This is a genomic window from Ferrovibrio sp. GW821-FHT12D07 (assembly GCF_058807275.1).
In genome coordinates, this window is record NZ_JBXAQN010000002.1 from 110,030 (window position 1) to 166,342 (window position 56,313).

The 56,313-nt window shown below is 63.9% G+C and carries 53 protein-coding genes (2 of these 53 only partly in view); 21 read left to right on the forward strand and 32 right to left on the reverse strand.

From position 1 onward, the window contains the following. A protein-coding gene (locus tag AC1RRE_RS12325) for an RNA degradosome polyphosphate kinase (RefSeq protein WP_492981476.1) crosses the window boundary here: on the reverse strand, positions 1-1,601 show its 5' portion. It extends 607 nt beyond the left edge of the window; the window shows 1,601 of its 2,208 coding nt (coding positions 1-1,601); it begins with the start codon at positions 1,599-1,601; the stop codon falls past the left edge of the window. A gap of 133 nt (positions 1,602-1,734) precedes the next feature. Here AC1RRE_RS12325 and AC1RRE_RS12330 point away from each other — a divergent pair, with 133 nt between their 5' ends. From AC1RRE_RS12330 to AC1RRE_RS12345, 4 genes are all read left to right on the forward strand, one after another. Next, a complete protein-coding gene (locus tag AC1RRE_RS12330) occupies positions 1,735-2,292 on the forward strand; it encodes a SixA phosphatase family protein (protein ID WP_492981477.1) in 558 nt (185 codons plus the stop codon). A 93-nt stretch (positions 2,293-2,385) separates the two neighbouring features. Next, positions 2,386-3,831, forward strand: coding sequence for a sensor histidine kinase (locus tag AC1RRE_RS12335; RefSeq protein ID WP_492981478.1), 1,446 nt, complete (start codon positions 2,386-2,388; stop codon positions 3,829-3,831). Next, entirely contained in the window at positions 3,828-4,529 is a 702-nt protein-coding gene (locus AC1RRE_RS12340) for a response regulator transcription factor (RefSeq protein ID WP_492981479.1), read from the forward strand. The genes AC1RRE_RS12335 and AC1RRE_RS12340 overlap by 4 nt, the downstream gene beginning before the upstream one ends. A gap of 37 nt (positions 4,530-4,566) precedes the next feature. Continuing rightward, a complete protein-coding gene (locus AC1RRE_RS12345; RefSeq protein ID WP_492981480.1) occupies positions 4,567-4,740 on the forward strand; it encodes a DUF4169 family protein in 174 nt (57 codons plus the stop codon). Here AC1RRE_RS12345 and AC1RRE_RS12350 read toward each other — a convergent pair. The 3 genes from AC1RRE_RS12350 to AC1RRE_RS12360 are packed head-to-tail and all read right to left on the reverse strand — an operon-like array spanning position 4,737 to position 7,555. Then, complete coding sequence (locus tag AC1RRE_RS12350; protein ID WP_492981481.1) at positions 4,737-5,405, reverse strand: P-loop NTPase family protein; 669 nt, start codon at positions 5,403-5,405, stop codon at positions 4,737-4,739. The genes AC1RRE_RS12345 and AC1RRE_RS12350 overlap by 4 nt on opposite strands. 6 nt (positions 5,406-5,411) lie before the next feature. Beyond that, complete coding sequence (locus tag AC1RRE_RS12355; protein ID WP_492981482.1) at positions 5,412-6,509, reverse strand: AI-2E family transporter; 1,098 nt, start codon at positions 6,507-6,509, stop codon at positions 5,412-5,414. Next, positions 6,506-7,555, reverse strand: coding sequence for a hypothetical protein (locus AC1RRE_RS12360; RefSeq protein ID WP_492981483.1), 1,050 nt, complete (start codon positions 7,553-7,555; stop codon positions 6,506-6,508). The genes AC1RRE_RS12355 and AC1RRE_RS12360 overlap by 4 nt, the downstream gene beginning before the upstream one ends. A 174-nt stretch (positions 7,556-7,729) precedes the next feature. On the opposite strand from AC1RRE_RS12360, the gene purM reads away from it, so the two are divergent. Then, complete coding sequence (gene purM, locus AC1RRE_RS12365) at positions 7,730-8,809, forward strand: phosphoribosylformylglycinamidine cyclo-ligase (RefSeq protein ID WP_492981484.1); 1,080 nt, start codon at positions 7,730-7,732, stop codon at positions 8,807-8,809. Positions 8,810-8,815: 6 nt separating this feature from the next. After that, entirely contained in the window at positions 8,816-9,445 is a 630-nt protein-coding gene (gene purN / locus AC1RRE_RS12370; RefSeq protein WP_492981485.1) for a phosphoribosylglycinamide formyltransferase, read from the forward strand. A gap of 8 nt (positions 9,446-9,453) precedes the next feature. Here the strand turns inward: purN and AC1RRE_RS12375 are convergent, their stop codons facing one another. The 4 genes from AC1RRE_RS12375 to ndk all read right to left on the reverse strand — a co-directional run bounded on the left by AC1RRE_RS12375 (position 9,454) and on the right by ndk (position 12,904). Further along, positions 9,454-10,014 carry a hypothetical protein gene (locus AC1RRE_RS12375; RefSeq protein WP_492981486.1) on the reverse strand — a complete coding sequence of 187 codons (561 nt, stop codon included), beginning with the start codon at positions 10,012-10,014 and terminating at the stop codon, positions 9,454-9,456. A 78-nt stretch (positions 10,015-10,092) separates the two neighbouring features. Then, positions 10,093-10,836, reverse strand: coding sequence for a hypothetical protein (locus tag AC1RRE_RS12380; RefSeq protein ID WP_492981487.1), 744 nt, complete (start codon positions 10,834-10,836; stop codon positions 10,093-10,095). Then, a complete protein-coding gene (locus AC1RRE_RS12385; protein ID WP_492981488.1) occupies positions 10,827-12,263 on the reverse strand; it encodes a peptidoglycan-binding domain-containing protein in 1,437 nt (478 codons plus the stop codon). The genes AC1RRE_RS12380 and AC1RRE_RS12385 overlap by 10 nt, the downstream gene beginning before the upstream one ends. A gap of 218 nt (positions 12,264-12,481) precedes the next feature. Continuing rightward, a complete protein-coding gene (gene ndk, locus AC1RRE_RS12390) occupies positions 12,482-12,904 on the reverse strand; it encodes a nucleoside-diphosphate kinase (protein ID WP_492981489.1) in 423 nt (140 codons plus the stop codon). A 131-nt stretch (positions 12,905-13,035) separates the two neighbouring features. On the opposite strand from ndk, the gene AC1RRE_RS12395 reads away from it, so the two are divergent. Then, positions 13,036-14,964 carry an ABC-F family ATP-binding cassette domain-containing protein gene (locus AC1RRE_RS12395; protein ID WP_492981490.1) on the forward strand — a complete coding sequence of 643 codons (1,929 nt, stop codon included), beginning with the start codon at positions 13,036-13,038 and terminating at the stop codon, positions 14,962-14,964. On the opposite strand, the gene AC1RRE_RS12400 is transcribed toward AC1RRE_RS12395, so the two are convergent. The 3 genes from AC1RRE_RS12400 to AC1RRE_RS12410 are packed head-to-tail and all read right to left on the reverse strand — an operon-like array spanning position 14,961 to position 17,429. Then, positions 14,961-15,449, reverse strand: a complete 489-nt coding sequence (locus tag AC1RRE_RS12400; protein WP_492981491.1) for a P-loop NTPase family protein — start codon at positions 15,447-15,449, stop codon at positions 14,961-14,963. The genes AC1RRE_RS12395 and AC1RRE_RS12400 overlap by 4 nt on opposite strands. Positions 15,450-15,464: 15 nt before the next feature. Continuing rightward, on the reverse strand, positions 15,465-15,923 hold the full coding sequence (locus AC1RRE_RS12405) for a DNA polymerase III subunit chi (protein ID WP_492981492.1): 459 nt from the start codon (positions 15,921-15,923) through the stop codon (positions 15,465-15,467). Between the two features lie 3 nt (positions 15,924-15,926). Next, entirely contained in the window at positions 15,927-17,429 is a 1,503-nt protein-coding gene (locus tag AC1RRE_RS12410) for a leucyl aminopeptidase (protein WP_492981493.1), read from the reverse strand. 175 nt (positions 17,430-17,604) lie between these two features. Between AC1RRE_RS12410 and lptF the strand changes: the two genes are divergently transcribed. The 6 genes from lptF to rsmA are packed head-to-tail and all read left to right on the forward strand — an operon-like array spanning position 17,605 to position 25,069. Further along, entirely contained in the window at positions 17,605-18,723 is a 1,119-nt protein-coding gene (lptF, locus tag AC1RRE_RS12415; RefSeq protein ID WP_492981494.1) for an LPS export ABC transporter permease LptF, read from the forward strand. Further along, on the forward strand, positions 18,723-19,817 hold the full coding sequence (gene lptG, locus AC1RRE_RS12420; RefSeq protein ID WP_492981495.1) for an LPS export ABC transporter permease LptG: 1,095 nt from the start codon (positions 18,723-18,725) through the stop codon (positions 19,815-19,817). Before lptF ends, lptG begins: the two co-directional genes overlap by 1 nt. Next, positions 19,814-21,982: an LPS-assembly protein LptD gene (locus tag AC1RRE_RS12425; RefSeq protein WP_492981496.1), complete on the forward strand. Its 2,169-nt coding sequence runs from the start codon at positions 19,814-19,816 to the stop codon at positions 21,980-21,982. Before lptG ends, AC1RRE_RS12425 begins: the two co-directional genes overlap by 4 nt. Positions 21,983-21,989: 7 nt before the next feature. Next, the gene (locus AC1RRE_RS12430) at positions 21,990-23,240 is read left to right on the forward strand and encodes a peptidylprolyl isomerase (protein WP_492981497.1); all 1,251 of its coding nucleotides are present in this window, start codon (positions 21,990-21,992) and stop codon (positions 23,238-23,240) included. Beyond that, positions 23,227-24,258: a 4-hydroxythreonine-4-phosphate dehydrogenase PdxA gene (gene pdxA / locus AC1RRE_RS12435; protein WP_492981498.1), complete on the forward strand. Its 1,032-nt coding sequence runs from the start codon at positions 23,227-23,229 to the stop codon at positions 24,256-24,258. The genes AC1RRE_RS12430 and pdxA overlap by 14 nt, the downstream gene beginning before the upstream one ends. After that, positions 24,242-25,069 (forward strand): 16S rRNA (adenine(1518)-N(6)/adenine(1519)-N(6))-dimethyltransferase RsmA, encoded by an 828-nt coding sequence (rsmA, locus tag AC1RRE_RS12440; RefSeq protein WP_492981499.1) that lies wholly within the window; start codon positions 24,242-24,244, stop codon positions 25,067-25,069. The genes pdxA and rsmA overlap by 17 nt, the downstream gene beginning before the upstream one ends. Here the strand turns inward: rsmA and gmk are convergent, their stop codons facing one another. Beyond that, positions 25,070-25,729 (reverse strand): guanylate kinase, encoded by a 660-nt coding sequence (gmk, locus tag AC1RRE_RS12445; protein WP_492981500.1) that lies wholly within the window; start codon positions 25,727-25,729, stop codon positions 25,070-25,072. Continuing rightward, positions 25,719-26,618 (reverse strand): YicC/YloC family endoribonuclease, encoded by a 900-nt coding sequence (locus AC1RRE_RS12450; RefSeq protein ID WP_492981501.1) that lies wholly within the window; start codon positions 26,616-26,618, stop codon positions 25,719-25,721. The genes gmk and AC1RRE_RS12450 overlap by 11 nt, the downstream gene beginning before the upstream one ends. Before the next feature lie 67 nt (positions 26,619-26,685). Between AC1RRE_RS12450 and AC1RRE_RS12455 the strand changes: the two genes are divergently transcribed. Beyond that, the gene (locus AC1RRE_RS12455) at positions 26,686-27,453 is read left to right on the forward strand and encodes an SDR family NAD(P)-dependent oxidoreductase (protein WP_492981502.1); all 768 of its coding nucleotides are present in this window, start codon (positions 26,686-26,688) and stop codon (positions 27,451-27,453) included. Here the strand turns inward: AC1RRE_RS12455 and mltG are convergent, their stop codons facing one another. The 5 genes from mltG to fabD all read right to left on the reverse strand — a co-directional run bounded on the left by mltG (position 27,454) and on the right by fabD (position 31,889). Continuing rightward, positions 27,454-28,431, reverse strand: a complete 978-nt coding sequence (gene mltG / locus AC1RRE_RS12460) for an endolytic transglycosylase MltG (protein WP_492981503.1) — start codon at positions 28,429-28,431, stop codon at positions 27,454-27,456. It abuts the gene before it with no gap. A gap of 9 nt (positions 28,432-28,440) precedes the next feature. After that, positions 28,441-29,718, reverse strand: a complete 1,278-nt coding sequence (fabF, locus tag AC1RRE_RS12465) for a beta-ketoacyl-ACP synthase II (protein ID WP_492981504.1) — start codon at positions 29,716-29,718, stop codon at positions 28,441-28,443. Positions 29,719-29,773: 55 nt separating this feature from the next. Next, the gene (locus AC1RRE_RS12470) at positions 29,774-30,013 is read right to left on the reverse strand and encodes an acyl carrier protein (protein ID WP_492981505.1); all 240 of its coding nucleotides are present in this window, start codon (positions 30,011-30,013) and stop codon (positions 29,774-29,776) included. Positions 30,014-30,153: 140 nt separating this feature from the next. Then, a complete protein-coding gene (fabG, locus tag AC1RRE_RS12475; protein WP_492981506.1) occupies positions 30,154-30,894 on the reverse strand; it encodes a 3-oxoacyl-[acyl-carrier-protein] reductase in 741 nt (246 codons plus the stop codon). A gap of 53 nt (positions 30,895-30,947) precedes the next feature. Continuing rightward, a complete protein-coding gene (gene fabD, locus AC1RRE_RS12480) occupies positions 30,948-31,889 on the reverse strand; it encodes an ACP S-malonyltransferase (RefSeq protein ID WP_492981507.1) in 942 nt (313 codons plus the stop codon). Between the two features lie 294 nt (positions 31,890-32,183). Between fabD and AC1RRE_RS12485 the strand changes: the two genes are divergently transcribed. Further along, a complete protein-coding gene (locus tag AC1RRE_RS12485; RefSeq protein ID WP_492981508.1) occupies positions 32,184-32,369 on the forward strand; it encodes a hypothetical protein in 186 nt (61 codons plus the stop codon). A gap of 71 nt (positions 32,370-32,440) precedes the next feature. Here AC1RRE_RS12485 and AC1RRE_RS12490 read toward each other — a convergent pair whose 3' ends face one another. The 8 genes from AC1RRE_RS12490 to AC1RRE_RS12525 form a co-directional block, all read right to left on the reverse strand. After that, entirely contained in the window at positions 32,441-32,662 is a 222-nt protein-coding gene (locus AC1RRE_RS12490; RefSeq protein ID WP_492981509.1) for a hypothetical protein, read from the reverse strand. Positions 32,663-32,815: 153 nt separating this feature from the next. Then, positions 32,816-35,056, reverse strand: coding sequence for a tetratricopeptide repeat protein (locus tag AC1RRE_RS12495; RefSeq protein WP_492981510.1), 2,241 nt, complete (start codon positions 35,054-35,056; stop codon positions 32,816-32,818). 21 nt (positions 35,057-35,077) lie between these two features. Continuing rightward, entirely contained in the window at positions 35,078-35,440 is a 363-nt protein-coding gene (flaF, locus tag AC1RRE_RS12500; protein WP_492981511.1) for a flagellar biosynthesis regulator FlaF, read from the reverse strand. Continuing rightward, positions 35,397-35,813, reverse strand: coding sequence for a flagellar biosynthesis repressor FlbT (locus tag AC1RRE_RS12505; protein ID WP_492981512.1), 417 nt, complete (start codon positions 35,811-35,813; stop codon positions 35,397-35,399). The genes flaF and AC1RRE_RS12505 overlap by 44 nt, the downstream gene beginning before the upstream one ends. Before the next feature lie 174 nt (positions 35,814-35,987). Continuing rightward, complete coding sequence (locus tag AC1RRE_RS12510; protein WP_492981513.1) at positions 35,988-36,830, reverse strand: flagellin; 843 nt, start codon at positions 36,828-36,830, stop codon at positions 35,988-35,990. Positions 36,831-37,024: 194 nt separating this feature from the next. After that, the gene (locus tag AC1RRE_RS12515; RefSeq protein ID WP_492981514.1) at positions 37,025-38,512 is read right to left on the reverse strand and encodes a tetratricopeptide repeat protein; all 1,488 of its coding nucleotides are present in this window, start codon (positions 38,510-38,512) and stop codon (positions 37,025-37,027) included. Continuing rightward, positions 38,509-40,575, reverse strand: coding sequence for a tetratricopeptide repeat protein (locus tag AC1RRE_RS12520; RefSeq protein WP_492981515.1), 2,067 nt, complete (start codon positions 40,573-40,575; stop codon positions 38,509-38,511). Before AC1RRE_RS12520 ends, AC1RRE_RS12515 begins: the two co-directional genes overlap by 4 nt. After that, the gene (locus tag AC1RRE_RS12525; RefSeq protein ID WP_492981516.1) at positions 40,562-42,259 is read right to left on the reverse strand and encodes a tetratricopeptide repeat protein; all 1,698 of its coding nucleotides are present in this window, start codon (positions 42,257-42,259) and stop codon (positions 40,562-40,564) included. The genes AC1RRE_RS12520 and AC1RRE_RS12525 overlap by 14 nt, the downstream gene beginning before the upstream one ends. A gap of 57 nt (positions 42,260-42,316) precedes the next feature. Between AC1RRE_RS12525 and AC1RRE_RS12530 the strand changes: the two genes are divergently transcribed. The 3 genes from AC1RRE_RS12530 (at position 42,317) to moaA (ending at position 47,565) form a co-directional block, all read left to right on the forward strand. After that, positions 42,317-43,795 (forward strand): lipopolysaccharide biosynthesis protein, encoded by a 1,479-nt coding sequence (locus AC1RRE_RS12530; protein ID WP_492981517.1) that lies wholly within the window; start codon positions 42,317-42,319, stop codon positions 43,793-43,795. Positions 43,796-43,804: 9 nt separating this feature from the next. Continuing rightward, positions 43,805-46,495: a bifunctional acetate--CoA ligase family protein/GNAT family N-acetyltransferase gene (locus AC1RRE_RS12535; protein WP_492981518.1), complete on the forward strand. Its 2,691-nt coding sequence runs from the start codon at positions 43,805-43,807 to the stop codon at positions 46,493-46,495. 77 nt (positions 46,496-46,572) lie between these two features. Beyond that, the gene (gene moaA, locus AC1RRE_RS12540; protein WP_492981519.1) at positions 46,573-47,565 is read left to right on the forward strand and encodes a GTP 3',8-cyclase MoaA; all 993 of its coding nucleotides are present in this window, start codon (positions 46,573-46,575) and stop codon (positions 47,563-47,565) included. 23 nt (positions 47,566-47,588) lie between these two features. Here the strand turns inward: moaA and AC1RRE_RS12545 are convergent, their stop codons facing one another. Continuing rightward, the gene (locus AC1RRE_RS12545) at positions 47,589-49,133 is read right to left on the reverse strand and encodes an ABC transporter substrate-binding protein (protein WP_492981520.1); all 1,545 of its coding nucleotides are present in this window, start codon (positions 49,131-49,133) and stop codon (positions 47,589-47,591) included. Positions 49,134-49,291: 158 nt separating this feature from the next. On the opposite strand from AC1RRE_RS12545, the gene AC1RRE_RS12550 reads away from it, so the two are divergent. Continuing rightward, the gene (locus AC1RRE_RS12550) at positions 49,292-50,062 is read left to right on the forward strand and encodes an NAD kinase (protein ID WP_492981521.1); all 771 of its coding nucleotides are present in this window, start codon (positions 49,292-49,294) and stop codon (positions 50,060-50,062) included. 66 nt (positions 50,063-50,128) lie between these two features. On the opposite strand, the gene AC1RRE_RS12555 is transcribed toward AC1RRE_RS12550, so the two are convergent. From AC1RRE_RS12555 to msrA, 4 genes are all read right to left on the reverse strand, one after another. After that, complete coding sequence (locus AC1RRE_RS12555) at positions 50,129-51,730, reverse strand: ABC transporter substrate-binding protein (protein WP_492981522.1); 1,602 nt, start codon at positions 51,728-51,730, stop codon at positions 50,129-50,131. Positions 51,731-51,818: 88 nt separating this feature from the next. Further along, the gene (locus tag AC1RRE_RS12560) at positions 51,819-52,430 is read right to left on the reverse strand and encodes a LysE family translocator (RefSeq protein WP_492981523.1); all 612 of its coding nucleotides are present in this window, start codon (positions 52,428-52,430) and stop codon (positions 51,819-51,821) included. A gap of 8 nt (positions 52,431-52,438) precedes the next feature. Further along, positions 52,439-52,900: an Lrp/AsnC family transcriptional regulator gene (locus AC1RRE_RS12565; protein ID WP_492981524.1), complete on the reverse strand. Its 462-nt coding sequence runs from the start codon at positions 52,898-52,900 to the stop codon at positions 52,439-52,441. 42 nt (positions 52,901-52,942) lie between these two features. Then, complete coding sequence (msrA, locus tag AC1RRE_RS12570; protein WP_492981525.1) at positions 52,943-53,605, reverse strand: peptide-methionine (S)-S-oxide reductase MsrA; 663 nt, start codon at positions 53,603-53,605, stop codon at positions 52,943-52,945. Between the two features lie 145 nt (positions 53,606-53,750). Between msrA and AC1RRE_RS12575 the strand changes: the two genes are divergently transcribed. Both AC1RRE_RS12575 and AC1RRE_RS12580 read left to right on the forward strand, forming a co-directional pair. Continuing rightward, positions 53,751-54,683, forward strand: a complete 933-nt coding sequence (locus tag AC1RRE_RS12575) for a DMT family transporter (protein WP_492981526.1) — start codon at positions 53,751-53,753, stop codon at positions 54,681-54,683. 35 nt (positions 54,684-54,718) lie between these two features. Beyond that, entirely contained in the window at positions 54,719-55,057 is a 339-nt protein-coding gene (locus AC1RRE_RS12580) for a DUF1491 family protein (RefSeq protein WP_492981527.1), read from the forward strand. Here AC1RRE_RS12580 and cysG read toward each other — a convergent pair. After that, positions 55,054-56,313, reverse strand: the 3' portion of a protein-coding gene (gene cysG / locus AC1RRE_RS12585) for a siroheme synthase CysG (RefSeq protein ID WP_492981528.1). It continues 108 nt past the right edge of the window; 1,260 of the gene's 1,368 nt are visible here — the last part of the coding sequence; its start codon lies beyond the right edge, outside the window; the stop codon is at positions 55,054-55,056. The two genes, AC1RRE_RS12580 and cysG, sit on opposite strands and share 4 nt — an antisense overlap.

The following is a 56,313-nucleotide window of genomic DNA, read 5'->3' on the forward strand; positions in this document are numbered from 1 at the left end:
TAGGGCGAGATCGCCACCTTCTTCAGATTTTCCGGCGCGGCATAGCCGGTGAGGAAATTGAACAGATAGGTCGCGTCATGCCCCAGATCGTTGTCATCGGTGAAGAAGCTCAGATCGGTGTAAACGCGCGCCGTATAGGGGTGATAGTTGCCGGTGCCGAAATGCACGTAGGTATTGAGCTGGCCGCTTTCGCGACGCACCACCAGTGAAATCTTGGCATGGGTCTTCAGTTCGATGAAGCCGTAGACCACCTGCACGCCGACACGCTCCATGTCGCGCGCCCATTTGATGTTGGCAGCTTCGTCGAAGCGCGCCTTCAGTTCGACCAGGGCGGTGACCGACTTGCCGGCCTCGGCCGCCTCGATCAGGGCACGCACGATCGGGCTGTCGTCAGAGGTGCGATACAGCGTCTGCTTGATCGCCACCACATTCGGATCGGCCGCCGCCTGGCGCAGGAACTGCACCACCACGTCGAAGCTTTCGTAAGGATGGTGAACCACCAGGTCCTTGGCGCGGATGGCGGCGAAGCAATCACCGCCGTAATCGCGGATACGCTCGGGGAAGCGCGGATTGAACGGCGGAAATTTCAGCGCCGGCAGGTCATCGACGATCAGCTTCTTGGTATCGGCCAGGCCGAGGATGCCTTCCACCGCGATCACGGCCTCGGGGCTGACCTCCAGCTCCTCGCAGACGAAACGACGCAGGCTCTCGGGCATGTCGGCGTTGATCTTGAGGCGGATCACGGTGCCGCGCCGGCGGCGCTTGAGCGCGGTTTCGAACAGGCGGACCAGATCTTCGGCCTCTTCCTCGATTTCGATATCGCTGTCACGCGTGATGCGGAACTGGCCGGCACCGAGGATTTCGTAACCGGGGAACAGCTTGTTGATGAACAGGCTGACCAGGTTTTCCAGGGAGACAAAGCGGATGTTGTCGCCCGGCAGACGGGTGAAGCGTTCGACCTGACTCGGCAACGGCAGCAGCGCATTCAGGCTGCGACCGTCACGAATCCGTCGCATTTGCATCACCATCGCGAAACCGAGATTGGGGATAAACGGAAACGGATGGGCCGGGTCGATGGCGAGCGGCGTCAGTACGGGGAAGACGTGGCCGAGGAAATAATCCTCCAGCCAGCGCCGGTCGTCGGCAGAGAGTTGATCAGGTTCAAGAACATGAATACCGGCATCGGCCAGTTCGGCAGTCAGCGACTTCCAGCAGATTTGCTGCCGCTTCATCAGATCGGCGGCGGCGTCGTTGATCTGCGCCAGCTGCTGCGCCGGGGTCAGGCCTTCCTGGCTGGCCTCCTCGATGCCCGCCTTGATCTGGCCATGCAGGCCGGCGACGCGCACCATGAAGAATTCATCGAGATTGTTGGCCGAGATCGAGAGGAAGCGCAGGCGCTCCAGCAGCGGGTAGCGCGTGTTGTTGGCCTCTTCCATGACCCGGAGATTGAAGGCCAGCCACGACAGTTCGCGGTTGATAAAGCGCTCGCGCGGGCTCAGCGTGATCGGCGGACGATCGGGCAGCGGCGCGGGATCGAGCGCGGCACCGTTGGCCGGCACGTCGGGGGTCAAAATCCGGAGTTGGTCCGCCTTCTTTTGCATGTCGGCTGCCTCTGTCGTTACCGGCGGCCCGCTCCCAGACTGGGCCGGTCGACGCCTTCGGGTATAGGTCTAACGACCCTTTATGTCAAAGCAGCGACAGTCTGCCAGATGGTTCATAACAAAGGATAACTCCATGCTTCGCCTATGGCTTTTGCGTCATGCCAAATCCGCCTGGGACGACCCGAGCCTGGATGACTTTGCCCGCCCTTTGAGCCCCCGCGGCAAGAAGGCCTGTCGGGCGCTGGCCCGCCATATGGCCGAACGGGCGATCACCCCCGATCTGGTGCTCTGTTCCCCCGCCACCCGGACCCGGCAGACCTGGGAGCGGCTGGAAAAGCGCCTGACCGCCGACCGGCCGCCCCGGGTGCCCGGCGACGCGCGCGTGCGATTCGATCCGCAACTTTATCTGGCCGAAAGCACGGTGCTGCTGGCGCTGGTCCGCTCCACCCCGGCCGCCATCCGCGAACTGCTGGTGATCGGCCACAATCCCGGCCTGGAGGATTTCGCCCAGCGCCTGACCGGCACCAGCGCAGGCGACGCATTGTCGCGGCTGACGGAGAAATACCCCACCGGCGGCCTGGCCGAACTGACCTTCACCGCCAAAACCTGGGGTCAGATCGCTGAAAAAGGCGGTTTTCTGGCAAGCTTCGTAGTCCCCGCGCAACTGATGGACGACAAGTCGAAGGACTGACCAGCCAGACGGGCCAGCCAGACCGGCCTGAACCGGCCAAGGCACTGGCCGGCATCTGGTCAGCCTGCGGCAGATCGGAGAGGATGCCGCGCGATGCTGCATCTGCCGACCACACTTCTGATCCTGTCTGTCACCGTGACCCTGCAGGGTCTGGTCTGGCTGCTGGTCTGGCTGACCCAACGCCATATCTTCGAGCTGCGCTTCATGGCGGCCGGCTTCATCGCCTTTGCCGCCGGCATCCTGCTGCTGCTGATGCGCGGCATCCTGCCCTTCTCGCCCGCCGCCTTCATCATCGGCCAGAATTACTGCATCCATCTCGGCCTGGTGCTGCTGACCCATGGCGTCGCCCGCTTCCTCAACCAGCGCGGCAACCCGCCGCTGATGTGGGCCTGCGCGATCGTCACCATCGTCTTCTGGCCTGCCGCGCTGGCCATCGCGCCGGAGCAGGTCGCGCTGCGCATCCTGGTCAGCAACGGCCTCGGCTTCGTGCTGCTCGCCTTCATGATATCGGTCTTCATCCGCGACCAGAGCCAGCCGCGCCTGCTGCGCTGGACCACCATCGGCCTGCTGCTCTCGGATTTCATCGCGCTGATCATCCGTTCCGTCATCACGGTCCAGAGCAATACCGTCGACCTGCTGCAGGATGGCTCGCAGGTCTGGTATTTCTTCTTCTTCAACCTGTTCGTCACCGGGCTGTTCCTGCTGCTGCTGCTCATGGTGGGCGTGCGGCTGTCATACGACCTGCGGCAGCGGAACGAAGACCTGCTACGCGAGGTGACCGACCGCCGCCAGTTGCAGGACCAGTTGACCGCCACGCTGGAAACCGAGCAGGCGCTGCGGCAGGAACAGAAGCAGCTGCTGCGCATGGTGACCCATGAATTCCGCACGCCGTTGGCCGTGGTCGATCGCGCCGCTGAAATGATCGGCGTCGTACTGCCCAATCCGCCCGAACCGGTGACCAAGCGGCTGCGCAGCATCCATGACGCCGTGCACCGGCTGGTGCAGCTGATCGAGCGCTTCCTGGATGCCGAACGACGCGACCTCAACGTGCTGCAGCCCCAGCGCATCGACATCCAGAGCCTGCTGGCCTCCGTGCAGCGGCATTTCGAAGGCATGGACGCGACGTCGCGGCTGGTCTTCATCGCCGAAGACACGCTGCCCTTCTATCGCGGCGATCCCGACATGCTGGCGACCGTGCTGATCAACCTGATCGACAATGCGCTGAAATACGCGCCCGGCAACAGCCCGGTCGAGATCGTCGCCCGCAGCGAGGCCGACGCGATCATCCTGACGGTCAGCGACAGCGGCATCGGCATCCCCGAGGCCGAGATCGCCTCGATCGGCCGGCGCTTCTTCCGCGCCTCCAACACCACGCCGGCCACCGGCACCGGGCTGGGCCTGCACAATGCGCGGCGGCTGCTGGACTATCACAACGGCCTGCTGTCCTTCCGTCCCGGTCGCCATGGCGGCACGGTCGCCACCATCCGCCTGCCGCTGCCGGGTGTGAAAGTCCCCGTCGAGTTCAGTGAAGCCTCATGACCCGTATCCTGGTTGTCGAAGACGAACCCTCCCTGCGCAGCGACCTGGTCGAGTATCTGACCATGCGCGGTTTTGCCACCGAAGGCGTGGGCACGGCGCAGGACCTGCGCGCCGCACTCGACCAGCCCGAGCCGCCGACCATCGTGATCCTCGATATCGGGCTGCCCGATGGCAACGGCTTCGACCTGGCTGGCGAAATCCGCAGCAGGCTCGACTGCGGCATCATCATGCTGACGGCGCTGGGCGAGAGCGATGACCGCGTGCGCGGCTTTGAAAGCGGTGCCGACATCTATCTGGTCAAGAGCTCGACGCTGCGCGAGATCGAGGCGACGGTGCAGAGCCTGCTGCGTCGCCTGCAGGACCCGCGCAGCAAGGCGGTCGGCCGCACACTCGACCAGTGGCTGCTCAATCGCTCGACCTGGCAGCTGCTGGCGCCGAACGGCAGCGAGATCAAGTTGACCGCCACCGAACTGGCTTTCATCAGCGCACTGGTGGAGCGCGGCGGCCAGCCCTGCTCCCGCGACGAGCTGGCGCAGATTCTGGCGCGGCCGCAGGCCAACTGGGACAACCGGCATCTGGATGCCGTGGTGAACCGGCTGCGTCGCAAGATCAAGGACACGGCGCAGATCGACCCGCCGATCAAGATGATCTACGGCCGCGGCTATGCCTTCAGCGCGCCGGCGCGGATTGAAAACTGACCTTCCGGGACCAGGGCGATTTGCCTATACTGCCGGCATGACTGAAGTGATCAATCTGAACAAGGCGCGCAAGGCGCTGACGCGGAAAACGCAGAAAGCGCAGGCCGCTGCCAACCGCGTGACATTTGGTCAGAGCAAACAGATGCGCAACGAGGCCCGCAAGGATGCCGAGCGCGCCGCCAAAGACCTCGACGGCAAGAAGATAGATTAAGCCTCGGCCTGCTCCAGCACGCGGCGCGCCAGCGCCACGGTGACGGCGCGGTTCTCGGCCAGCGAGGCCGCATCCAGCGCCGCGGCCCAGTGCCGGGCCGCATGGAACGAGCGCTCGATGCGCGGCACCAGATAGGCGATCAGACCCTCGCCGATATTCAGTTGCTTGTCAGAGAACAGCTTGACCAGCACCGCCGCCAGCAGCGCATCGTCGGGCTCGTCGATGCCGACCGACGGCATCGCCTTCAGGCGCGACATCAGGTCGGGCAGCGTGAACGGCCACAGCGCTGGCGCGCGGCTGCCGGTGAGCAGCAGGGCATGGCGGCGTTCGCGCATCAGGTTGATGAGATGGAACAGCGCCGCCGGATCGGCGACGCCATCGGCATCGTCCAGCACCAGCGGCTGCTGCGCCAGCGCATCGACGGCGGCGATGGTGAGCGCGTCAGGTCCAATCAGGCGCGCGCCGGACAGCTCTGCCCAGACATGCGCGAGATGCGTCTTGCCGCTGCCGGCCGGGCCATGCAGCACCTGCGCGCCGGTCTCGGGCCAGCGCGGCCAGGCCTCGATCATGCCGAGCGCAGCCTCGTTGCCGGCGGCGACGAGGAAATCCTCGCGCGCCCATGAGGTCGGCAAAGCAAGGCCGAGGGGAAGCTGCTGCACGGGCATGGAAACTTACTCTTTGGATTTTTTCGCCGCGGCCCCAGTGGGAGGCGCACCTGGGCGATACAGGTAGCTTTCGCGGTAGCGGTCGAGCGCGAAGCGCACCAGTACGCCGATCACCGCAAAGATCGGCACCGCCAGCAGGATGCCGACAAAGCCGAACAGGCTGCCGCCGGCCAGCAGCGCAAAGATGATCCAGACCGGATGCAGGCCGACGCGGTCGCCGATCAGCACCGGATGCAGGAAGTTGCCCTCGATCACCTGCCCGAAGATGAAGATGCCGGCGACGACGCCGACCCAGATGAAGTCGGGCGAGAACTGCGCCAGCGCCACGCCGACGCTGACCACGAAGCCCAGGGTCGTGCCAACATAGGGAATGAAGGAGATCATGCCGGCCGTCACGCCGATGAACAGGCCGAACTGCAGGCCCACCGCCGTCAGTCCGATGCCGTAGAAGGCCGCGAGGCTGAGGCAGACCAGCAGCTGGCCGCGCACGAAGCCGGCCAGCACACGGTCGATCTCGCGCGCCTGCTCACGAATGGTGTCGGCATGGTCGAGCGGCAGGTAGCTGTTGATGCGCCGGACCATGTCGTCCCAGTCGCGCAGCAGGTAGAAGCCGACCACCGGCGTAATCACCAGCAGCGAAATGACGTTGAAGATCGCCTGGCCGCCGCCGAGCAGGCCGGTCAGCACGCCGCCGACCACCTTCATCACCTGTTCGCTATGGCCGCCGAGCGCCTGCTTGGGATCGCCCTGCAGGTCGAAGCCGAACCGCTCGCCCCAGCCCTGCACGAAGGGCAGCACGCGCTGCTGGAAATACGCGATGTATTCCGGCAGGTGATCCATGAATTTGGCGAACTGCGTCGAGACCAGCGGCGCCAGCAGCACGATCACCAGGATCGAGGCAACGAAGAACAGCCCGATGATGATCAGTGTGGCAAGCCAGCGCTTGATGCCGCGCCGTTCCATCCAGTCGGCGGCCGGATCGAGGAAATAGGCCAGCGCCATGCCGGCCACGAAAGGCAGCAGCATGTCATGCAGCAGCACCAGCAGCGCCACGGCAGCCACCAGCAGCGCAACCCAGGTGATGATCTGCTGCCGACGGGTCATGGCTTGCGGCTCCGCATTTCCCAGTAGCCTTCGCGCTGCTGCAGGGTCACGTCACGCTGGGCCAGCGCGGTGCTCAGCTGGGCGACCTCGCCGTAATATTCGAGCAGCAGCTGGGCATCGCGATGAGACATGCGCATCACATCCACCTTGCGCACGATCGGGATCGCGGCCAGCGACTGGCGCATCCTGTTCCATTCCGCCAGCGAGGCGAAACCGGCCGCGACGCTGATCTGGCCCTGCTTCTCCAGGTCGATGACGCTGCCCTGCTTCCAGCGCGTCTCGATGCGGCGCGCCAGTTCGATGGCGCCCGACAGCAGCGCCTCGTCCTGGGTGCCGCCGGCGGCGGTGAACGGCTCGATGCCGTCGAGGAAGCCGGCCATGCCCTGATGCTGTGTCGCGATCTCGATGCGGAAGGCACCCGGATCGGGCTGCTGCAGGGTCGCCACCACAACGAGGGCATCTTCCAGGCCGGCGGTGCGCGCCTGGTTGCGCAGCACGTCAGGACTGGACAGCAGTTGTTCGATGCCAGGCCCGGTATCAGCGGCAGCCGCCACGCGCAGCGGCACCAGGCCGCCGGCGGGATCGGGGCGCTGCAGCCATGCCGCGCGCCAGGGATTGTCGGCTTCCCACAGCTTTGCGCCCGCCGGGCTCTGCCATACCGGCACCAGCAGGATCGGCCGGCTCATGGTTTCCGCATAGGCCAGCTTGTTGTCCTGCAAGAGCCGGCGGATCGCCTCGGCGCGGAAGGTGACGCTGATCTTGCCGATATAGCGCGTGGCCGAGGCGCGTTCCTCGTCGATGCCGAAGCCGGCCACCGTCTCGTTCAGCAGCGCCTCGGTCGGGCGCGGCAGGCGGGCATGGTCCTCGGGCTGGGTCAGGCGACGCAGCAGTGTCATGAAGGCACGGCGCTGGCCATCGGCGAGCGCGGTCGGGCGCGCCGACGCGGCGCTGTCGGCCGAGGCATCCACCGCCACATCGGAGACCGTGAAGGGATCGGGGCGCGCAACGGCCTGAGCACTGGGCGGAGTCCGCGGCTGCGCCTGCACGGCCGAAGCCGCAGCCAGAGCCAGAACAAGGGCAAAAATCGCGTTAAAACAGGCTCTTAGCATGTGTGAGGCAAGCATTGCAAAGACAGGGGGAATAAGTATGTTGGCCCGGAAATTCGTATCGTAATCGAAACCGCATCCGGACCCCGTTTCGGTTCGGTCAGTCTAGCCCCCGTGGAGGCCATCATCAACACGTCGCCGCTTTATAAGGCCGCCGGTGTCGATATCGATGCGGGCGAGGCCCTGGTCGATGCGATCAAGCCGCTCGCCGCCTCCACCCGCCGCAAGGGCGCCGATGCATCGCTGGGCGGCTTTGGCGCGCTGTTCGATCTCAAGGCCGCCGGCTTCACCGATCCGATCCTCGTGTCGTCCACTGACGGCGTCGGCACCAAGCTGAAGATCGCCATCGAGACCGGCCGTCATGACGGCGTCGGCGTCGACCTGGTCGCCATGGTGGTGAACGACATCCTGGTGCAGGGCGCCGAGCCGCTGTTCTTCCTCGACTACTACGCCACCGGCAAACTGGAAGTGGACGTCGCCACCAAGGTGGTGGCCGGCATCGCCGAAGGCTGCCGCCAGGCCGGCTGCGCGCTGACCGGCGGCGAGACCGCCGAAATGCCCGGCATGTATGCCGCCAAGGATTACGACCTGGCCGGCTTCGCCGTTGGTGCGGCCGAACGCGGCAAGCTGCTGCCGCGCGACGTGAAGCCGGGCGACGTGCTGCTGGGTCTGGCCTCCTCGGGCGTGCATTCGAACGGCTTTTCGCTGGTGCGCAAGGTGATTGCTGATAACGGCCTCTCTTTCGAATCGCCGGCGCCCTTCGATGCGTCGAAGCCGCTGGCGGAAATCCTCATGGTGCCAACGCGCATCTATGTGAAAAGTTGCATGCCGCTGGTGCGCGAAGGCCTGATCAAGGCGATGGCGCATATCACCGGCGGCGGCCTGGTCGACAACATTCCGCGCGTGCTGCCCGATGGCACCGACGCCATCGTGGACGCCAAGGGCTGGACCCTGCCGCCGGTGTTCAAGTGGCTGAAGGCCGCCGGCAAGATCGACGACGCCGAGATGGCGCGGGCGTTCAATTGCGGCATCGGGCTGGTGGTGGTGGTGGCCAAGGAAAAGGCCGACACCGTGATCGCCAAGCTGAAGGCGGCCGGTGAAACCGTCTCCCGCCTTGGCGTGATCGAGGCGCAGCAGGACAGCGCCGCCGAGCCGATGGTCAGCATGCGCAACTGCGACACGGCTTGGAATTAGCCAATCATGTCTGCGGGCGAGCGCCCAGAGCGTAAGTCCGTCGCCGTGCTGATCTCCGGGCGCGGCAGCAACCTGCGCGCGCTGATCGACGCCAGCAAGACCGATCCCGCCTACCCCGCCCGCATCGCGCTGGTGCTCAGCAACAAGGCCGATGCCGAAGGCCTGGCTGTGGCGCGCGAGCACGGCATCGAAACCGTGATCATCGAAAGCAAGGGCAAGACGCGCGACGCGTTTGATGCCGAGATGAATGCCGTGCTGCACGCGCGCGGCATCGACCTGATCTGCCTCGCCGGCTTCATGCGGATTCTGACGGATGCCTTCGTGCAGGGCTGGACCGGCCGCATGATCAATGTGCATCCCTCACTGCTGCCGGCCTTCAAGGGCGTGCGCGTGCATGAACAGGCGATTGCCGCCGGGGTGAAGATCAGCGGCTGCACGGTGCATTTCGTGATCCCGGCGCTGGATGACGGCCCGATCATCATGCAGGCCGCCGTGCCGGTGCCGCCGGATGCGACGCCGGAGAGCCTGGCCGAGGCCGTACTGGAGCAGGAGCATGTGATCTATCCGCAGGCGTTGCGCCTGCTGGCGGAAGGCCGGCTGAGCATCGACGGCCAGCGCGTGCGCATCCGCGCCTGATCCTGATCTCACTCCATCGGTGCGAAGCGCGACAATTGCCTGTCGCTGCCCGCCACCGGCAGCACCATCAAAACCAGCCCGACGGCCTGTGAGGACTGCGTCGCCAGCAGCGATCCATCCGTCGCCCGCTGCAGCAACACGCTGCCCTGTTGATGGCCGACCATCATCAGGTTGCCTTTTCCTTCGGTCGCGCCGGCATACGACTGCACCGCGGCGCCCGTGCTGCCGCAGTTCAGGGTGCCATCCTGCGTCGAGAAGCTGCGTTCATACGTCACCCTGCCGGCTTCATGGCCCGTCACCTTCAGCACGCCTGCGGCATAGCCGAGCGTGACCTGATCCGGAATGGTGCGTTCATCCCCCCTGGGCAGCAGGTTGATAAAAATGGTTTTGCGCCGGAATTTCGTATCGGCGTTGTCGCCTATTCCCTGATAACGGCCCGTGAGGCCCTCACAGCCGCCGCGCGCGGGATCGGCCCTGGCCCAGTGCTCCGGATGGCTCTGCGAGGAGATGCTGCAGCCCGACAGCGAGAGGCCGAGGACACCAAGGATAGCAAGTCCGCGATACATCATCCTGCCCTCCCGTGCAGGCCGCGCCAGCGCCGCCAGCAGATGCCTGACAGTGTAGTTGTTAGCCAGGCCATTGAACAGCTAGCTATCCGACTCAGGCCTCATACCACGTCCTCGATATTCAGGGGTGCCAAGGCCTCCCCGTCGATCATAAGTCAACATACGCTTCGGATCTTCGCGTGCCCACTGGATGGCATCTTTGCTGATCCATTGCTGCCTGTTTTTTTCATAGCGATGCACAACTTCGTAATTTGGATAGCTCATAACCAGCAGCGGCTCTCTGGCCATTTGTCGCCGGATGATACTGAAAAACTGGCTTGCGATAGCGCGATGATTCTTGTTGCCAGGCTCGCCGGCGAAGACGATTTGATCGCGCTGCAGGCGTTCTGGAAAAGGCTCTCCATTAGGTTCCGGCATTCTTTTCGTCGGAAAAGGGCCTGACCAGCGCTGCACGTAAGCCCGCGGCAGACTCGTCGGATTAGCTAGCCAGACTGTTTCGAGCGGACCGTCAAAAGGTGCATAAATGCTGCGCTCTCCATAGCGCAGCCCCAATTCGTAGTTGGGGTCAAACGAAATATCAAACCAGAACGCCTTAGGGACTACAGCTCGAAGGTCCCGCTCGAGCCGAATGTCCGGTCTTTCCTCTTTTTTGCGCTCTTCATCGGTCATATACCGCAGATAGCCTATTCCTGGAAAATGTGTCGACAGGTCATCGCCGATGCGGTGCCAATCCGCCACCGTCATACAAACGTGTTTCGTGCGGAATGACGGCCGTATCGTCGACAATTCTGGCACAACGTCAACTTCAATCTGCGTCAACACCATGCTTCACCTCGCTGGTAGAAGATTGTCCTGTCGTAATTTCGCTTCGAGTTTGTCCCACATTTTCTCGCAACGAAGCGCCGCATAAACGGCATACTCCTCGGCCGTTTCGCCGGGCCGCATCTTGCGCGCCCATTCCGCCACACCGGTCTGCATATTCTGCAGCAGCCGCGTGTCGGCTCTTTTTCACGCTTGTAGCGCCCTTCCGGATCGTGCTCGTCGGCGCGCTTGCTGAAATCGACCGCCTGCATCCGTGCCCAATAGGGACTTTCTTTATCTGCATCATCGAGAGAAGGGCCAAAGGAAGAATCGACATGAACACCTCCCTTCAGTTTCTCGCTGCCACGCTCACCTTTCGAAATGTCCTGTCGCGGCACCCACTCCTCAGTTAACCGCTTGCCATCGCGAGAAGACCCTGCGGTATGAAAGAGCTTTCCAGCCAGGTCAGGGCGGTCCGCCAGTTGTTCCAGGCAAGCCTTCGTCACAAGCTTTGTTGCCTCTACGGTGCGTGGGTTGCCGCGTGGTCCGAACTGATGCACCTCGACGATGATGCCGGCCAGGCCTTCCGCCAGTGGCTGTTGTTCCGGCGGCAAGTCGCCGATCCATTTCGATAGATCTGGCGGGATCAGTTTCTTGCCATTGGCGTCAACATCAGTGGCCGGACGCCCTTGTAATGCATCATCGACTGGCGGCGGCTGCAGGGGTGGCATTTTCGTCTGCGTCTGGTCAGGCGGAGCTGCAGGCGGAGCAACGGACGTATCGGGCGGCATCGTCATCCCATTCCGCTGCCCTTTCATATATTGCTGGCGCATATATTCGCCGGCACCGATTGCCGCCGGCGCAAGAAGAAACGGTGCCAGCAATGTCACTGGCAGCACAGCCTCCTGCTGTTCAGGTGTACGCTCGGCAGGCTCTAGAGCTCCGGTTTCGACAGCCTTCAGCAATCGCGCTTCGAGTTCCGGCAACCCACGCGCTTCCATTGTGCGCGCTGAGACAGATGACGGGGCGCCATCTTGTTTTTCCATCGTCCTGAAATCAGGGATCGCATTCGGATCGCGGGCATAGGCCTCATAGAAGCGATCAACCTGCTGCGGCGTCGGGACAACCTGCTCCTGCATGCGGCCATCCAGCAGATCTTTCAAAGTCGAAAGCGTTTCGCCCTCGCCGTTCTCTCCCACGCCGCCATCCGGAGCCGGCAACAGGATGCCATCCGGCGTGAGGCCATTGGCTTTCTGCACCCTGCCGATAGCACGGTGCAGGCCCTCGCCGGCCCAACCGGTCGGGACGCCAGGTGCGGGCAGATCGAACTCGCCGGCATGGGCCAGCAGCATCTGCGCCTTGATCACATCGTTGCGGTCATTGTCGCCATTGCGGCCGACCGACCCAGAAAAGGCGAAGGGGTTATTCTCGTTTGAGGGCAAAAGGCTCATGGGATTCTCGTAAAGGCAGAAAATATGGATTGGCTTTAATATCTCCAGTATGTACCCTATTTGTTCTTTATGTCAAGTCGCGATTTTCTTGCTTTCTTTTCAATGGATAAGTCGTGAATGCTGGGATCAGATCCGGACCTGACGATCCAGGCGGATACAAAGAAAAAGGCCCGGCATTGCTGCCGGGCCCGTTCCAAGATCCGCCGGAGCGGAAAGACTTAGCCGACGATTTCGGTGCCGGCGAAGAAGTAGGCGATCTCGACGGCAGCCGTTTCCGGCGCGTCCGAGCCGTGCACCGAGTTGGCTTCGATGCTCTCGGCGAATTCCTTGCGGATGGTGCCGGCCGCGGCATTCGCCGGGTTGGTGGCGCCCATCACGTCGCGGTACTTGGCAATGGCGCCCTCGCCTTCCAGCACCTGCACGACCACGGGGCCGGAGATCATGAAGGAGACGAGGTCGTTGAAGAACGGACGGGCCTTGTGCACGCCGTAGAAGCTCTCGGCCACGGCCTGGCTCATCTGCATGCGCTTCTGGGCCACGATGCGCAGGCCGGCGGCCTCGATCTTGGCATTGATCGCGCCGGTCAGGTTACGGCGGGTCGCGTCCGGCTTGATGATCGAGAAAGTGCGTTCAATCGCCATGATGAGCAGTCCTTTGGGTCTTGGCTAAAAATCGGTGGCGGGTATATAGAGGCTCCGCTCGGAGGCCGCAACCGTCCTGCCCCCGCGCCCCTGACACCGGCCCTCCCCGGCCCAGATTTAAGTTGTTGTAAATGCTGACCTTTCGCGACCTGACCTACCGGATTGCCGGCCGTGTGCTGCTGGACCATGTCTCGGCCACCGTCCCGGCCGGGCATAAGGTCGGCCTGGTGGGGCGCAACGGCACCGGCAAATCGACGCTGTTCAAGATCATCACCGGCGACCTGCAGACCGAGACCGGCAGCGTCGAGCTGCCCAACGACTGCAAGATCGCCAAGCTGCCGCAGGAGCCGCCGGGCGGCACGCAGTCGCCCATCGCCTATGTGCTGGCCGCCGATACCGAGCGCGAGGCGCTGCTGATCGAGGCCGACGAGCTGGAGAATTCCACCAGCATGGAGGATGCCGAGCGCATCGCCGCAGTGCATATGCGGCTCGCCGAGATCGATGCCCATGCCGCGCCGGCGCGCGCCGCCGTGATCCTGGCCGGCCTGGGCTTTGACGAGGCGATGCAGAACCGTCCGCTGGAAAGCTTCTCGGGCGGCTGGCGCATGCGCGTCGCCCTGGCCGGCTGTCTGTTCGCCGAGCCGGATCTGCTGCTGCTGGACGAGCCGACCAACCATCTCGATCTCGAAGCCTCGCTCTGGCTCGAAAGCTATCTCAAGACCTATCCGCGCACGTTCTTGCTGATCAGCCATGATCGCCATTTCCTCAACTCGGCGATCGAGCACATCCTGCATATCGACAACACCAAGCTGGTTCTCTATCGCGGCAACTACGACACGTTTGAAAACGAGCGCCGCCTGCGCATGGAGCAGCAGAGTGCCTTCGCGGCCAAGCAGGCCGAGCAGCGCAAGCACATGGAAGAGTTCGTCGCCCGCTTCCGCGCCAAGGCCTCGAAAGCGCGCCAGGCGCAAAGCCGCATGAAGATGCTGGCCAAGATGCAGCCGATCACGGCCGCCATCGAAGACCCCACCGTAATCTTCCGCCTGCCCGATCCAGAAGAACTGCCGCCGCCGCTGATCGTGCTGGACCACCTCACAGCGGGTTACACCGCCGACAAGCCGGTGCTGCGCAACCTCGATCTGCGCATCGACATGGAAGACCGCATCGCCATGCTAGGCGCCAATGGCAACGGCAAGTCGACGCTGGCCAAGATCCTGTCGGGTGCACTGAAGCCGCAGGGCGGCAAGCTGCAGAAAAGCGGCAAGCTGCGCATCGGCTATTTCGCCCAGGATCAGGACGACGTGCTGGACGAAACCCGCACGCCGGTCGATCACATGCTCGACCTGATGCCGAATGCGACCGTCGAGCAGATGCGCACCAAGCTGGGCAGCTTCGGCCTGGTCCGCGACAAGGCGCAGACCGTGGCCGGCAAGCTTTCGGGCGGCGAGCGCGCGCGGTTGCTGTTTGCCATGGTCACCCACCATGCGCCGCATCTGCTGATCCTCGACGAACCGACCAACCACCTCGACATGGATACGCGCGATGCGCTGGTGCAGGCAGTGAACGAGTTCAAGGGCGCCGTCATCCTGGTCAGCCATGATCGCCACATGGCCGAGGCCTGCGCCGACCGCTTCTGGCTGGTGGGCGACGGCACCGTGAAGGATTTCGACGGCGATCTCGACGATTACGCCAAGCTGCTGTCGGATCGTCGCCGCGCGGCGACCAGCACGGTGAAGCTGAAGGGCGGCAGCGGAAAGACAGCCGATGCCTCCGCCGACCGCAAGGCAGACCGCAAGGCCGCGGCTGCCGCGCGTCAGGCGCTGGCGCCGCTGCGCATCGCCGTCACCAATGCCGAAAAGGCGATGGCCAAGCTGAATGCCGAAAAGATGCGGCTGGATGCGACGCTCGCCGACCCCGAGACCTACACCAAGCTGTCCGCGCCCAAGCAAGCCGAGCTGCAGAAGCAGCATGGCGAACTGGTGAAGAAGCTTGAGGATGCCGAAGAAGCCTGGCTCGACGCGCAGGCCAAGCTGGAAACGGCGCAGGCCGAAGCGGCCTAAAGCCGCGCCATCAGAGCGTTCACGTCCATGCGGCTTTGCAGTCGCAGCCGCGTGCCGGAAAAAGCCTCGTAGATTTTCCGGTGTCCGGTGAAGGAGCTGGAAGTCTGGCGCTCCCAGTACTGCTCCGCCCAGTGCAGCAGGTCAGGATCGGCCGGCTGACCACCCTTGCGGGCCAGCAGACCGGCGCGGCATTCCGACCAGGGCAGATCGAGCCAGAGCAAGGCGGTGGCGCGCGGCAGCGCCGGCTCCGACAGCCAGCCATAGACGCCCTCGATCACCCAGCGATTGGCGGTCGCTGCATCGCGCACCATCTGTCGCGCCGCATCCTCGTCGCGTTTGCGTGCGAAGCCGCTGTCTTCCCAATGGATGGCATCCAGCCCGATCAGGGGCATCTGCAGGCGATCGGCAATCTGTGCAGCCAGGGTGGATTTTCCGCTGCCGCCGTTGCCGATGATGATCGTGCGATGGGCCAGCGTGTCGCGCATGGCAGGGCGCAGGCTTTAGCCTTCCGCCTTCTTGATCCAGCCGCCGGTATCCTCGGACTGCTGCCAGTAGGTCAGCGTATGGCCGGCGTCTTTCGCCTTCTTCCATCGCGCGCGAGCGGCATCGAGGGCGGCATCGTCGTTGCCGTCGAACAGGTCGCAGACGCGCGTATACGAAGAGACGTCATCGGCATCGGCGCCGTCGACCAGGAACAGCACCTGCGCGTCGTTGGGCCGCTCGTCCTCGATGGTCAGATAGATCGGCTGCTTGTCGCTGAACCCATCGGCCTTCAGGCCATGCGGCAGGAAGCTGTTGCGGCCATAGCTCCACAGCTCGCCGTTGATCTGCTGCAGGCGCTCGTCCGAGCCGCCCTTCACCACCGCCCGCCAGCCCTTCTGCAGGGTCTTTTCCAGCAGTTCGGGCAGCACCTGCTCCAGGCGCCGGCGGGTCAGGTGATAGAACAGCAGCTCGGCCACTGATCAGCGGTCTTCGTAGTGATCGGCCACGAGACGATTGAGCAGGCGGACGCCGAAGCCGGTGGCGCCCTTGGGCACCGTGGCCTTGTCCTTCTTGCTCCAGGCCGTGCCGGCGATGTCCAGATGCGCCCAGGGCGTCTTGTCGACCACGAAGCGCTGCAGGAACTGCGCGGCCGTGATCGAGCCGGCGCCAAAGCCCGGCCCCGCAATATTCTGCATGTCGGCGATCGGCGAGTTCAGCCCGGCGTCATAAGCCTCCGACAGCGGCAGGCGCCAGAGCTGCTCGTCCTCGGCTTTGCCGGCAGCGGTGAGCTGCTCGGAGAGTCTGTCGTTGTTCGAGAACAGGCCGGCATGCTCGTGGCCCAGCGCGATGATGATCGCGCCGGTCAGCGTGGCGAGATCGACCATGGCCTGCGGCTTGAAGCGCTGCTGCGTGTACCACATGGCGTCACAAAGGATCAGGCGGCCTTCGGCATCGGTGTTCAGCACCTCGATGGTTTGGCCCGACATCGAGGTGACGACATCGCCCGGGCGCTGCGCGGTGCCCGACGGCATGTTTTCCACCAGCGCCACCACGCCGACGACATTCGCCTTGGCCTTGCGGCCAGCGATGGCGGTCATCGTGCCGATCACGGCACCCGCGCCGCCCATGTCCCACTTCATCTCTTCCATGCCGGCAGCCGGCTTGATCGAGATGCCTCCGGTATCGAAGCAGACGCCCTTGCCGATCAGGGCCAGCGGCTTGCCGCCCTTCTTGCCACCGTTCCACTGCATCACGACGAGCTGGGAGTCGCGGTCCGAGCCCTGGCCGACGCCGAGCAGCGCGCCCATGCCGAGCCGCTTCATCTCACGTTCGCCCAGCACCTCGACCTTGACGCCCAGCTTGGTCAGCTTGCGGCATTCGGCGGCCAGGCTTTCGGGGAAGATCACATTGGCCGGCTCGGTCACCAGGTTGCGGGTGACCTCGACGCCGGCGGCCAGCTTGTCCAGTGGCGCATGCAGCTTCTTGGCCGCGGGCACAGCCTCGGAGAGCACGGTCACGGCCTTCAGACTGGGCTTGTCCTTGTCCTTCAGCTTGGTGCGATACTTGTCGAAGCGGTAGCTGCCCAGACGGGCGCCCAGGGCGGCCCGGGCGGCAGCCTCGGCCGCCGGCAGCACGGTGCCCTTCAGGACTTCGGCGGCGATTGCCAGATCGGCCTCGCCCGAGACGGCCAGCCGGCGGACGGCATCGCCCGCCAGGGTCTCATAGGCCACGGCCTTGGTCTCGGCCGGCTTGCCCAGGCCCGCCAGTAAAATACGGCTCAGCCCCGCACCCGGCGCCATGACCTCCAGCCACTGCCCCCGGCTGCCGTTAAACCGCGGCGCAGCCGCCATCGCCTTGCCCAGAATCCCGCCCAGGGCCTTGTCGGTCCGCTGGCCGAAGGCGCCGAGCTGGCGCCCCTCACCGACCACCAGGACAAGGCTGCCGCGTTTCGGGGTTTTGGCGTCGACGATTTCAATTTTCATGATGCTCCAACCGGGTCAAAAAGGCTGTCGGGACCGGGCAAGGACTATAGCGGGCGGAAACGCGCCCGATCAATCCGCGCGACCCGCCGAATCGTCGATTCTTCCTTGTGGGTCAAGTCCTTCTTTTCAAAGCCAAGCGGTGGCAGCAAAGGGCGGAATCGCTATACTGCGCGCCATGCGCGGGGTCTCTGTTTACATCGTGCGCCAGATCGCCTGGCCACTGGGATTTGCCACCCTCACCCTGACCGGGGTGATCTGGCTGACCCAGTCTTTGCGGTTCATTGACCGCATCGTGAACAACAACCTCGCCTTCTCGGATTTCCTGTACCTGACCATGCTGGTGCTGCCCAACATCATGGCCATCATCCTGCCGGTCGCCGCCTTCTGCGCCGCGCTCTATGCCTTTCACCGGATGGCCAGCGATTCGGAAGTGATCGTGCTGTCGGCCGCCGGCTACAGCCGTCTGGCGCTGTGCCGCCCCGCCCTGATGATCTCCTTCATCGTCATGGCCGTGATGTACATCATCATGCTCTACCTGATGCCGCTGGGGTCACGGACGCTGAAGGCCACCCAGTACGAATTCCGCAATGACCTTGCCGGCATGGCGATCCTGGAAGGCGTGTTCAACACGCCGACCTCGAACCTGACGGTCTATGTGCGCGAGCGCGACAGCAACGGCGACATGCTGGGCGTGCTGGTGCATGACAATCGCAACGCCACCTCGCCCACCACCATGATGGCGGAAAAGGCCACCCTGGTGCGCACGCCGCAGGGTCCGCGGCTTTACATGGTGAACGGCAACCGCCAGCAGGTCGATGCGGATCACCGCACCCTGTCGCTGCTGTATTTCGACAACTACAGCCTGGACCTGGACGCCTACGCCCAGAAGGAAGGCCAGAGCTGGCGCGAGCCGTCCGAGCGCTTCCTGAGCGACCTGTTCTGGCCGGACATGAACAATGCCGATGACCGCCAGCAATACGCCAAGCTGATCGCCGAGGGGCATCGCCGCCTGATTACGCCCTTCTATGCGCCGGCCCTGATCCTGATCGCCGTCGCCGGCGTCATCGGCGGCCAGTTCAACCGCCGCGGCCATGGCCAGCGCCTAGCCATCGCCGCCGCAGCCGCCATCTCACTGCAGGTGATGAGTCTGGGCGTCACCCAGCTTGCCGCCAAAAGCATCGCGCTGATCCCGCTGATGTATCTGCTGCCGGCTGTTGCCATCATCGGCACCGTGCTGTTGCTGCGTGAACCAGGTGCTCATTTCAGCGCACCCCGGAAAGTGCAGGCGGCCTGATGCGGCAGTCAACCACCCTTTCCATCTATTTCGGCCGCCAGTTCCTGATCGGCATCCTGACAGTCCTGGTTGTGCTGGCAGTGCTGGCCTTCAGTTTCGACATGGTGGAAATGCTGCGTCGCGCCAGCGGTCGCGCCGAAGCCAGTCTCGACCTCGTCTTCGAGATGTCACTGCTGAAACTGCCCAGCCTGATGACCAAGCTGTTTCCCTTTGCCGTGCTGTTTGGCGGCATGCTGGCGCTGAGCCGGCTGACCCGTTCACAGGAACTAACGGTCAGCCGCGCCGCGGGCGTATCGGTCTGGCAATTCCTACTGCCGGGCATCACGCTGGCGCTGCTGCTCGGCATCTTCCTGGTCAGCGTCTACAATCCTTTGAGCGCCGCCATGCTGTCGCGCTACGAAAACATTGACGCCAAGGTGATGCGCGGCCGCACCAGCGTGCTGGCGGTATCCTCCAGCGGCCTGTGGATGCGCGAGGCAGATTCCAAGGGCCAGGTGGTGGTGCATGCGCTCCGTGTCGCCAACCAGGGCGGCGAGCTGCGCGACGCAATCCTGTTTTACTACGACGGCCGCGACCAGTTCACGAAGCGCATCGATGCCGGAGTCGCCATCCTGGAACCGGGACAATGGAACCTGAGCAAGGTGATCGTCAGCTATCCCGATCGGCCGGCCGAACGCCATGAGAGCCTGACGGTCCCGACCACACTGACCTTCGACCGCATCCAGGAAAGCTTTGCCTCTCCCAGTACGATTTCGTTCTGGGAGCTGCCGTCCTTCATCAGCACGCTGGAAGCGGCCGGGTTCTCCGCCGTGCGGCACCGGCTGCATTTCTACAGCCTGCTCGCCTCGCCCATCCTGCTCTGCGCCATGCTGCTGATCGCCGCCAGCTTCAGCCTGCGCCTGACCCGGCGTGGCGGCATCGGCTTCATGCTGGCCGGCGGCGTTGCTTCGGGCTTCCTGCTGTATTTCAGCGTCGAGGTCATCCAGCCTTTCGGACTTAACGGCACCCTTCCGGTGCAGCTCGCGGCCTGCGCACCGACCGTGGTTTTCGCCATGCTGGGCATCTCGCTGCTCTTTCACCTGGAGGATGGATGATCGCCAAGTCCAGCGGTCTGTTCTGCAGGTTCGGCATCGGCCTGTTGCTGGCATTCACCGCATTGACCCCGGTCCATATCGTCACGGCCCGCAAGGCTGAGGCACAGACTGGCACCAACGCTCCGGTGCTGGTCACGGCCGACAATCTGAAATACGACCAGTCTCTCGGCCTGATCACGGCGGAGGGAAAGGTCGAGATCGCCCAGGGCGGCCGCACCCTGATCGCCGATACCGTCAGCTACAGCGAACGTGACGACAAGGCGATCGCCAGCGGCAATGTCGCGCTGATGGAAGAGAACGGCACGGTTCTGTTCGCCGACTACATGGAACTGACCTCCGGCATGCGGAACGGATTCATCCGCGATGTCTCCCTACTGCTGTCCGACATGTCGCGTGGCGCCGCCGTATCGGCCGAACGGCGCGATGGCAATCGCACTGTCATGCGCAAGGGCGTCTATACCACCTGCGCGCTCTGCGAGACCGATCCGAGCCGCCCGCCGCTGTGGCAGCTGAAGGCGCAGCAGGTCGTTCATGACGAAGCCAAGCAGGAAATCAGTTATCGCGATGCCGTCTTCGAGATGTTCGGCATTCCGATTCTCTATACACCGTACCTCAGTCACCCCGATCCGACGGTAAACCGGCGCAGCGGCATTCTGCCGCCGCGATACCTGAATTCGTCCTACTTCGGGAACCTGATCCAGACGCCCTACTATCAGGTCATCGACGAGAACACAGACATCACGGTCGCGCCTCAATACTCGACCAAACAGGGCGCGCACCTGACCACCGAGTATCGCCAGCGCTTCGCGCGCGGCGATATCGAGGCCGATGCCAGCATCACCGAGGAAGACCAGAGCGGCGATGTACGCGGCCATTTCCGCAGCAACATGGCCTTTCGCGCCAGCGACGACATCACAGTCGGCGCCAATATCCTGCGTTCCACGGATGACACCTACCTGAGCCGCTATCGCGTCTCTGACCGGCCGTCCAACAACACACTCACCAGCCGCGTCTATGCCGAGGCGATCAACAACCGGCACTTCGCGTCCGCAAACGCTTTCTCCTTCCAGAACCTGCGCCCCAACATCCGCAACAGCAACGTACCGATCGCTGTGCCGGTCATGGATTACTCGGCCGTCATGGAGCCGAATGACCGCGGCGGGCGCTTTGCCGTCGACGCCAACATGATGTCGTTGATGCGCAGGGAAGGCACGGACACGCGACGGCTGTCCAGCACGGTGTCATGGGCGCAGCCCTATTACGCCTCAACCGGCGAAGTCTATACCGCCACGGCCATGCTGCGCGGCGACGGCTACTGGACCAACAACCTGAACCAGGCGCCTGTCTCCAATTCACCGGGGGAAGATTCGGACTTTGTCGGCCGTGCCATGCCGTTGGTGGCGCTGGACTGGCGCTATCCCTTCGTCCGCGACGATGGCCCGATGCGGCAGCTCATCGAACCGATCGTGATGGCCGTCATCACACCTTACGGCGGCAATCCCAAGGGCATTCCGAACGAAGATTCGTTGAGCTTTGAGTTCGACGAAACCAATCTGTTCTCGCTGACGCGCTTCGCCGGCCTCGACCGCTGGGATGGCGGCCCGAAACTGAACTATGGCTTGCGCACGGCAGCCTACAGTGATCGCAGTGGCTATATCGAGCTGCTGGTCGGCCAGTCACTGCGCGCCAAGACGGATGATACGTTCACGGAATCCTCCGGCCTGCGCGATCAGTTCTCGGATTATGTCGGCCGCCTGACTGTTTCGCCGGGCCGCTATATCAATATCGTCGACCGCGTCCGCCTCGCCCAGAACAGCGACCTTTCGGTACGGCGCCATGAGCTGGGCACCACCCTGGGCAGCAGCACGAATTTCGTCTCGCTGACCTATGCAGACGTAACGAATACCGACTTTTTGCAGAACACCGCCAACCAGGAAGCCATCAGCGGCGCCATTCGCCTGCAGATGACCAAATTCTGGTCCATGGAAGCCCGGCATACCCGCGATCTTCGGGATGACGGCTCTTTGCTGAACTTCGGCGGTTTGCGCTATACTGACGAATGCTTCGACATCATTCTGTTCGCCGAACGGACATTTACACTCAATCGTGACATCCAGCCGTCGACGACCATTGGTCTGCGCTTCAGGATTGCGACTTTCAGCTGAGCTGCCCATGCATCGCCGCCTTATCGCTCTCGCCCTGTTCCTGACCGCCATCCTGGCGGCGCCCCTGCATGCGCAGGACCAGCAACGCATTGTTGCGCTGGTGAATGACGACGTCATCTCCCTGCTCGACATCAACGACCGGTCCCGCATCATCATGGCGACCACCCGCCTGCCGGATAACCCGGAAATTCGTCGTGCGGTCCGCGACCAGGCCCTGCGCTCCCTGATCGATGAGCGCCTGCAGCAGCAGGAAGCCAAACGGCGCGGCATCAATACCCCGCAGCAGGATATCGACGCCGCGATTGCCGGACTTGAGCGGCAGATGAATATTCCGGCCGGCCGCTTTGAGGAATTTGCCCAGCGTTCCGGCATCGAACCGGCATCCGTCGTCAGCCAGATCCGCAGCGAGCTGACCTGGAACCGGATGGTGCGCGCCCGCGTCGGCGCCCAGGTCAACATTACCGAGCAGGATATCGACGAGGCCATCGCCAAGCTGAAAAGCAATGCCGGCCAGACCGAAGACCTGATCTCGGAAATTCTCATTCCGGTCGACGCACCCGATCAGGAAGAAAGCCAGCGCCAGCTTGCGCTTCGCATTCTCGAACAGATCCGCGGCGGTTCGAATTTCCCCGCCCTGGCTCGCCAGTTCAGCCGCGGCACGACGGCCGCCAGTGGCGGCGATGTCGGCTGGGTACAGCGGGGAACGCTGCCCGAGGATGTCGACACCGTCATTGCCAAGATGAACAAGGGCGACCTGTCCGAGCCGATCCGCACCGTGGGCGGCTGGGAAATTGTGGCTCTGCGCGACCGCCGCCGCATCAGTCTGCCCGGTGCGGAAGCCGCGCGCGTGACCCTGAAGCAGCTGCTGCTGCCCCTGCCGCAGAACGCCACCGATGCCGACGCCGAGACCGTCATTGCCCGGGCCCGTGAAGCCCGCGGCAGCATCCGCAGCTGCGACGATGTCGAGCCGGTGGCCGAGCGCTTCCAGGCGCCCGGTTCGGGCAGCCTGGGCACATTGCGGCTCGGCGATCTGCCGGAAAGCTTCCGTCAGGCCGTGGCGTCGCTGAATGTAAACGAAACGTCCCAGCCCGTGCGCGCCTCTCGCGCCGTGCATCTGTTCACGCTCTGCGCCAAGGAAGACGGCGGCGGCATCAACCGGGCCGACGTGCGCCAGAGCCTGCTGGTCCGGCGTGCCGAACTGATGGCGCAGCGCTACATCCGTGAACTGCGGCGCGATGCGACCATTGAATTCCGCTGACCCCCGCCTGCCGCTTGCCGTCACCATGGGCGAGCCCGCCGGTATCGGCGGCGAGATTGCCCTGCAGGCCTGGCTGAGGCGCGGCGAAGACGCCCTCGCGCCTTTCTTCATGCTCGATGATCCGGACCGGCTGCAGGCGCTGGCCGCCCGGCATGGCTGGGGCGTACCCATCGAGACAATTGCGGATCCGGAAGAGACGGCGGCCGTCTTCGACCGTGCGCTGCCGGTGCTGCCAGTGCCCCTGCCCGCCATGCCGCAACCGGGCATTCCCGATCGCCGCAACGCACCCGCCGTGCTGCATGCCATCGAACTGGCCACCACGCTGTGCCGCAACGGTACTGCCGGCGCCATCGTCACCAACCCGATCCACAAGGCCGCGCTTTACGACGCGGGCTTCACCCATCCCGGCCATACCGAATTCCTGGCCGCGCTTTGTGATGCGCCGATGCCGGTGATGATGCTGGCTTCCGACCGCCTGCGCGTCGTGCCGGTGACCATCCATGTGTCGCTGCAGCGCGCCATCGAACTGCTGACCGTCGACCTGATCGTTGAGACCGGCCGCATCCTGGCCGCCGACCTGCGCGGGAAATTCGGCATCGAGAAACCGCGCATCGCCGTCGCCGGGCTTAATCCGCATGCCGGCGAGAGTGGCAGCATGGGTGGCGAAGATGCCGCCATCGTGGCGCCGGCCGTGGCAAGGCTGCAGGCCGAGGGCATCGATGCACGCGGCCCGCTGCCGCCCGACACCATGTTCCATGCCGAGGCCCGCGCCGGCTATGACGCTGCGCTCTGCATGTATCACGACCAGGCCCTGATCCCGATCAAGACGCTGGATTTCGACAAGGGCGTCAATGTCACGCTCGGCCTGCCGGTGATCCGCACCTCGCCCGATCACGGCACGGCTTTCGATATCGCCGGCAAGGGCATCGCCAGCCCCACCAGCCTGATCGCCGCCATCCGCATGGCGGCCACCATGGTCGACCGCAGGACCGCCCAGGGCAATGTCAGCAGCCATTGAAGGTCTGCCGCCCCTGCGCGACGTGATCGCGCAGCATGAGCTGGCCGCGCGCAAGTCGCTTGGGCAGAACTTCCTGCTCGACCTCAATCTCACCCGCAAGATCGCCCGCGCCGCCATGCCATGGACAGCGGCACAGGTCATCGAGATCGGCCCCGGCCCCGGCGGCCTGACCCGCGCCCTGCTGCTGGAAGGCGCACCGCAGGTGACGGCGATCGAGCGCGACGACCGCTGCCTCGCGGCTCTGGCCGATCTGGCGCAGGCCGCAGACGGCCGGCTGACGCTGCATCCCGGCGATGCAATGGAAACGGACTTCACCACACTGGCGCCTGCGCCGTGGCAGGTGGTGGCCAACCTGCCCTACAACATCGCCACGCCGCTGATCCTGGGCTGGGTGGCACAGGCGCAGAACTTCACCCGCATCACCGTGCTGGTGCAGAAGGAAGTGGCGGAACGGATGGCCGCCAAACCCGGCGGCAAGACCTACGGGCGGCTGGCCGTGGCAACGCAGTGGCGTTGCGATGTGCGGATGCTGTTCGATATCGGCCCTAAGGCCTTCGTGCCGCCGCCCAAGGTGACATCGACGCTGGTGGAATTGCAGCCGCGCAGCAAACCGCTGGCCGAGGCCGAATGGCCCAAGCTGGAGCGCGTGACGGCTGCCGCCTTCAACCAGCGCCGCAAGATGCTGCGCGCCGCGCTGAAGCCGCTGTGGCCCGATGCAGATGCCAGACTGACGGCGGCCGGCATCGATCCCACGCGCCGGGCCGAGACTCTTTCGATTGAGGAATTCTGCGCGCTGGCGCGACTTCTGTAATCAGCGGCCTTCGCGCAGCTGCTTGACGAAATCGACCAGACCGATGCCGCGATGACGCTTCAGGCGTTCGGCGCGCAGGATGGCATGCACCTCCGCCAGGCAGCGCTCAACGTCGTCGTTGATCACGATGTAGTCGTATTCCGCCCAGTGGCTGATTTCGTCTGCCGCCTTCGACATGCGCTTGGCCACCACCTCGGCGGAGTCCTGCGCGCGGGTATGCAGGCGCTTTTCCAGATCGCGGGTCGAAGGTGGCAGGATGAAGACGCTGACCAGATCGTCGCGGGCGCGCTGGCGCAGCTGTTGGGTGCCCTGCCAGTCGATGTCGAACAGGATGTCCTGGCCGGCCGAGAGACGCTTTTCCACCTGCTCCTTCGGCGTGCCGTAGTAATAGTCAAACACCTTGGCATGCTCGAGCAGTTCCTGACGGTTCACCATCAGGCCGAATTCTTCCGAGCCGATGAAATGATAATGCGTGCCATCCACCTCGCCGGGCCGGCGCGCCCGCGTGGTCACCGAGATGGACAGATGCAGCTCGGGGTCCTCGGCCAGCAGGCGACGCGAAATCGTGGTCTTGCCAGCGCCCGAGGGGGAGGACAGCACCAGCATGAGGCCGCGGCGCGCCACCGTGATCACCGGTTTTGTGGAGGACTTACTCGACATTCTGGGCCTGCTCGCGAAGACGGTCGATCACCAGCTTGAGCTCCAGCCCCACCGCCGTCAGGCCGGCATCGAAGGCCTTGGAGCAGAGCGTGTTGGCTTCACGGTTGAATTCCTGGGCCAGGAAATCCAGCTTGCGGCCGACGCCACGGCCATCGCCGCCGCCAATCAGGCTGCGCGTGGTTTCGACATGGGCCTTCAGGCGATCCAGCTCCTCACGGATATCCAGACGCGTGATCTGCATGGCCAGTTCCTGCGCCAGGCGATCCTCGCTGACCGGCGGGCTCTGGGCCAGCAGATCATCGAGCTGCTGCCGCAGCCGGCGACGCAGCGCTTCGGGCCGCGCAGCTTCGATGCCGGCGGCCCGACCGACCAGCGACGTGATCTCATCCAGCATGGCGCCGAGGATGCCGCCCAGCTTGCCGCCTTCTGCCGTGCGGCTTTTCACCAGTTGGTCCAGCGCGGCGGCGAAGCTCTGCTTCATGCCGGCTTCGACAGCCTTGCGGGCGTCTTCGTCCTCGCTTTGTGTCGCCACCGGTTCGACCACGCCACGTACAGCCAGCAGGCCATCCAGCCGTGGCGCGCCGATGCCACGCGATTCCAGTTTGCTGCCCAGCGCCAGCAGCTGCTCCAGCAGCGCCTCATTCAGACGATAGACCGGAGGCGTCGCCTCCGCGCTCTCGGCAATTTGAAGATTGAGGGTGACGTTGCCGCGAATCAGCTTGGACTGGGCGAGCGTGCGGATTTCGGATTCGATGGCATCGAAACCCGGCGGCAAACGGAAGCGCAGTTCCAGGCCGCGGCCGTTGACCGACTTCAACTCCCAGATCCAGGCCTTGTTGCCGGCGCGTCCGTCGACGCGGGCAAAGCCAGTCATGCTGACAAGCGACACGATTCCCCCGAAAATGCTACGGTGCGCGCACTATAGTGAAAATCAGCCAGAGGGTCGAGGCTAAGTCATGGGTGAACAATCGCTTTCGGGCATTCTCATCACCGGCGGATCGAGTGGAATCGGCCAGGCGCTGGCTGAGCTCTATGCCCGGCCCGGCGTGCTGCTGGCCCTGACCGGCCGCGATGTCGCGCGGCTGGAAACCGTGGCCGAAGCCTGCCGCCAGCGTGGCGCCGTTGTCGAAGCCCGCACGGTTCCCGTCACCGACCGCGCAGCCATGCAGGCCTTCATCGCCGAGATTGCCGGCCGTGCGCGACTTGATCTGGTGATCGCCAATGCCGGCGTCGGCGGCGTGATGAAGTCCTGGGACGAGTTCGACAGCTACGCCCACAGTATCACCGATGTGAATATCGATGGCGTGATGAACACGGTGAATCCCGCCGTGCCGATCATGGTGAAGCAGAAACAGGGACAGATCGCCGTGGTCGCATCGATTGCCGGCTTCGTCAGTATGCCCGGCGCCTGGCCCTATTCCTCGACCAAGCATTTTGCCCGCGCCTATGCGGAAGAACTGCGCGGCATGCTGGCGCCCGAGGGCGTGAAGGTATCGGCCATCTGCCCGGGCTTCGTGACGACGCGCATGACGGCGCGCAACAAGTTCCCGATGCCCTTCCTGATGGACGAGAAGCGCGCGGCGCGCATCATCCACGATGGCCTGGCCCGCAACCAGGGCCGCATCGCCTTCCCTTGGCCGATGCTGGCGATGATCCGCCTGCTGGGGCTGCTGCCCTATCCGCTGCTCGACCGGCTGATGCGCGCCGCGCCGAAGAAAGCGTAATCAGCGCCGCTGCGTGGCGCGATAGGCGGCTACGTTACGCAAGTGCTGCTCATAGGTCGTGGCGAAGACATGCCCACCCTTGCCGTCGGCGACGAAATACAGGAAGTCGTGGCGTTCAGGTTGCAGCGTCGCCGCCAGGCTGGCGCGGCCCGGATGATTGATCGGCGTCGGCGGCAGACCGTCGATGGTGTAGGTGTTCCAGGCTGTCGCCTGCGCCAGATCGTTCAGAGTCAGTGGCCGTTCCAGCTCATGCTCGCCTTTGGTGATGCCATAGGCCACCGTCGGGTCGGCCTGCAGCTTCATGCCGCGCTTCAGCCGGTTGAGATAGACGCCGGCGACACGCGGCCGCTCGGCCGGCACCGGCGTCTCGGCCTCCACGATGGAGGCGAGAATGACAGCCTGCTCCGGATTGGCCAGCGGCAGGCCGGCAGTGCGCTTGGGCCATAGTTCGGCCAGCAGGTCTTCGCGTGCCTTGCGCATGCGAGCCAGGAGATCGCCGCGCGCATCGCCATAAACGTAGTGATAGGTCTCGGGCAGCAGGCTGCCTTCGGGCACCGGCGTCACCGGCCAGCTGCCGGTCAGCGCCTCGCCGCCCTCGACCAGCTTGCGGATCGTCACGGTCAGCTCGCCTTCGGGAATGGTGAGGCGACGGATCAGCACGCGGCCAGCCGCCAGCTTCTCCAGCACCGCGCGTGGCGTCTCATGCGGCGCAAACTGGTATTCGCCGGCCTTCAGCTTGCCGATCATGTCGTGTTCCCAGGCCGCGAGATCGAACAGCCGGGCATTGCTGATCACATGCGCCTCGGCCAGCCGCTGGGCGATGCCATGCAGGCCGGTGCCGCGTGGGATCAGGATAACGGTTTCCTGCTCCAGCGGACCGGCATGGTCGATCCAGCTTTCAAACCATTCATAGACGCTGGTCAAGCTGATGGCCGCCGCCAGGAGTATCACCGGCAGCTTGCTCAGCAGGCGCTTCATGTCAGGGCTTTACGAGTCGTATCGCTTGAGAATGAGCGACGCGTTGGTGCCGCCAAAGCCGAAGGAATTCGACAGGGCTGCACGAATCTCGCGCTTCTTCGCCTTGTGCGGAACCAGGTCCATGCCGACGGCGACGTCGCTCGGATCATTCAGGTTCAGCGTCGGCGGGCAGATGCCATGCTTGATCGCCAGCGTCGAGAAGATCGCCTCCACCGCACCGGCCGCACCCAGAAGGTGGCCGATCGAGGACTTGGTCGACGACATCGACAGGTTGGTAACGGCATTGCCGAACAGGCGCTTGATCGCGCCGAGTTCGATTTCATCGCCCAGCGGCGTCGAGGTGCCATGGGCGTTGACGTAATCGATATCCGATGGCTGCATGCCGGCGCGCTTCAGCGCCATCTGCATGCAGCGGAAGGCACCATCGCCGCTTTCATGCGGCGCGGTGATGTGATGCGCATCGCCTGAAAGACCGTAACCTACCACTTCGGCGTATATCTTGGCGCCGCGACGCTTGGCATGCTCCAACTCTTCGAGCACCACCACGCCGGCACCTTCACCCATGACGAAACCGTCACGCCCCTTGTCCCAGGGACGCGAGGCTGCCGTCGGATTGTCGTTGAAATCGGTGGACAGCGCACGGGCAGCGGCAAAGCCGGCAACACCGAGCGGTCCGATGGTGGCTTCGGCACCGCCGGCCACCATGACATCGGCATCGTCCCACATGATCAGACGGGCTGCGTCGCCGATCGCATGCGCGCCGGTCGAACAGGCCGTCACCACGGCGTGGTTCGGACCCTTGAAGCCGTATTCGATGGAGACGTGACCGGAAACCAGATTGATCAGGCGCCCCGGCACGAAGAACGGGCTGATGCGGCGATGACCCTTCTCTTTGAGGGTAATCGCCGCTTCTTCGATACCGTTGAGACCACCGATGCCGGAACCGATCAGCACGCCGGTACGGCAGCGCTGCTCCTCATCGGCGGGGACCCAACCGGAATCCTTGACCGCCTGCTTGGCCGCTCCCATGCCGTAGACGATGAAATCGTCCACGCGCTTGCGCTCCTTGGCTTCCATCCATTCATCAGGATCGAAGGCATCCGCCCGGTCCGGGAAGTCCGCCTTGAGCGGAACCTGCCCAGCCACGCGAGCCGGCATCTCGGACGCGTCGAAGCGGGTAATCGGGCCAAGGCCGGATTCCCCGTTGATCAACCGGGTCCAAGTCGCTTCGACGCCGCAAGCGAGCGGCGTAACCAGGCCGAGGCCGGTGACGACGACACGACGCATGGCGGAGCCTTTCTGACGATAAAGCGGAAAAAGAACGCGTGAGCGGCAGCGTCAGTTACGACGCCGAACGCTCCTTGATGAAATCGATCGCGTCCTTGACGGTCAGGATCTTTTCAGCGGCATCGTCCGGAATCTCGACGCCGAATTCTTCTTCGAACGCCATGACCAGCTCGACCGTATCCAGGCTGTCAGCGCCCAGGTCGTCGATGAAGCTCGCGTTCTCTACGACCTTCTCTTCTTCGACGCCGAGATGCTCGACAACGATCTTCTTAACGCGCTCACCAATGTCGCTCATTTCTTAAATCCCTGTGGTTATGTCTGCCTGCGCCAACCGTTAAGCGGCGACCGGCAAGTGGGGCTCCCTGTAGCATAGAAACCCCACGCTTCCAAGCCGTTCCAGACCATCCGGAACGGCTGATTCGACGCCAGATTTCCTTAGGAAATCATGGCCATACCGCCGTTCACATGCAAGGTCTGACCGGTGACATAAGCAGCTTCGTCCGAGGCCAGATAAAGCACGGCCGCAGCGATTTCCGGGGCCTGGCCGAGTCGGCCGGCCGGAATCTTCTGGGAAATCATTTCTTTCTGCTGATCGGTCAGCACATCAGTCATCGCGGTCTGGATAAAACCGGGTGCGACGCAGTTCACGGTGATATTGCGGGAGGCCACTTCCTGGGCCAACGCCTTGCTCATGCCGGTCAGGCCGGCCTTCGCAGCTGCGTAATTGGCCTGGCCGGGATTGCCGGTCGCACCGACCACCGAGGTGATGCTGACGATACGGCCCCAGCGGCGCTTCATCATGCCCTTGAAAGAGGCCCGCGCCAGACGGAAGGCGGCACTCAGGTTCACGTCCAGCACGGTCTGCCAGTCTTCGTCCTTCATGCGCATCGCCAGCTGGTCGCGGGTGATGCCGGCATTGTTGACCAGAATGTCGACCTGCCCCATCGCAGCCTCGGCCTTTGCGATCAGGCCGTTCACCGCCTCGGCGTCAGCAAGGTTGCACGGCAGCACATGGGCGCGGCTGCCCAGCTTGTCTGCCAGTTCCTGCAGCACCGCTTCGCGCGTACCCGACAGGCCGACGGTGGCGCCCTGCGCATGCAGGGCAGTGGCAACCGCATTGCCGATGCCACCGGTGGCACCAGTGACCAGGGCGAACTTGCCGGTCAGATCGAACATCGCACTTCTCCCTCGGAAATAATCAAAGACCCAGGATCAGAGGCCCAAAATAGTCAGAGCGCTCGGGCCCAGGCTTCCAGCTCGGCTGGCAGGCCGATGCTGACTGTTTCGATATCCTTGTCGATACGCTTCATCAAGCCGGCAAGCACCTTGCCCGAACCCAGCTCTGCGGCCTGCGCCACGCCCTGGCTTTTCAGCCACTGCATGCTTTCGCGCCAGCGCACCAGACCGGTGACCTGCTGCACCAGCAGTCGCTTGATATCGTCGGGATTGGACTCGCCCTTGGCGGTCACATTGGACACGACCGGCAGTTTGGGCGCATTAACCTTGGCTTTTGCCAGTGCCTCGGCCATGGCGTCGGCTGCCGGCTGCATCATGGCGCAATGGAAGGGCGCGCTGACCGGCAGCAGCATGGCGCGCTTGATGCCCTTGGTTTTCGACACTTCGATGGCGCGCTCGACAGCGCTTTTCTGGCCCGAGATCACCACCTGGCCGCCGCCATTATCATTGGCGCAGCCCACGATCTCGCCCTGGGCAGCCTCGGCCACCACTTCTTGCGCCTGCTCCAGTTCGGCGCCCAGCAACGCCGCCATGGCGCCGGTACCGACCGGCACCGCCTTCTGCATCGACTGGCCACGCAGCTTCAGCAGACAGGCCGTGTCAGCCACACTCAGCGCCCCCATGGCACAGAGTGCGGAATACTCACCCAGCGAATGACCGGCCGCGAAAGCGCCTTTGGCCGCCAGATCGATGCCGAAATCCTTCTGCGCCACACGCACCACTGCCAGGCTGACGGCCATCAGGGCGGGCTGGGCATTCTCGGTAAGCGTTAGATCGACTTCCGGTCCCTCGAACATCAGCATCGACAGCTTCTGTGAGAGCGCATCATCGACTTCCTGAAACAGCTCGCGCGCCGTGGCGAAAGCGTCGTTCAGGTCCTTGCCCATGCCGACAGCCTGACTGCCCTGGCCCGGGAACAAGAAGGCACGGCTCATGATCGGAAGCTCCTGATTGGTAACACTGGCAGACGGCGGAAAAATGTCGCGCCAGTCATAAGCCCCGCCCTCGCCCTGTCAAGCGTCGGAACCGGCACAGGCATCGGCAAATTAATCGTAACTACATGAAATGAATGATTATTTTTGACTGACCGTGCCTTCCGGCCGAGGGCCATTGTCTGCTTCATACCAAGGGGTTATGGCGGAATTTGGCTTAAAAACACTTGGCTGGCCGGGCCGGATTACAGTAAATTAGGCGTTAAGATGTGAGATCAGAAGATCAAGAGGTTCAGAATGAGCGGCGATATTCCTGGTGGCATCAAAGGTGCCATGTACCTTACAGGCCTTAAGGCCTCGCAGCAGACCGAACGGGCAGTGCTGAGCGTCGTGAGCGCCAGCCTCGAGAGCATCAAGCAGATCACCAAGGCGTCCGCGCCCGCTGGTGCTGGTAAAGGCGGCAACGTCGATATCTCGGTCTGATCTGAAAATACTGCAGACATGAAAAAACCGGCCATTGGCCGGTTTTTTTGTGTCCTGTGAGTAAGCTGCGCTTACTTGGCGTCAAAGGCGCCGGAGCGAATGGTGTCGGGCAGCTTTTCCAGACCGTGCGCCGTGACCGCCTTGCCAAACAGCGAGGTCAGTTCGGCCAGCGCCATGCTCATGGCAATCGCAGCCACCACTTCACGGCTGATCCCGCCGTTGACCAGAGCTTCCCAGGTCGCGACGAAAGATTCCCGGGTAACCTTGCTCTGCTCTTCTTCGTTCATCGCCATGGGTCATTCCCCTTTGTTTTGCGAATCTGCACTGGTTGCTCGCCAGTCTTTCGCATGGTTTCGGTTTATGGAACGTAAATGCCGCGCTGACGGTATCGCGAGATGCGAATTCTACCAGATAACCCGCCGCCAAGCCTATCCCTCTGGCAGGCCCTAGCGGGGACGGTTGCGGCGCAGGTCTGCCAGCATCTCCTGCAGGACCGGACCAGCCTGTGTGACCAGCGCGCCAGCCGAAGCCCCGCGAGCCGCCCGGCAGATGCGCACGGATGAATACCAGGGGGTGTCCTGCCGTCCCTCACCCCAGTACCAGAGCTGCCCCCAGTCCTGCCGCAACAGCACCAGCGTGGGGATGCCCAGTCCGGCGGCCAGATGGGCCGCTGCCGTACTGACCGTGACCACCAGGTCGAGGGCCGCGATCTGGGCTGCCTGCGCATCGATATCCGTCAGCGGATCAATCTCCGGATCCTGGATGATCGTGACTCCCTGATCCTGCTGCAGCTTCGCTGCGTCGGCTCGCGCCGCACCGTATTGCAGCGAGACATAGGCCGCATCCGACTCATGCAGCAGCGGCGCCATATCGGCCAACAGCAGCGACTTGTTCCGGCCTGCACGCGGGTTATGGCTGTTCCAGGCAATGCCGACCAGCAGTGTCTTGCCCGTGGCGCGGTAGCGCGCCCGCAACGCTGCAGTCCGCTGCGGATCGGCCTTCAGATAGGCAACCGGATGGCTGGCAAAGTCTTCCGCCGTCACGCGCACCAGCGCCGCGGCATCGGCCAGCGGATACTGGCAGGTGACGCCCAGTGCGGCGGGATCCAGCGAAGCGTCGTCTGCCACGACCTGGATCGCGGGATTGGACCGTGCGAACAACGGCACCAGACGCCGGTCGGTCGCCTGCACGATGTCGACGCCATGGCCGGCGATGTCGGCCAGCGTGCTGGAATACAGAATCTGGTCGCCCACACCCTGCTCGCCCCAGACCAGCACCCGGCCGGTCTTCAGCGGCGTCTTGCCATCCCAGCGCGGCAAGCCACGACTGCCGTCCGGGCTGCTCCAGTCTCGCCCCTTCGAGCGCCAGAAATAATGTCGCCAGCCTTCGACATAGCGGCCCTGGCGAAGTTGCAGCAGGGCAAGATTGGTATGGGTCGTGCCGTCTTCCGGATCACGCTCCAGAATCCGCTCGTATATTGCTTCTGCCGCCTCGGCCTGTCCCTGCAGATCGCGCAAGTTGGCCAGATTGCCCAGCGTGACGGTGGAGTCAGGATCAAGGGCGATCGCCCGGGCGATCGCCTCCTCGGCTTTGGCCAGATTGCCGATCTGTGCTTCATAGCTGGCCAGGCTGGCATGGCTCGCGGCATTGTCGGGATCGAGTTCGAGCATGCGCCGCAAGGCCGCGATCGCATCCTCGTACTGGAACAGCTTGACACTGGCCAACGCGAGCTCACCCCAGGATGCAATGGCATCAGGGTTATTCGCCACGACCTGCCGCAGCACCAAGACTGCCCGCTCATGCGCGCCGCTGCGCATCAGGGCCGTACCCAATGCCGAGAAAATGGAGGCATCCGCCGGCAGCAGCCGATGTGCATGGTCCAGCAGCGGCACTGCCGCCGCGTGATCCTGCCGTTCCAGCAGCAGGTGACTCAAAAGACGCAGGGCATCGATGTTGTTGGGTGAACGCGCCAGCGCCGTGCGATACAGCTGTTCCGCATGTGCCGCGTCCCCCTCGAGTGACGCCAGTTTTCCAGCCAGGACCAGGCGGCTTTCTTCAGGCGCTCCGGCGGCGGTCAGCAGGTCGATCAGCTTACGGGCATTGACGACATCCTTGTCGCCCAGGGTCTTCTGCGCGAGCAGCACGACATGCGGCAGGAAAACAGGATGCGATGCCAGCAGCCGGGTGATGGCATTCAGCGCGGCATCGACATGACCTGCATGCCAATCCGTCACGGCCCGGTTGAAGCCGGCATCGACATAGGCCGCATCGGCGGCCAGCGCCGCATCGAAATGTCCGCGCGCCGCAGACCAGTCTTCCCGGGCCTGCGCCAGCAGCCCCAGACCGTTATGAGCTTCGGCGGCCGCCTTATCCAGGTGCAGCGCCTCGCGATAGGCTGCTTCGGCGCCGGCGAAGTCATTTATTGCGCGGCAGGCATTGCCTAAAGTGATGCGATAGGCAGAGACCCGCGGCGCAAGGCGGATCGCCATCTCAATGATGGGTATGCCCTGGGCGGGGTGTCCTGCCTGATCGAGCGCCATGCCCATCAGGTTCAGGATGTCCGGATCATCGGGTTTTTCGGTGGCCAGCGCCTGATACAGCGCGATGGCTTGCGGGAACTGGCCGGCCTGGTGCTGCTGCATGGCAGCTTCCAGTCGCTGGCGCCAGGTGGGCGATGCGCCGCTCATGGGCGGGCCCGCGCGGTTGGCTTACTTCAAGCCTTCCATGATATTGCGGTTGATCTGGATCAACGCATCGACATTCGTGGACTGGCCCTGGGTGATCTTGTCGGTGTGCTTGTTGACGAAGATGCAGATATTGATCAGGGACACCTTCACGTCCTTGGTCAGCGTGTTGGCCTCATCGAGCACTTCCGGCATCAGATGGTTCCAGACTTCGCGGTTCCAGCCGATCGCATATGCAACTTTCGCAACGTCGGCCGGGAGTTTGCTTTCCATGATGGGGCGAACATCCATCAACGCACGGGTTACCGCCGAGAAGAGGCGGTATTCGATCTGCCGCGGCGACTCAAGGGTGTTTTGCGCCGTCTGGTACGGATTTTTTCCCGACATCGAGCAGGTTCCTCTCCACCTCAATCAAGCGACGAGCGAGCTTCAGAAGCTTGAAATAGTCCTTCTGGACCAAAGCTGCACCGATGCTTGCTACCACCGCATGAGTACTCGGCGCGGCCTTAACAAACTCCAAACTCGTCAGCTTAATCTGTTCATAGTACTCGTCGAAGTTCTCGTCCCACAGATAGGCGAGCTGACAGAAGTAATAGATTTTTTTGCCCAGGGTATCGACGTCTTCGGGACGCATGATGTGCTTTTCCCGAAGAAAGGATGCTTTATTTTCGATAATGATACTGGCGGACTTGGAAAGACTGAGTACCGCCCTGTTGAGAATGAACTTCTCGCCAGCCTTGAGTGTGATGATAAGCGGCACGAGATCCGGAGGGGTCTGATACCCCCTCCCTCCACAGTTGATGGGCTCCGAACAGGGCTATCCCGCTTCCGTCGTCCCGTCAAGGAATGCCGACCGCTTCGGCCAAACCTGTCAAAAAGACAAAAAGAAAGGGGGCCTTGCGGCCCCCTTTCCGGAGAAGTATCAGACTGCCGATTAACGGAACAGGCTGAGCAGGGTGTTCGGCTGCTGGTTGGCGATCGACAGAGCCTGGATGTTCAGCTGCTGGCGGACCTGCAGGGACTGCAGGGTGGCGCTTTCAGCGGCGACATCGGCGTCGACCAGGGCGCCGAGGCCCTTCTTGGTCGCGTCAACCAGGTCGTCAACGAAGCCCTTCTGCAGCGAGATCGAACGCGACTGCGCGGCGACCTGCGCCGAGACAGAGTTGATCAGGCTTTCGAAGGTACCCAGGCCGACGATGGCGGCCGAGTAACCGGCAGCACCGGCGGCGCTGTAGGCGGCAACAGCGGACGACAGGCCGGTGGCGCCCGAGGTCGCCGTCGACAGGTTGCTGCTGTTCTGCAGGGTCAGCGTGGTGCCCGACACGTCGGCCACGAAGGTGACCGCCGAGGTGGTGTCGCTGTTCAGCAGGTTCTTGCCGTTGTAGGTGGCCTGGTTGATGTAGCTGGTGACCTGACCGACGAGCTTGTAGACGTCGTTCAGGTAAACGCTGCGCTGGTCAGTGGTCAGCGAGCCGTCGGCGAGGTTGGCGAACTTTGCCTTGATGTCACCGACCAGGTTCGAGATACCGGTCAACGCGGCAGCGGTAACCTGACCGAGGCCTTCACCGGCGGCGAGCGACGACTGCACCGAGGCATAAGCCTTGATGTTGCCGCGGATGCCCTGGGCGACCGCGAACACCGCGGCGTCGTCCGAAGCATCGGCAACCTTGAAACCGGTCTGGACTTTCTTGGAGGTCTTGTCGAGGTCGGCGTTCAGCCCGCGCAGAGACGAGAGGGCAACGAGGGCGCCAACGTTGGTATTGACTGAATTGGGCATAACAAAGCTCCTGTTCTAGGATTGATATGAGTGCCCTCTTTTGAGGACACTTGCTTTAAAGCAGACCCCGGCGGCAAGAGTCAATTGGAAAACGCAGGTTTTAGCCGGTTCCGGGAGATATAATCGTTTTATAATGGAAAAAAGCCGCCAAACCCAGCGTTCCGGACAAAAATTAATACTTTATTTACTACAGATCAACGCCTTACGGGCATTTCCGCCCCTCGCAAAGCACCCACCGGGGCCTCCCAGTCGCCCGGCCGATCCTGCCGCCGGATGGTGACCGAGGCATACCAGCGGCTCGCAGTCCCCTCGCCCGGCCAGTACCACAGCCGGCCGCGTCCCGAGGCGAGCAGCAGTTCGGTTTCCACGCCCGCCGCCCCGGCAACATGGGCAGCCGTATTGCTGACCGTGACCACGCGGTCGAGCGCCCCCACCTGAGCCGCAAAGGCGTCCATGTCGCGCAGGCTGTCGATGGCCGGATCATGATGGATGGCCACGCCTTCCCCGCGCAGCCAGGCCAGGTCCTCCGCCACGTCGCCATATTGCAGCGATACCCAGAAGACGTCCGACCGCCCAAGCAGCGGCAGAAGGGCCGGCAGCGGAATGCTCTTGTCCTGGCCGATGCTGGTGTTGCCGCTGCGCCAGGACAGGCCGACGATGGCCCGTCCGCCGGCCATGGACCGATAAACCGCGCGTAGATCGCTCTGGCGCTGCGGATCGGGATGCAGGTATGGCGACGCCGGTGCAAAGGCAGCCTCATCGGTGCGCAGCCAGCGGCCGATACTGCCGAAGGGACATTGCGCCACGGCGGTCACCGGCGTGCCGCGGGCGACCACGGTCACCGCGCTGCCTGCCAGGCTCCGGGCAAAGAGATCGACCAGCCGTGCATCAACCGCCACAATCAGCGGCGCACCGATGCGGCGCTGCGCATCGCGCAGCATGGTGCCATACAGAATCTGGTCGCCGACGCCCTGCTCGCCCCAGAGCAACAGGGCGCCGCCATCTTTCAGGGCATCGCCAGTCCAGCGCGGCAGTCCCAGCCCCCAATCACTTTCAGCGTAATCGGGATTGCGCCAGCGCCAGTCGTATTCTTTCCATCCCAGGAAGTAGTTGCCTGTCGCAAGCAGGAACAGGCCATGATTCATGCGTCCGACGGGCCAGTCGGGTGCGATCTTCAGCAGCGTGTAAAACTGCTGTCCCGCCGTCGCCATGTCGCCGACGTCTTCCCAGAGAAGCATGGCGAGATTATTCCGCGCCTGCAGATGGCCGGGCTGCAAGGCCAGGGTGCGGTCGAAAGCGGCACGCGCTTCACCTGTAGCACCACGTCGGCGCAACAGGTTGGCCATATTGTAATGCCCTTCCACATAAGACGGATCGAGCGCCACTGCCTGACGATAGGCGGCCTCGGCTTCGTCAAAAATCGTCTGACCCAGCAGCGCCGTGCCGAGATTGCCGTGGAAAGATGCTTCATGCGGCGCAATGGCGATCGCGCGCCGGATCAATGCGGCGGCTTCCTGATGCCGACCTTCCTGATCGGTAATCACGCCCAGGAGATGCAATGCATCCGCCTGCTCAGGGTCATCGCGCAGAACCGCTTCGTAACAGTCCCGCGCCTCCTTCAGCTTACCATCCCGATGGAAGGTCACGCCCTGCTGCAGCAGATGTCCGATCTTGCCACTCATGCATCGGTCCCGGCGACAAATGACGTGAGAGCTGCATCAACATCACGCAGGGTTGCCTCCCAGTCGTCGCTGCGGCCGCTGCCGGATTGCCGGAACAGCCGCATCTGCGGATACCAGGGACTGTCACTGCGCCCGACAAACCAGTACCACAGGCGCCCGACACCACCGGGCAGCAGCGCCCAGGTCGCACACCCGGTTGCCGCGGCCAGATGCAACCCGCTGTTGCTGGTGCCGATCATCAGGTCCAGGGCTGCCGCCTGCGCGGCATAACGGTCGAGATCGTTCATCGCATCGACGGTATCATCGTGCAGGATGGCCACGCCCAGGCGATCCTGTACGGCCCGCAGTTCAGCGGATGTATCGCCATACTGCATGTCGACGAACAGCACATCCTGATGCCGCAGCATGGCCGCCCAGTCCGGCAACGCAATACTCTTATACGCACCATACAGGTGATTCTTGCTGCGCCATGTCAGCCCCACCACGCGCTTCCTGCCGTGACTGCGGTAACGCGTACGGAATTCATTCACCAGCGCAGGGTCCGGCTGCAGATATGCACGCGGTGGCGGAAAGGCCGCCAGCGTCGGACGCAGGATAGCGCCAAGATCACCAAGGCCGATCTGGACATTCGCGGTTTTCGCCAGCTCGGTCAGTTGCCCCTCAGCGGCCGGCACCACATCGATATGCGGAAAAGAACGCCGGAACAGGTCAACCAGACGGGGATCGCACGCGAAACGGAACGACGCGCCGCGCGCTGCGAGTTCCGGCAACATACCGGCGTAGATCACCTGATCGCCGATGCCCTGTTCGCCCCAGACGAGAATCTTCTGCCCGGCCCGCACGACGCCGTCCCAGTCCGGCAATAACCCGACAAGAATCTTGCCATGCGGATCGGCACCGCCGGCAGTCATGCGCACCTTGTAACGCGGCCACCCCTCGCCCAGACGCCCCATCGACAGCAACAGCAGCGCATGCTTCAGCTGGGCATCAGCCGCAGTCTCGGCGGTGCGGCGTCCTGGCGCCTCGACGGCCGCGGCAAAATCCGCCAGCGCCTCTTCATACTGGCCGGCATGCTCCAGGATCGTGCCGCGATGGGTCAACAGGACACAATCATCCGGCGCCATCTGCAGGGCACGATTGCAGCAGGCCAGCGCTTCCGCCACATCACCCGTATAAGCCAGAGCAGTGGACAGGTTGATCAGCATTTCCACACGCACACTGCCCAGTGTCTGCGCCAGGGCCAGCGCGCGGCGCAGCGGTGCCAGAGCCGCCTGCGGATTCTGCTCCTTGATCAGCACGGAACCGAGACCGGCCAGAGCCTGAACATGGTCGGGCTGCACGGCCAGGATGGCTTCGAACTCATGGGCGGCGTCGCGATAAGCTTCGGCATTGGCGATCTTGATCAGGGTCGCGGCATAGCTCTCGCGATAGCCGGTATTGCCGGGAGCGCGCGCAATGGCCTTGCGATGCTGCAAAACGGCTTCCTCATACCGCTCCAGATGGCGCAGGGCGCATCCAGCAAGATCCCGGAATTCGGTTACGGCGGGATTCCTGGCAATGGCGTCGATCAGAAGCGGTAACACCTTGGCGGGCTGTCTACGGGCCACAAGGATTCCGGCAAAGCCGATGAGCGCACCGACATTCCGCTCATCGAAGGCAAGCGCTGCGCGATACTGTGCCAGCGCGCCCTCCTCTTCACCCTTGCGTCGCATCAGATTGCCGAGATTGACATGGCCCTCGACATAAGATGCATCCAGGTCCAGCGCCGTCCTGTATGCCGCTTCGGCACCGGCAATATCATCCAGTGACAGCAAAGCGGTCCCTAGATTGCCATGAAAGGCCGCGACGGCCGGCGACTGCACGATGGCGCGCCGGATCAGATCGGCAGCGTCCCGGTGCCGGCTTTCCTGATCGGCAATCACGCCCAGAAGATGCAGCGCATCGGCAAGATCAGGCGATAATGCCAGCGCCGCCTCGTAATGCCGGCGGGCACCGGCCAGATCACCCTGTCCATGCGCCTGAACGCCGGCGACCAGCAAACGGGAGGCTTCAGGCGATATCATCGAGCGCCTGCTTTACTGTCTGCAATACACTGGACCAATCGCCCGGCGCCGACTGCCGGACCAGATGCAGGGAATCATACCACGGCGTGCGTTCGCCATGACGCGGCCAGTACCACATCCGGCCGCGCCCGTATGGGAGCAGAACCCAGCAGGGCTTACCCAGACCGCCCGCGAAATGAACCGTGGAATTGCTGGTGCTGACTACACCGTCCAGCGCCATGACCTGAGCCGCCAATCCATCCAGATCATTGGTCGGATCGGCGTCCGCATCTTCGTGCACGGTCACGCCATGGCGTTGGGCCAGCAGCGCGATCTCGTTACGCACGTTGCCATATTGCAGATTGACCCAGACCGTTCCCGGCCGCCGCAGAACCGGCAGCAATGCCTCAAGGTCGAGACTCTTGTAGGACCCGATATGCCAGTTGATGCTGCGCCAGGACAGGCCGATCAGTTTGTCGCCTGATTTGCCAAGACCGGCATACCGTGCCCGCAACGTGGCGACACGCGCTGGATCCGCGGCCAGATACTGTCCGCTGCGAACCTCCGGACCTTGCGATATGGCCTGCCCCATGCTGCCGAAGGGGCATTGCACATCGGCATCAGCCGCCGTTCCGCGCTCGATCACCGCAACAGTCTCTCCACCGACCGATCGTGCGAATAGCGGAACGAGCCGCTTCTCGACAGCAACTGTCACCGGCCCCGCGGCCTGACGGATAACATCGCGCAGCATCGTGCCATAAAGGATATGGTCTCCGATGCCCTGTTCGCCCCAGAGCATCAGCCGGCGGCCCTGCAAAGGCGCGCCATCCCAGCGCGGCAGGCCCTCACCCCAGTTCCGTTCACTGTATTCGCTGAACCCCCAGCGTCCTTCGAATTCGCGCCAGCCGGCCGCATAATCACCCTGCGACAGCAGGAATAATCCAAAATCCATCCGTGCTTCGGCGTGATCAGGCCGCTGCCGCAGTATCTGTTCGAAAGCCGCGCGAGCCCCGTCCGAATCATCGGTCAGGCTGAGCGTATAGGCCAGATTCTTTTCGGCCTCGATGAACGAGGGCTGCACATTCAAGGCCCTGCGGTAATAGGCAATCGCGTCGGCGAACTGTTCGCGCTCCAGCAGTGCGTTGCCGATCCCATTCATCGCCATGGCATTGGATGGATCCAGTGCCAGTGCCGTCTGGAAAGCAGCATAGGCGGCCGGCTTGTCGCCGGTCTTGCGCAGGACCAGGCCCAGGAAACAATGCGCCTCGGCATTGTCAGGGGCGAGCGCGATGGCCTGCTCCAGATACGGGCCAGCCTCAGCGGGCGCCTTGCGGTCGATCCTGCAACGGGCCTTTTCCAGCAGCAGATCGGCATCGGCCGGCAATGCGGGCATCATGCGGTCCAGCACTGCCTCAGCCTTCTCCGGCTCCCTCAGCATGCGCCAGGTTCTGGCCAGCATGCGGACGGCATAAGCGTCGTCAGGCGCCAGCGAGAGAGCCTCGTTGAAATGCTCGGCAGCCTCGGTCAACTTGCCTTCCGCCGTCGCAATCAGACCGAGACGCTGCCTGGCCCTGTAGTTTTGCGGATCAATCGTAAGCACCAGTGTGCAGGCGCGACGCGCATCGCCAAAATGCCCGGAGAGCTGCAACGCCTTGGCGGCGTTCAGGGTCTTGGTGATTTTCTCGGCAATCCGGTCTGGCTGCATGGTAGTCTGGATTTATGCCATGAGCGTTAAGGCATTCGTAATACCCGGAGAAGCCCTTTGAGCCTGCCCGAGGCCACTGCCGCCCCCTCGCCCGCCGCCCATATCGGGGCACCGGAGCGGCTGGAGGGTGCCGCCGCCTTCACCCGGGCCCTGATGCATGATTTTTCCGGTTATCTGATTTCACTGGGTTTGCTCAATCTGGGCAACCTGCTGTTGTTGCCGCTGATCACGGCCTATCTGACCCCCGAGGAACTCGGCCTCTACAGCCTGGTCGAGACGGCGCAGATTCAGGGCGGGACCTTCAGCCTGCTCGGCATGAAATTCGCCTACCTTTATTATTATGCCCAGTCGGCGCCATCGCAGCGCCCCCGCCTGCTCGGCAATGCGCTGGTTCTGGTCACCATCGCTGGATTCGGCACCGGCCTCCTGATGGCAGCCCTGTTCGCCAGCAGCGCCGCCATGGCGCTGTTCGATGCCACACCGCTGCCGATGGCCTGGCTACTGGTGCCGCTGATGCTGGAAGCGGGACTGTTCACTGTGTTGCTGACCGAGCTCCGCGCCAGCCGTCATGTCTGGATGTCGGGCGTCATCACCGTGTCGCATCTGGTGTTGTGGCTGCTGCTCAGCGTCTGGCTGGTGGCGCTCAAGGGTTATGGCCTGCCCGGCCTGATCGGTGCCCAGGTGATCGCCATGACGCTCTCCAGTATCATTGCGCTGATCCTCGTCGGTGGCCGGATCAGGATCAGCGTCACCAGCAGCGAAAGCCTGCGTCTGCTGCGCTATGGCTTTCCGATGATGTTGGGCCTAGTCCTGCGCTACAGCCTGGATACGCTGTGCCGTTTCGCGCTCGCCGCCCTGGTGTCCATCGAGGCCGCCGGCCAGTTCCTGGTGGTCAGTCGCGTCACCACGCTGTTCGAAGCGATATTCGCCCTGCCCTTTCTCACGGCCTGGGGCGGCCTCGTGCATCATGCGCTGCGTCGTCCGGAATCCGCTCGCATCGTCGGACAGGTCAGCAGCCTGGTGATCGGCGTGGCGGCGCTGCTAGCGCTGATCATGCTGACGATCCAGCCGCTGCTGTTGACCGTGCTGGCCCATGACCCGATGCCGCAGATCGCGGGCGCCTTCGCCCTCCTTCTGCTGATGCGTGTGGTACTGACGGCGAAATCGCCGCTCACCGCCGGCATCCTGCGCAGCGGACGCACAGGCTGGTCCGTCAGCAACAACCTGCTCGCGCTGATCGTCTTCCTGCTGCTGGTCTGGCCCGCCTCGCGGATGGCTGGCCTGACCGGCATGGCCTTCGCCATGCTGGCAGCCAACCTGGTGGCCGCCAGCACCCTTGGCATCACCGCCTGGCGCGATTGCCCGCAGGTCATAGCGATGCCGGCCATCCTGATGGGTCTGCTGCTGGCGCTTGCCAGCGCCGCCATGGTCGCTATAGGTCCGCTGCCGCTATGGCTCGGCGGCCTGAGCATCGCCGCGGCACTAATATTGGCACTACCGCTCGTCCGTCATCTCGACGTCACCAATCGGCTATAGTGCCTGCACATGACGATTCGTAACCTCGACAAACTGTTCGCCCCGACATCGATTGCGGTGATCGGTGCTTCGGACCGGCCCGCGAAGGTCGGCACCGTTGTGCTGGACAATCTGGTGGCCAGCGGTTTCAAAGGCGCGATCTGGCCGGTCAATCCGAAATACCGCAGCCTGCATGGCCTGCCCTGCTACGCCAGGGTATCGGTCTTGCCATCGCCGCCCGATCTGGCGGTGATCGCCACACCGGCCGAGACCATCCCGGCGCAGATCGAAGCGCTGGGCGCCATCGGCTGCCGCGCCGCCGTCGTGCTGACGGCCGGCCTTTCCATGTCGGCCGCCGATGGCCGCACGTTGCAACAGGCGATGCTGGATGCCGCCAAGCCGCATCTGCTGCGCATCCTGGGACCGAACTGCATCGGGCTCATCATTCCCGGCCTGCGCCTGAATGCCAGCTTTGCCCATGCCAATGCCCAGCCCGGCCAGCTTGCCTTCGTCAGTCAGTCAGGCGCGCTCTGCACCATTGTGCTCGACTGGGCGAAACAGCATGGCATCGGCTTCAGCCATTTCCTTTCAGTCGGCGATTCAGCCGACGTGGATTTCGGCGACATCATTGACTATCTCGCGACCGATCCGCAGACACGCGCCATCCTGCTCTATATCGAGTCCGTCAAGAACGCGCGCAAGTTCATCTCGGCGGCGCGCGCCGCCGCCCGCAACAAGCCGATCGTCGCGGTGAAGTCCGGCCGCAATGCCCGTGCCGCACAGGCAGCCGCATCCCATACCGGTGCGCTGGCCGGCGGCGATGATGTGTATTCGGCAGCGTTGCGTCGCGCCGGCATCCTGCGCGTGGATGGCGTCGAGGCGCTGTTCCACACCGTCGAGACGCTGGCCCGCAGCCGTCGCTTGCCCGGCGAACGGCTGGCCATCATCACCAATGGCGGTGGCCCCGGCGTGATGGCGGTGGATGCCCTGATCGACCATGGCGGCCTGCTGGCTGATCTCAACCCGATCACCATGGCAACGCTCGATCGCGTACTGCCATCCACCTGGTCGCATGGGAATCCCATCGACATCGTGGGCGATGCGCCGCCGGAGCGTTATACCGCCGCGTTGCATGCCGTGATGACCGATCCCGGCGTGGATGCGGTGCTGGTGATGCATGCCCCCACCGCCATCGCGCCGCCATTGGCGCCGGCCGAGGCCGTGATCGCGGCCTCGCGCGGCACGTCGAAGAATATTCTCACCTGCTGGTCGGGCGGCGAGTCCATGCGCGAGGCCCGCAAGGCCTTTGCCGAAGCCGGTCTGGTTTCATTCGAAACGCCCGATGCCGCCATCCGCGCCTTCACGCTGATGGTGGATTACCGGCGCAACATGCAAAACCTGATGGAGACGCCGGCTGAAATGCCGGAGGATCTCGCCGCCGATCGCGGCGCGGTGCGCGCCATCATTCAGGCGGCGCTGGCGCAAGGCCGCAGTGCGCTGACCGAGATTGAGGGCAAACAGATTCTGGCCGCCTACGGCATCCCGACCATTCCGACCGAGGCCGCCGATACGCCCGGTGCCGCCGGCGTGGCGGCCCAACGTCTGGGCTATCCGGTGGCACTGAAGATTCTCTCACCCGACATCCAGCATAAATCCGATGTCGGCGGCGTGGCGCTCAACCTGGGCAGCAAGGCCGAGCTGCAGGCTGCCGCTATCGCCATGCTGGAGCGCGTGCAACGCCTGCGCCCCACGGCACGCATTGACGGCTTCACCGTGCAGCCGATGATTCGACGCACCCGCGCCCATGAGCTGATCGTCGGTGCACTCACTGATCCGATCTTCGGCCCTGCCATCGTGTTTGGGCAGGGTGTCGGCGTCGCCGACGAGATCGGCGATCGCGCCATCGCGTTGCCGCCGCTCAACATGCATCTAGCGCATGACCTGATCAGCCGCACCAAGGTCAGCCGCCTGCTCGACGGCTATCGCGACTATCCTGCCGTCGACCGCGATGCGCTGGCGGCACTGCTAATTCGCCTGGCCCAGCTCATTGCGGACCATGCCGAAATCGCCGAACTCGACATCGACCCGCTCTATGCCGACGACCAGGGCATGATGGCGCTGGATGCCCGCATCGTGGTGCGCGTCAGCACGCTGACCGGACCCGATCATCTCGCCATCCGCCCCTATCCCAGCGGCCTGGAAGAAACCGTGGCGCTACGCGATGGCGAAAAGGTGCTGATCCGGCCGATCCGCCCCGAGGACGAACCGGCCCATGACGATTTCGTGAGCCGGGTTTCGGCCGAGGATTACCGTCTACGCTTCTTCTCGCCCATGCGCAGCCTGCCGCATTCGGAAATGGCGCGCTTCACCCAGATCGACTACGAGCGCGAGATGGCCTTTATCGCCACCCGCATAAAGCCGGATGGCCATGCTGAGACGCCCCATTCAGAAACACTGGGCGTGGTGCGGGCAATCACCGATCCGGACAACCAGCGGGCCGAATTCGCCGTGCTGGTGCGCACCGACATGAAGGGCCAGGGCCTGGGTGAAATCCTGATGCGAAAGATTATCGCCTACTGCCGCCAGCGCGGCACGCGCGAGATCGTGGGCGACATCCTGCGGGAAAACCAGGCCATGCGGGCGCTGGCGACCGAACTGGGCTTCAAGAGCACGGGCAGCATGGGTCACGATGTCGTGGAAGTGCGCCTGCCGCTGGAATAACCGCCTTTTGCTGCAACTGCGCCCGGGCCGGCCCGGGGTTGCCCCACCCCCGCCCCCTCACTATCTTAAGCGCCAAGATGCTTGATCCCTTCGGCCGCACTGTCTCCTACCTGCGCGTATCGGTCACCGACCGCTGCGACTTCCGCTGTGTCTACTGCATGGCGGAGGACATGACCTTTCTGCCCAAGGCGGATGTGCTCAGCCTCGAAGAACTCGACCGGCTCTGCTCCGCCTTCGTGCGCATGGGCGTCCGCAAGCTGCGCCTGACCGGCGGTGAGCCGCTGGTGCGCCGCGGCATCATGACGCTCATCGACAATCTGGGCCGCCACCTGAAGACCGGCGCGCTGGACGAGCTGACGCTCACCACCAACGGCAGCCAGCTCGAGAAATATGCCGATGGCCTCGCTGCCGCCGGCGTGAAGCGGATCAATGTCTCACTCGACACGCTGGATGCCGACAAGTTCACCGAACTGACCCGCTGGGGCAAGCTCGACAAGGTGATGGCCGGACTGAAAGCCGCCAAGGCGGCCGGCCTGCAGGTGAAGATCAACGCCGTAGCGCTGCGCGGTGTCAACGATATGGAATTCGACGCCCTGATCGCCTGGTGCGGCGACGAAGGCTTCGATCTCGTGCTGATCGAAGTGATGCCGATGGGCGAGATGGGCGAAGCCGTCCGTCTCGACCAGTATCTGCCGTTATCCATGGCGCGTGGACAGATTCAGCGCAAATGGACGTTGGAAGACACCGATTACCAGACCGGCGGTCCGGCGCGCTATTACACCGTGAAGGAAACCGGCCGGCGGCTCGGCTTCATCACGCCGATGACCCATAATTTCTGCGAAAGCTGCAACCGCGTGCGGCTGACCTGCACCGGCACGCTCTATATGTGCCTGGGCCAGAATGATGCCGCAGACCTGCGCGCGCCGCTGCGGATGTCGGAAAGCGACGCGCCGCTGGAAGATGCCATCCGCGAGGCCATCGCCCGCAAGCCCAAGGGCCATGACTTCATCATCGACCGCCGCCAGGCGGTCGCCGCTGTGCCCCGCCACATGAGTGTTACCGGCGGTTGATCAAGACCGGCGGCTGACCGTCTTCAGTCCTTGCTGACACCATTGGCCAGCGTGTACTGGTCGGCGCGCGCGCGATAGCTGAAGCCCTTGCGCAGCCCCCAGCTTGTCACCTCGATGTGCAGCGGGATCAGCGCCTGATCGTCCATGGCCAGCTTCGAGCCCTGCTGCAGCAGGGCCTCACGCTTGGCGTTGTCGACAGTGCCGATCGCCTGCTCGACAATCGCATCCAGGGCCGGATTGGAATAACGGCTCTTGTTCGCGGTGCCGTAGCCCTTTTCGCGGTTCACCGTGGTGACGATGGAGCGCAGCGGGTTCGACATCTCGCCCGTGCCCGCCGCCCAGCCGACCAGACCGGCCGAATACTTGAACTCGTCACGGTTCTTGAAGAACACCGTGGCATTCACGGCCTCGACCTTCGCCTTCACACCGACGCGGGTCCATTGCGAGGCGATCGCCTGCGCCACTTCGGCATCGTTGATATAGCGGTTGTTCGGCGAGCCGATGGTAATGGTGAAGCCGTTCGGATAACCGGCCTCCGTCAGCAGCTTCTTCGCCTGCTCGGGATCATAGGCATCGGGCTTGGCATCGGGGCGCGTACCGAACATCGGAGTCGGCAGGAAGTCGCCCACCGGCTTGCCCAGACCTTCCATGATGCGGCTGGCGATCGCTTCGCGGTTGATCGCCAGCGACAGCGCCTTGCGCACGCGCACATCCTTCAGCGGGTTCTTGCCATCGGTATCGGGAATACCGGCCGTCGGCTCACCCACATCCAGCGAGATGTAGATCAGGCGGTTCGACACCACGTCGCTGATCTTCACATTGGGATTCTCGCGCAGCTTCTTCATGTCGGCCGGCGGCGGATTCTCGATCATGTCGACATCGCCCGCCAGCAGCGCAGCCACGCGGGCAGCATCGTTCGACATCGGGCGATAAATCACGGTCGCCCATTTCGGCTTGCCGCCCCAGTAATCGGGGTTGGCGGCCAGCACCAGGCGATTGCCGCGCGTCCATTCGACGAACTTGTAGGGGCCGGTGCCGACCAGGCCTTCGCCCTTGTTCAGGTTCTCGGTGGTCATGCCTTCTGCCACGTCGGCCTTGGCGGCCTTCGACGACATGATGGCGACGCGGCTGAGATCGTTGGGCAGCAGCGGCGTCGGCCCCTTGGTGATGAAGCGGATAGTGTGATCGTCGATGATCTTCAGTTCGGAAAAGGCACGGGCGAAGACCGTGAAGGGCGACGGGCTGTTCGGCACCTTGGCAGTGCGCGCCATCGAGAAGGCCACATCGGCCGCCGTGAAGGGCGAACCGTCATGGAACTTCACGCCCTTGCGCAGCTTGAATTCCCAGGTGGTGTCATCCACCGCTGCCCAGCTCTCGGCCAGGCCGGGCGTCAGCTTCTGCGTCTCGTCCTGTGTGATCAGGGTATTGAAGATCGAATAGGCGATCTGGTTGTTGGCGGTGAGGTTGAAGTAATGCGGATCCACCGAGCTGGGTTCGGTGGACAGCCCGATCTTCAGCTCCTGCGCCCCGGCGGATGCCGCCAGCAGACCGAAGCACAGAACTGTCATCGCAAGTCGCATCATCGCCGTCATGGCCCTGGTCCTTTGGGAAAGCATGATCATGGGGGAAGCTTGCCGCCCCTGTCACACTCTGGCAAGCCGCAGCACCAGCCCTTCCGCCCGCCTGCAAGGCTGGCGCGTCCCTGCCCGGCCGCTATACTCGCCCGATGAGCCGATTCAAGAAGATCGCTTTTGTCGCCGCCCGGGGCGAGACCGCCGAAGCCGCCCGCGAGCGGCTGGCCTCGCGTTATGGCGATACGCCGCCGGAAAAGGCCGATGTGATCGTGGCGCTCGGCGGTGACGGCTACATGCTGCAGACACTGCACCAGCATATGACAAGCCAGAAGCCGATCTACGGCATGAACCAGGGCACCCTCGGCTTCCTGATGAACGAATACCGCGAGCATGACCTGCTCGAGCGGCTGGCCGAGGCGCACACCGCCACCGTGCATCCATTACGCATGCGCGCCACCACAGAGAATGGCGAGCAGCATGAGGCATTGGCGATCAACGAGGTGGCGCTGCTGCGCCAGACCCGCCAGACCGCCAAGCTGCGCATCCATATCGACAACCGCGTACGCGTCGAGGAACTGGTCTGCGACGGCGTGATGGTGGCGACACCGGCCGGCAGCACAGCCTACAACCTTTCGGCCCATGGCCCGGTCCTGCCGCTGTCGGCGGGCGTGCTGGCGCTGACGCCGATCAGCGCCTTCCGTCCGCGCCGCTGGCGTGGCGCGCTGCTCGGCCGCGCGGCAACCGTGAAGATCGATGTTCTGGAAACCGCCAAGCGGCCTGTCTCGGCGACGGCCGATTTCAACGAAGTGCGCGATGTGGTGGCGGTTGAAATTCGCGAGGCGCCGGAACTGGCGCTGACCCTGCTGTTCGATGCGGGGCACAGCCTGGAAGAGCGCATCCTCAACGAGCAGTTTCTGGCTTAACCCGCGTGAAAATGAAAAACGCCGCGGGATCGCTCCCGCGGCGCTGTTTCTCAGAGTGATCCTCGATCAGTCGCGGCTCACGCCATTGGCATAGGTGTACTGGTCGGCGCGCGCCTTGTAGCTGAGCCCCTTGCGGACCGCCCAGGGCGTCACTTCGATATGCAGCGGGATCAGCGCCTGATCGTCCATGGCCATCTTCGAGCCCTGCTGCAGCAGCATGTCGCGCTTGGCATCGTCAACGGTGCCCAGCGCCTGCTCGATGATCGCATCCAGCTGCGGGTTCGAATACCGGCCCTTGTTGGTGCCGCCGAAGCCCTTTTCGCGGATCGGCGTCGCCACCAGCGAGCGCAGCGGATCCGACATTTCGCCGGTGCCCGCACCCCAGCCGGCCAGATAGGCCGAATACTTGAACTCGTCGCGGTTCTTGAAGAACACGGTCGCCGTGGTGGCATCGACCTTGGTCTTCACGCCGATACGGGTCCACTGCGACGCCACCGCCTGCGCCACTTCGGCGTCATTGATATAGCGGTTGTTCGGCGTGCCCAGCGTGATCGAGAAGCCGTTCGGATAGCCAGCATCGGCCAGCAGCTTCTTGGCGGCTTCGGCGTTGTAGGCTTCCGGCTTGGCATCCTTGCGGGTACCAAACATCGGCGACGGCAGGAAGTCGCCGGTCGGCTGGCCCAGGTTTTCCATGATGCGGGTCGAGATCGCTTCGCGATTGATCGCCATGGACAGGGCTTTGCGCACGCGCACATCCTTCAGCGGATTCTTTTCGCCCGCATCGGTGATGCCCACGGTGGTCGGCGTGCTGAAGCTGTCGAGATGGATGTAGATCAGGCGGTTCGAAACGGCCTGGCTGATCTTCACATTCGGATTCTCGCGCAGCTTCTTCAGGTCGGCTGGCGGCGGGTTTTCGATCAGGTCGACGTCGCCGGCGAGCAGCGCGGCCACACGGGCGGCGTCATTCGACATCGGACGGTAGGTGACCTTGTCCCATTTCGGCTTGTCACCCCAGTAGTCCTTGTTGGCAGTCAGCACCAAGCGGTTGCCGCGCACCCATTCGACGAACTTGTAGGGGCCGGTGCCGATCAGGCCTTCACCCTTACCCAGCGCCTCGGTGGTCATGCCTTCAGCCACATCGGCTTTGGCGGCCTTCGACGACATGATGGCGACGCGGCTCACATCGGTCGGCAGCAGCGGTGCGGGCGCCTTGGTGATGAAATGCACGGTGAAATCGTCGATCGCCTTCACTTCGCTGAACGAGCGGGTGAACAGCGTGAACGGCGACGGGCTGTTCGGCACCTTGGCCGGACGCGCCATGGTGAAGATGACGTCGGCGGCCGTGAACGGGCTGCCGTCATGGAACTTCACACCCTTGCGCAGCTTGAATTCCCAGGTGGTGTCGTTCAGCGCCTTCCAGCTCTCGGCCAGGCCGGGTGTCAGCTTCTGGGTTTCGTCCTGCAGGATCAGGGTGTCGAAAATGGTGAAGGCGATCTGGTTGTTCGGACCGAGATTGTGATAGTGCGGATCCATCGCGCTCGGCTCGGTCGAAATGCCGATTTTCAGTTCCTGCGCCCAGGCCTGGTTCCCGGCGAACAGCATCGGCGCGGCGACCACGCCAGCCGACAGCAGGGTAGCGGCCGCCAGCGTTTTCCATCGCATCATCATTGGGGTGATCTCCTCATTCATGGCGCGTCTGTCGCGCCAAACTGGGGAGGCAGCTTGCCGATTCAGTCGGCAGGAGACAAGACCCGGGCTAGATCACGAGTGCAATTGCGAAGGCGATCAGCACCCCCCCGGCGATGCGGTTGATCCAGCGCCGGGCCTCGGTCCCGATGCGCTGCCGCAGGGCCGCGACTCCGCCGCTCAGGATCGCCCACCAAAGCAGCGAACCGATGAAAACCCCGGCGACCGCCGAAGCCGCCGCGGCCAGAGTCGGCTCCGCCGCCAGGCCCAGTCCGGCGAACAGTGCAGCGAAAGACAGAATGGTCGCGGGGTTGCTCATGGTCAGCGCGAAGGTGACGGCGAACAGCCTGACCGGCCGCCCCTGCTGTGGCAGAGCGGCCGCCTGTTCCACCACCGGCGCGGTCATGGTTTTCCAGCCGAGCCACAGGATGAAGGCTGCCCCGCCCCAGCGCAGCAGGTCCTGCACCGATCCGATGCTGTCGGCCAGGATGGCGAAACCGCTGGCGGCCAGCGCGGCATAGAGGGCATCGGCCACCGCCGTGCCGATTCCGCCGCTGAATCCGGTCCAGAATCCGCCAGCCAGGCTGCGCTGGATGCACAGCACGCCAATCGGACCCACCGGCATCGCGACAGCGAGGCCCAGCAGGATACCGCGCAGGAACAGGTCGAGGTCGGGAATCATGCCGGACATCATGCCTGGGCGGGATGAATGGGCACCGCGGCGGTTTCCTTGGCCGTGGACAGCACGACCACCGTCTGGCTGCGCGGAATGCCGGGCAGTGCCTTGATGCGACGGGCCACCAGTTCCTCCAGCGCCAACAGGCTGGAAGCCCGCACCTTCAGCAGATACGACCATTCGCTGGCGACATGGTGGCATTCCTGGATCGCATGTTCATCGCGCACCAGCGCGTGGAAGGCGGCCTCGTGTTCGGGCCGCTCGATCAGCACATGCACGAAGGCCAGTACACCGTTGCCGGCCGCCAGCGGGTCGATCCGCGCAGTCCAGCCGGCGATCACCCCCTGCTTTTCCAGCTTCTTCAGGCGTTCGTTCACCGCCGAGACCGAGAGGCCGACCGTGCCTCCGATCTCGGCATACGAACTACGGCCAAAATGCTGAATATGCCATAGTATTTTACGGTCAAAATCGTCCATACCGGTATTTTATCCGGCACAAACGCCAAAGTTAAGGAAAATCTATACCGGAACCTCGAGGCCGATGGGACAGGACACGCCCGTGCCCCCTAACCCGCAGTATCCATTGGGATTTTTTGCCAGATACTGCTGATGATAGTCCTCGGCGTAATAGAAGGCCGAAGCATCCAGGATTTCGGTGGTGATCTTGCCCCGCTTCGCCTTGGTCAGGGCTTCCTGATAGGCCTTGAGCGAGGCCTCGGCGGTTTTCCGCTGTTCGGGCGAGGTGACATAGATACCCGAACGATATTGCGTGCCGACATCGTTGCCCTGCCGCATGCCCTGCGTCGGGTCATGGTTTTCCCAGAACACCTTCAGCAGGGCCGCATAGGAAATCTGCTTCGGGTCGAACACCACCTGCACCACTTCGTTATGGCCGGTCTGACCGCTACAGACCTCTTCATAGGTCGGATTGGGCGTGTAGCCGGCGGCATAGCCGACCGCCGTGCTGTAGACGCCGGGGCCGGCCTGCCAGAACTTGCGTTCGGCGCCCCAGAAGCAGCCCAGGCCGAACACCGCGGTTTCCAGGCCTTCAGGGAATGGCGCTTTCAGTGCATTGCCGTTGACGAAATGCTTGGGCGGCACCGGCATGACCGCATCTCGGCCAGGCAGCGCCTTGTCGCGTGCAGGCAATTCCGTCTTGTGACGCGGCGTGCTGAACCACATGACATATCTCCCGGCTATGACAGACTGAGGAGGCAGCCCTGCATTCAGCACAGGACTGCCCTGCGGGCAACCCGGGTTTCCGGGACCACGCAATAAAGGTAGGGTGCAGTTTCAAAGAATCAAAATCACAACACTGCGTTCCGCCTTGTCCAGTCCTTCCCTTCCGTTTTACGCCCGCCTGCTCGGCTCCGGCACTCGCCGCGGCGTGATTTCGATGGTGCTGGGCATGGCGGCCTTCGTCGCCAACGATACCCTGATCAAGCTGGCCAGCACCACCATGCCGACCGGGCAGCTGATCACCATGCGCAACATCGTATCGACCCTGCTGATCCTCGGGCTGATCATCGCGACCAGCCAGACGGCCCATCTGCGCCGCATTGCCGATCGCGCCGTGATGGCCCGCAGCGCCCTCGATATCGTGGCAACCATCCTGTATCTGGTCGCGCTGTTCCACATGCCGATCGGCAACGTCACGGCGATCAATATGGCGACGCCGCTGGCGCTGACCGCCGCCGCAGCCGTCTTCCTGCAGGTGCCGGTGGGCTGGCGCCGCTGGTCGGCGGTCGGCATGGGTTTCATCGGAATCCTGCTGATCATCCAGCCGCGCGCCGAGGGCTTCAACGCCTACTCGCTGGTGGCGCTCGCCTCGATCATCTTCATCGTCTCGCGCGACCTCAGCACGCGGCGCATCGCGCCGGGCATTCCCTCGCTGGTCATCGCGCTGGCCAATGCGATCTTCGTGCTGACTGGCGCGCTGACACTCTCGGCCTTCGAAGGCTGGGTCATGGTCGGCTGGCGCGAATGCCTGCTGCTGTTCTGCGCCGGCATCCTGCTAGTCGGCGGCTATCTGCTGATCGTCGATGCCTTCCGCCATGGCGACCTCGCCACGGTCGGGCCGTTCCGCTACACCGGCCTGATCTGGGCACTGGTTTCAGGTTACGTGGTCTGGGGCGACATCCCGAATGCGCTGGCCTGCGGCGGCATCGTCATCGTGGTCGGCGCTGGCCTCTACGTGTTGCATCGCGAACGCCTGAAGATGCAGCAGGAAGCCGCCAAGGCCGGGCCTGCTGCAGAGTAGTTGTTCCCGCCGCCATTCCAAGGCAGGCTGCGGCCATGACCGAAGCCCGACTTAAAACCCGCCTGCTGGTGCAGGCGATCCTGCGGCGCTACGACCAGGAAGCCATTCCGGTCGCCATCCGCCGCAAGGGCGATCCCGATTCCGGCACCATCCTGCTCAAGATCGCCTTCGGGCCGATGGAGGCGATGGTGCTGGGACAGGCGCGCGATGCCGAGGGCCGGGCCGGCTGGCTGAAACTGGGCAGCGCCGAACGCCTGAGCGACATGGATGCTGAAGCCGCCATCGAGAAAGCCATCAAGCGCGATCCCGATCTCTATGTGATCGAGGTGGAAGACCCCAAGGGCCGGGTCTTCGTCGAAGGACCTATGCTCTAGGCGACGCGTTCAATCCGCGCGACGGCGACCTGCCGTTGCGCGACCGCGAAGACCTTGCCGATGCCGACCAGCACCGGCTGCTCTGTCCCGATCTCGGCCAGCGCAGCGCCAAGGGCATCCAGCCGTCCGCTCCAGCGCCGCTCATCGGGCCGCGACACAGCGCTCACGACAACCACCGGCGTGCTGGCCGATAGCCCTTCGCCAATCAATTTGGCCGCGAAGTCGCCGCCGGTGCGACCACCCATGTAGACCATCAGCGAGGTCTCGGCATCGGCCAGGCCGCGCCAGTCCATATCCTCAGGGAGTCCGCCGCGCCGCGAATGCGCGGTGACAAACCGCACCGACTGCGCCGCATCGCGATGGGTCAGCGACACACCCAGGCTGCTGGCCGCCGCCAGCGCGGCGGTAATGCCCGGCACGACGGTGACCGGAATATTGGCCTGTTCCAGGGCAGCAATCTCTTCACCGGCCCGGCCGAAGACCATCGGATCGCCGGCCTTCAGGCGCACGACGCGCTTGCCTTGCCCGGCCAATTTGATCATCAGGGCGTTGATCTCTTCCTGCTTGCAGCTGGGCCGGCCGCCACGCTTGCCCACCATCATGCGCTTGGCCTCGCGACGCGCCAGTTCCAGCACATCGTCGGACACCAGGTCATCGAACAGGATCACATCGGCCGACTGCAGCGCGCGCATGGCTTTCAGCGTCAGCAGCTCGGCATCGCCGGGACCCGCGCCCACCAGTGTGACATGACCACCCTGCGCAGGCGCATGGCCCAGCAACTCGGCTTCATCCGGCACCTGCGGCTCGAGGAAGGCGCGCTCGGCGAAACGTTCCCAGAAGGCACGCCGCTGCGTCGGTGTTGGCAGTTTTTCCGCCAGCGTGCGGCGCAGCGCCTTGGCGGCGACAGCCCAGCGGCTCAGGCTGGCCGGCAGCAACGTTTCGATACGGCGGCGGATCGCCTGCGCCAGCACCGGCGCCGCACCATCGGTGGAAATGCCGATCACGACGGGTGAACGATTGACGATGGCGCCGAACTGCACGTCGCAATGGGCCGGCTTGTCGATGACCGAGCAGATCGCACCGGCGGCGCGGGCGGCGATATGAAAGGCCGCGCCTTCTTCGTCATCAGCGGCATCGATCACGGCCAGCACGGCGCCATGCAGGTCGTCCGGCTGCCAGCCGCGTCCGATGCAGATGACATCTGCGCCAGCCGCGCCCAGCAGTTCCGCCTTCCAGGCCGCTGCCGGTGTCGCGCC

Bases quoted from the DNA above. Each gene is read 5' to 3' on its own strand.
- gmk (WP_492981500.1), bottom strand. From the start codon at position 25,729: ATGTCGAGTAAGTCCTCCACAAAACCGGTGATCACGGTGGCGCGCCGC.
- AC1RRE_RS12400 (WP_492981491.1), bottom strand. From the start codon at position 15,449: ATGCGCGACACGCTGGCCCATCGCACGATCATCATCGGCAACGGCGGC.
- fabF (WP_492981504.1), bottom strand. From the start codon at position 29,718: ATGCGTCGTGTCGTCGTCACCGGCCTCGGCCTGGTTACGCCGCTCGCT.
- AC1RRE_RS12345 (WP_492981480.1), top strand. From the start codon at position 4,567: ATGACTGAAGTGATCAATCTGAACAAGGCGCGCAAGGCGCTGACGCGG.
- moaA (WP_492981519.1), top strand. From the start codon at position 46,573: ATGCTTGATCCCTTCGGCCGCACTGTCTCCTACCTGCGCGTATCGGTC.
- AC1RRE_RS12375 (WP_492981486.1), bottom strand. From the start codon at position 10,014: ATGATGTATCGCGGACTTGCTATCCTTGGTGTCCTCGGCCTCTCGCTG.
- AC1RRE_RS12555 (WP_492981522.1), bottom strand. From the start codon at position 51,730: ATGATGATGCGATGGAAAACGCTGGCGGCCGCTACCCTGCTGTCGGCT.
- AC1RRE_RS12410 (WP_492981493.1), bottom strand. From the start codon at position 17,429: ATGAAAATTGAAATCGTCGACGCCAAAACCCCGAAACGCGGCAGCCTT.
- fabG (WP_492981506.1), bottom strand. From the start codon at position 30,894: ATGTTCGATCTGACCGGCAAGTTCGCCCTGGTCACTGGTGCCACCGGT.
- AC1RRE_RS12560 (WP_492981523.1), bottom strand. From the start codon at position 52,430: ATGATTCCCGACCTCGACCTGTTCCTGCGCGGTATCCTGCTGGGCCTC.
- AC1RRE_RS12495 (WP_492981510.1), bottom strand. From the start codon at position 35,056: ATGAGCGGCGCATCGCCCACCTGGCGCCAGCGACTGGAAGCTGCCATG.
- lptG (WP_492981495.1), top strand. From the start codon at position 18,723: ATGCGGCAGTCAACCACCCTTTCCATCTATTTCGGCCGCCAGTTCCTG.
- AC1RRE_RS12335 (WP_492981478.1), top strand. From the start codon at position 2,386: ATGCTGCATCTGCCGACCACACTTCTGATCCTGTCTGTCACCGTGACC.
- AC1RRE_RS12455 (WP_492981502.1), top strand. From the start codon at position 26,686: ATGGGTGAACAATCGCTTTCGGGCATTCTCATCACCGGCGGATCGAGT.
- AC1RRE_RS12350 (WP_492981481.1), bottom strand. From the start codon at position 5,405: ATGCCCGTGCAGCAGCTTCCCCTCGGCCTTGCTTTGCCGACCTCATGG.
- AC1RRE_RS12520 (WP_492981515.1), bottom strand. From the start codon at position 40,575: ATGATATCGCCTGAAGCCTCCCGTTTGCTGGTCGCCGGCGTTCAGGCG.
- AC1RRE_RS12385 (WP_492981488.1), bottom strand. From the start codon at position 12,263: ATGAGCCTTTTGCCCTCAAACGAGAATAACCCCTTCGCCTTTTCTGGG.
- AC1RRE_RS12395 (WP_492981490.1), top strand. From the start codon at position 13,036: ATGCTGACCTTTCGCGACCTGACCTACCGGATTGCCGGCCGTGTGCTG.
- AC1RRE_RS12340 (WP_492981479.1), top strand. From the start codon at position 3,828: ATGACCCGTATCCTGGTTGTCGAAGACGAACCCTCCCTGCGCAGCGAC.
- AC1RRE_RS12545 (WP_492981520.1), bottom strand. From the start codon at position 49,133: ATGACAGTTCTGTGCTTCGGTCTGCTGGCGGCATCCGCCGGGGCGCAG.
- AC1RRE_RS12355 (WP_492981482.1), bottom strand. From the start codon at position 6,509: ATGACCCGTCGGCAGCAGATCATCACCTGGGTTGCGCTGCTGGTGGCT.
- mltG (WP_492981503.1), bottom strand. From the start codon at position 28,431: ATGAAGCGCCTGCTGAGCAAGCTGCCGGTGATACTCCTGGCGGCGGCC.
- AC1RRE_RS12510 (WP_492981513.1), bottom strand. From the start codon at position 36,830: ATGCCCAATTCAGTCAATACCAACGTTGGCGCCCTCGTTGCCCTCTCG.
- AC1RRE_RS12535 (WP_492981518.1), top strand. From the start codon at position 43,805: ATGACGATTCGTAACCTCGACAAACTGTTCGCCCCGACATCGATTGCG.
- AC1RRE_RS12490 (WP_492981509.1), bottom strand. From the start codon at position 32,662: ATGGCGATGAACGAAGAAGAGCAGAGCAAGGTTACCCGGGAATCTTTC.
- msrA (WP_492981525.1), bottom strand. From the start codon at position 53,605: ATGTGGTTCAGCACGCCGCGTCACAAGACGGAATTGCCTGCACGCGAC.
- flaF (WP_492981511.1), bottom strand. From the start codon at position 35,440: ATGTCGGGAAAAAATCCGTACCAGACGGCGCAAAACACCCTTGAGTCG.
- AC1RRE_RS12425 (WP_492981496.1), top strand. From the start codon at position 19,814: ATGATCGCCAAGTCCAGCGGTCTGTTCTGCAGGTTCGGCATCGGCCTG.
- rsmA (WP_492981499.1), top strand. From the start codon at position 24,242: ATGTCAGCAGCCATTGAAGGTCTGCCGCCCCTGCGCGACGTGATCGCG.
- fabD (WP_492981507.1), bottom strand. From the start codon at position 31,889: ATGAGCCGTGCCTTCTTGTTCCCGGGCCAGGGCAGTCAGGCTGTCGGC.
- AC1RRE_RS12580 (WP_492981527.1), top strand. From the start codon at position 54,719: ATGACCGAAGCCCGACTTAAAACCCGCCTGCTGGTGCAGGCGATCCTG.
- AC1RRE_RS12470 (WP_492981505.1), bottom strand. From the start codon at position 30,013: ATGAGCGACATTGGTGAGCGCGTTAAGAAGATCGTTGTCGAGCATCTC.
- purN (WP_492981485.1), top strand. From the start codon at position 8,816: ATGTCTGCGGGCGAGCGCCCAGAGCGTAAGTCCGTCGCCGTGCTGATC.
- lptF (WP_492981494.1), top strand. From the start codon at position 17,605: ATGCGCGGGGTCTCTGTTTACATCGTGCGCCAGATCGCCTGGCCACTG.
- AC1RRE_RS12515 (WP_492981514.1), bottom strand. From the start codon at position 38,512: ATGAGTGGCAAGATCGGACATCTGCTGCAGCAGGGCGTGACCTTCCAT.
- AC1RRE_RS12430 (WP_492981497.1), top strand. From the start codon at position 21,990: ATGCATCGCCGCCTTATCGCTCTCGCCCTGTTCCTGACCGCCATCCTG.
- AC1RRE_RS12485 (WP_492981508.1), top strand. From the start codon at position 32,184: ATGAGCGGCGATATTCCTGGTGGCATCAAAGGTGCCATGTACCTTACA.
- AC1RRE_RS12525 (WP_492981516.1), bottom strand. From the start codon at position 42,259: ATGCAGCCAGACCGGATTGCCGAGAAAATCACCAAGACCCTGAACGCC.
- ndk (WP_492981489.1), bottom strand. From the start codon at position 12,904: ATGGCGATTGAACGCACTTTCTCGATCATCAAGCCGGACGCGACCCGC.
- AC1RRE_RS12565 (WP_492981524.1), bottom strand. From the start codon at position 52,900: ATGGACGATTTTGACCGTAAAATACTATGGCATATTCAGCATTTTGGC.
- AC1RRE_RS12380 (WP_492981487.1), bottom strand. From the start codon at position 10,836: ATGGTGTTGACGCAGATTGAAGTTGACGTTGTGCCAGAATTGTCGACG.
- AC1RRE_RS12550 (WP_492981521.1), top strand. From the start codon at position 49,292: ATGAGCCGATTCAAGAAGATCGCTTTTGTCGCCGCCCGGGGCGAGACC.
- AC1RRE_RS12330 (WP_492981477.1), top strand. From the start codon at position 1,735: ATGCTTCGCCTATGGCTTTTGCGTCATGCCAAATCCGCCTGGGACGAC.